At 67.4% G+C, this 56680-nt stretch carries 54 protein-coding genes and 1 pseudogene (1 of these 55 cut by a window edge); 34 read left to right on the top strand and 21 right to left on the bottom strand.

From position 1 onward, the window contains the following. Positions 1-1022: 1022 nt before the first annotated feature. Positions 1023-1152, top strand: a pseudogene (locus ACFXKN_RS25725) (barstar family protein); the annotation flags it as partial. A gap of 286 nt (positions 1153-1438) precedes the next feature. Further along, positions 1439-1879 carry a YybH family protein gene (locus ACFXKN_RS25730; protein ID WP_378944049.1) on the top strand — a complete coding sequence of 147 codons (441 nt, stop codon included), beginning with the start codon at positions 1439-1441 and terminating at the stop codon, positions 1877-1879. A 3-nt stretch (positions 1880-1882) separates the two neighbouring features. Here ACFXKN_RS25730 and ACFXKN_RS25735 read toward each other — a convergent pair whose 3' ends face one another. The 3 genes from ACFXKN_RS25735 to ACFXKN_RS25745 all read right to left on the bottom strand — a co-directional run bounded on the left by ACFXKN_RS25735 (position 1883) and on the right by ACFXKN_RS25745 (position 5137). After that, a complete protein-coding gene (locus ACFXKN_RS25735) occupies positions 1883-3004 on the bottom strand; it encodes a PucR family transcriptional regulator (protein WP_378944052.1) in 1122 nt (373 codons plus the stop codon). A gap of 7 nt (positions 3005-3011) precedes the next feature. Next, complete coding sequence (locus ACFXKN_RS25740; RefSeq protein ID WP_378944055.1) at positions 3012-4187, bottom strand: esterase/lipase family protein; 1176 nt, start codon at positions 4185-4187, stop codon at positions 3012-3014. Positions 4188-4744: 557 nt separating this feature from the next. Then, a complete protein-coding gene (locus tag ACFXKN_RS25745; RefSeq protein ID WP_379433990.1) occupies positions 4745-5137 on the bottom strand; it encodes a PPOX class F420-dependent oxidoreductase in 393 nt (130 codons plus the stop codon). A 69-nt stretch (positions 5138-5206) separates the two neighbouring features. On the opposite strand from ACFXKN_RS25745, the gene ACFXKN_RS25750 reads away from it, so the two are divergent. The 4 genes from ACFXKN_RS25750 (at position 5207) to ACFXKN_RS25765 (ending at position 8016) form a co-directional block, all read left to right on the top strand. Next, positions 5207-5731 (top strand): hypothetical protein, encoded by a 525-nt coding sequence (locus ACFXKN_RS25750; RefSeq protein WP_378944061.1) that lies wholly within the window; start codon positions 5207-5209, stop codon positions 5729-5731. Continuing rightward, on the top strand, positions 5728-6291 hold the full coding sequence (locus tag ACFXKN_RS25755) for a TetR family transcriptional regulator (RefSeq protein ID WP_378944068.1): 564 nt from the start codon (positions 5728-5730) through the stop codon (positions 6289-6291). The genes ACFXKN_RS25750 and ACFXKN_RS25755 overlap by 4 nt, the downstream gene beginning before the upstream one ends. Positions 6292-6823: 532 nt before the next feature. Beyond that, positions 6824-7162 (top strand): hypothetical protein, encoded by a 339-nt coding sequence (locus ACFXKN_RS25760; protein ID WP_378944071.1) that lies wholly within the window; start codon positions 6824-6826, stop codon positions 7160-7162. 254 nt (positions 7163-7416) lie between these two features. Further along, positions 7417-8016 (top strand): DUF4126 domain-containing protein, encoded by a 600-nt coding sequence (locus tag ACFXKN_RS25765; protein ID WP_378944075.1) that lies wholly within the window; start codon positions 7417-7419, stop codon positions 8014-8016. A 77-nt stretch (positions 8017-8093) separates the two neighbouring features. Here ACFXKN_RS25765 and ACFXKN_RS25770 read toward each other — a convergent pair whose 3' ends face one another. Then, positions 8094-9104, bottom strand: a complete 1011-nt coding sequence (locus ACFXKN_RS25770) for an LLM class flavin-dependent oxidoreductase (protein WP_378944080.1) — start codon at positions 9102-9104, stop codon at positions 8094-8096. A 111-nt stretch (positions 9105-9215) separates the two neighbouring features. On the opposite strand from ACFXKN_RS25770, the gene ACFXKN_RS25775 reads away from it, so the two are divergent. The 4 genes from ACFXKN_RS25775 (at position 9216) to ACFXKN_RS25790 (ending at position 13242) form a co-directional block, all read left to right on the top strand. Then, positions 9216-9692 (top strand): MarR family winged helix-turn-helix transcriptional regulator, encoded by a 477-nt coding sequence (locus ACFXKN_RS25775; RefSeq protein ID WP_378944085.1) that lies wholly within the window; start codon positions 9216-9218, stop codon positions 9690-9692. Positions 9693-9764: 72 nt separating this feature from the next. Next, positions 9765-11195, top strand: coding sequence for an MFS transporter (locus tag ACFXKN_RS25780; RefSeq protein WP_378944089.1), 1431 nt, complete (start codon positions 9765-9767; stop codon positions 11193-11195). 83 nt (positions 11196-11278) lie between these two features. Next, positions 11279-12355: a class 1 fructose-bisphosphatase gene (locus ACFXKN_RS25785; protein WP_378944093.1), complete on the top strand. Its 1077-nt coding sequence runs from the start codon at positions 11279-11281 to the stop codon at positions 12353-12355. Positions 12356-12366: 11 nt separating this feature from the next. Next, the gene (locus tag ACFXKN_RS25790) at positions 12367-13242 is read left to right on the top strand and encodes a phosphoribulokinase (RefSeq protein WP_378944096.1); all 876 of its coding nucleotides are present in this window, start codon (positions 12367-12369) and stop codon (positions 13240-13242) included. Positions 13243-13259: 17 nt separating this feature from the next. On the opposite strand, the gene ACFXKN_RS25795 is transcribed toward ACFXKN_RS25790, so the two are convergent. After that, entirely contained in the window at positions 13260-13949 is a 690-nt protein-coding gene (locus ACFXKN_RS25795) for an HAD-IA family hydrolase (RefSeq protein ID WP_378944099.1), read from the bottom strand. Next, the gene (gene tkt / locus ACFXKN_RS25800; RefSeq protein WP_378944104.1) at positions 13946-16045 is read right to left on the bottom strand and encodes a transketolase; all 2100 of its coding nucleotides are present in this window, start codon (positions 16043-16045) and stop codon (positions 13946-13948) included. Before tkt ends, ACFXKN_RS25795 begins: the two co-directional genes overlap by 4 nt. Positions 16046-16150: 105 nt before the next feature. On the opposite strand from tkt, the gene ACFXKN_RS25805 reads away from it, so the two are divergent. Together ACFXKN_RS25805 and ACFXKN_RS25810 are read left to right on the top strand one after the other, a co-directional pair. Then, entirely contained in the window at positions 16151-16819 is a 669-nt protein-coding gene (locus ACFXKN_RS25805) for a response regulator (protein WP_378944107.1), read from the top strand. After that, positions 16816-17988 carry a GAF domain-containing sensor histidine kinase gene (locus tag ACFXKN_RS25810; RefSeq protein WP_378944110.1) on the top strand — a complete coding sequence of 391 codons (1173 nt, stop codon included), beginning with the start codon at positions 16816-16818 and terminating at the stop codon, positions 17986-17988. The genes ACFXKN_RS25805 and ACFXKN_RS25810 overlap by 4 nt, the downstream gene beginning before the upstream one ends. A 100-nt stretch (positions 17989-18088) precedes the next feature. On the opposite strand, the gene ACFXKN_RS25815 is transcribed toward ACFXKN_RS25810, so the two are convergent. Together ACFXKN_RS25815 and ACFXKN_RS25820 are read right to left on the bottom strand one after the other, a co-directional pair. Continuing rightward, positions 18089-19084, bottom strand: a complete 996-nt coding sequence (locus ACFXKN_RS25815) for a class I fructose-bisphosphate aldolase (RefSeq protein WP_378944113.1) — start codon at positions 19082-19084, stop codon at positions 18089-18091. Positions 19085-19119: 35 nt separating this feature from the next. Next, positions 19120-20031: a LysR family transcriptional regulator gene (locus ACFXKN_RS25820; protein ID WP_378944118.1), complete on the bottom strand. Its 912-nt coding sequence runs from the start codon at positions 20029-20031 to the stop codon at positions 19120-19122. A 106-nt stretch (positions 20032-20137) separates the two neighbouring features. Here ACFXKN_RS25820 and ACFXKN_RS25825 point away from each other — a divergent pair, with 106 nt between their 5' ends. The 7 genes from ACFXKN_RS25825 (at position 20138) to ACFXKN_RS25855 (ending at position 29111) form a co-directional block, all read left to right on the top strand. After that, the gene (locus ACFXKN_RS25825) at positions 20138-21601 is read left to right on the top strand and encodes a form I ribulose bisphosphate carboxylase large subunit (RefSeq protein WP_378944121.1); all 1464 of its coding nucleotides are present in this window, start codon (positions 20138-20140) and stop codon (positions 21599-21601) included. A gap of 13 nt (positions 21602-21614) precedes the next feature. After that, positions 21615-22040 (top strand): ribulose bisphosphate carboxylase small subunit, encoded by a 426-nt coding sequence (locus tag ACFXKN_RS25830; protein WP_378944124.1) that lies wholly within the window; start codon positions 21615-21617, stop codon positions 22038-22040. A gap of 4 nt (positions 22041-22044) precedes the next feature. Continuing rightward, positions 22045-23016, top strand: coding sequence for an AAA family ATPase (locus ACFXKN_RS25835; protein WP_378944129.1), 972 nt, complete (start codon positions 22045-22047; stop codon positions 23014-23016). Between the two features lie 144 nt (positions 23017-23160). Continuing rightward, on the top strand, positions 23161-25437 hold the full coding sequence (locus ACFXKN_RS25840) for an FdhF/YdeP family oxidoreductase (protein WP_379433991.1): 2277 nt from the start codon (positions 23161-23163) through the stop codon (positions 25435-25437). Positions 25438-25525: 88 nt separating this feature from the next. Further along, positions 25526-26389 carry a type I methionyl aminopeptidase gene (gene map, locus ACFXKN_RS25845; protein ID WP_194824234.1) on the top strand — a complete coding sequence of 288 codons (864 nt, stop codon included), beginning with the start codon at positions 25526-25528 and terminating at the stop codon, positions 26387-26389. A 241-nt stretch (positions 26390-26630) separates the two neighbouring features. Then, positions 26631-28214, top strand: a complete 1584-nt coding sequence (locus ACFXKN_RS25850; RefSeq protein WP_378946121.1) for a cobyric acid synthase — start codon at positions 26631-26633, stop codon at positions 28212-28214. 333 nt (positions 28215-28547) lie between these two features. Beyond that, positions 28548-29111 carry an alpha/beta hydrolase gene (locus ACFXKN_RS25855; RefSeq protein WP_378944141.1) on the top strand — a complete coding sequence of 188 codons (564 nt, stop codon included), beginning with the start codon at positions 28548-28550 and terminating at the stop codon, positions 29109-29111. Positions 29112-29170: 59 nt separating this feature from the next. Here ACFXKN_RS25855 and ACFXKN_RS25860 read toward each other — a convergent pair whose 3' ends face one another. Further along, a complete protein-coding gene (locus ACFXKN_RS25860; protein WP_378944144.1) occupies positions 29171-30193 on the bottom strand; it encodes an alpha/beta hydrolase in 1023 nt (340 codons plus the stop codon). Positions 30194-30346: 153 nt separating this feature from the next. On the opposite strand from ACFXKN_RS25860, the gene mqo reads away from it, so the two are divergent. The 6 genes from mqo to ACFXKN_RS25890 all read left to right on the top strand — a co-directional run bounded on the left by mqo (position 30347) and on the right by ACFXKN_RS25890 (position 37212). After that, positions 30347-31951: a malate dehydrogenase (quinone) gene (gene mqo / locus ACFXKN_RS25865; RefSeq protein ID WP_379433992.1), complete on the top strand. Its 1605-nt coding sequence runs from the start codon at positions 30347-30349 to the stop codon at positions 31949-31951. A 2-nt stretch (positions 31952-31953) separates the two neighbouring features. Continuing rightward, entirely contained in the window at positions 31954-32394 is a 441-nt protein-coding gene (locus ACFXKN_RS25870) for a GNAT family N-acetyltransferase (RefSeq protein WP_378944152.1), read from the top strand. 109 nt (positions 32395-32503) lie between these two features. After that, positions 32504-34618: a magnesium chelatase subunit D family protein gene (locus ACFXKN_RS25875; RefSeq protein ID WP_378946124.1), complete on the top strand. Its 2115-nt coding sequence runs from the start codon at positions 32504-32506 to the stop codon at positions 34616-34618. Positions 34619-34729: 111 nt separating this feature from the next. Continuing rightward, the gene (gene cobO, locus ACFXKN_RS25880) at positions 34730-35344 is read left to right on the top strand and encodes a cob(I)yrinic acid a,c-diamide adenosyltransferase (protein WP_378944155.1); all 615 of its coding nucleotides are present in this window, start codon (positions 34730-34732) and stop codon (positions 35342-35344) included. Then, a complete protein-coding gene (locus ACFXKN_RS25885; protein WP_378944158.1) occupies positions 35338-36780 on the top strand; it encodes a cobyrinate a,c-diamide synthase in 1443 nt (480 codons plus the stop codon). Before cobO ends, ACFXKN_RS25885 begins: the two co-directional genes overlap by 7 nt. 15 nt (positions 36781-36795) lie before the next feature. After that, positions 36796-37212 carry a cobalamin biosynthesis protein gene (locus ACFXKN_RS25890; protein WP_378944161.1) on the top strand — a complete coding sequence of 139 codons (417 nt, stop codon included), beginning with the start codon at positions 36796-36798 and terminating at the stop codon, positions 37210-37212. 204 nt (positions 37213-37416) lie between these two features. On the opposite strand, the gene ACFXKN_RS25895 is transcribed toward ACFXKN_RS25890, so the two are convergent. Together ACFXKN_RS25895 and ACFXKN_RS25900 are read right to left on the bottom strand one after the other, a co-directional pair. Next, a complete protein-coding gene (locus ACFXKN_RS25895; RefSeq protein WP_379433993.1) occupies positions 37417-38520 on the bottom strand; it encodes a hypothetical protein in 1104 nt (367 codons plus the stop codon). 2 nt (positions 38521-38522) lie between these two features. Next, positions 38523-39653: a phosphotransferase family protein gene (locus ACFXKN_RS25900; RefSeq protein ID WP_378944168.1), complete on the bottom strand. Its 1131-nt coding sequence runs from the start codon at positions 39651-39653 to the stop codon at positions 38523-38525. A gap of 322 nt (positions 39654-39975) precedes the next feature. Between ACFXKN_RS25900 and ACFXKN_RS25905 the strand changes: the two genes are divergently transcribed. Further along, complete coding sequence (locus tag ACFXKN_RS25905; protein WP_378944171.1) at positions 39976-41199, top strand: DoxX family protein; 1224 nt, start codon at positions 39976-39978, stop codon at positions 41197-41199. A gap of 16 nt (positions 41200-41215) precedes the next feature. Here the strand turns inward: ACFXKN_RS25905 and ACFXKN_RS25910 are convergent, their stop codons facing one another. Then, on the bottom strand, positions 41216-41347 hold the full coding sequence (locus ACFXKN_RS25910; RefSeq protein WP_378944174.1) for a hypothetical protein: 132 nt from the start codon (positions 41345-41347) through the stop codon (positions 41216-41218). Between the two features lie 67 nt (positions 41348-41414). Next, entirely contained in the window at positions 41415-41882 is a 468-nt protein-coding gene (locus tag ACFXKN_RS25915; protein WP_378944181.1) for a nucleoside deaminase, read from the bottom strand. Positions 41883-42027: 145 nt separating this feature from the next. Between ACFXKN_RS25915 and cobA the strand changes: the two genes are divergently transcribed. Both cobA and ACFXKN_RS25925 read left to right on the top strand, forming a co-directional pair. Continuing rightward, positions 42028-43269 carry a uroporphyrinogen-III C-methyltransferase gene (gene cobA, locus ACFXKN_RS25920; protein WP_378944184.1) on the top strand — a complete coding sequence of 414 codons (1242 nt, stop codon included), beginning with the start codon at positions 42028-42030 and terminating at the stop codon, positions 43267-43269. A gap of 78 nt (positions 43270-43347) precedes the next feature. After that, a complete protein-coding gene (locus ACFXKN_RS25925; RefSeq protein ID WP_378946128.1) occupies positions 43348-44808 on the top strand; it encodes an MFS transporter in 1461 nt (486 codons plus the stop codon). 19 nt (positions 44809-44827) lie between these two features. Here the strand turns inward: ACFXKN_RS25925 and ACFXKN_RS25930 are convergent, their stop codons facing one another. The 3 genes from ACFXKN_RS25930 to ACFXKN_RS25940 all read right to left on the bottom strand — a co-directional run bounded on the left by ACFXKN_RS25930 (position 44828) and on the right by ACFXKN_RS25940 (position 48199). After that, positions 44828-45241 (bottom strand): PPOX class F420-dependent oxidoreductase, encoded by a 414-nt coding sequence (locus ACFXKN_RS25930; RefSeq protein WP_378944187.1) that lies wholly within the window; start codon positions 45239-45241, stop codon positions 44828-44830. A gap of 112 nt (positions 45242-45353) precedes the next feature. Beyond that, the gene (locus ACFXKN_RS25935) at positions 45354-46691 is read right to left on the bottom strand and encodes an aspartate aminotransferase family protein (RefSeq protein ID WP_378944190.1); all 1338 of its coding nucleotides are present in this window, start codon (positions 46689-46691) and stop codon (positions 45354-45356) included. 17 nt (positions 46692-46708) lie between these two features. Then, positions 46709-48199 carry a CoA-acylating methylmalonate-semialdehyde dehydrogenase gene (locus tag ACFXKN_RS25940; protein ID WP_378944195.1) on the bottom strand — a complete coding sequence of 497 codons (1491 nt, stop codon included), beginning with the start codon at positions 48197-48199 and terminating at the stop codon, positions 46709-46711. A 110-nt stretch (positions 48200-48309) separates the two neighbouring features. Here ACFXKN_RS25940 and ACFXKN_RS25945 point away from each other — a divergent pair, with 110 nt between their 5' ends. Further along, complete coding sequence (locus tag ACFXKN_RS25945; protein ID WP_378944198.1) at positions 48310-49929, top strand: PucR family transcriptional regulator; 1620 nt, start codon at positions 48310-48312, stop codon at positions 49927-49929. 69 nt (positions 49930-49998) lie between these two features. On the opposite strand, the gene ACFXKN_RS25950 is transcribed toward ACFXKN_RS25945, so the two are convergent. Together ACFXKN_RS25950 and ACFXKN_RS25955 are read right to left on the bottom strand one after the other, a co-directional pair. Next, positions 49999-50841 carry an SGNH/GDSL hydrolase family protein gene (locus tag ACFXKN_RS25950; RefSeq protein ID WP_378944201.1) on the bottom strand — a complete coding sequence of 281 codons (843 nt, stop codon included), beginning with the start codon at positions 50839-50841 and terminating at the stop codon, positions 49999-50001. A 22-nt stretch (positions 50842-50863) separates the two neighbouring features. Next, complete coding sequence (locus ACFXKN_RS25955; RefSeq protein WP_378944204.1) at positions 50864-51505, bottom strand: LysE family translocator; 642 nt, start codon at positions 51503-51505, stop codon at positions 50864-50866. An 87-nt stretch (positions 51506-51592) separates the two neighbouring features. Between ACFXKN_RS25955 and ACFXKN_RS25960 the strand changes: the two genes are divergently transcribed. Together ACFXKN_RS25960 and ACFXKN_RS25965 are read left to right on the top strand one after the other, a co-directional pair. Next, entirely contained in the window at positions 51593-52270 is a 678-nt protein-coding gene (locus ACFXKN_RS25960) for an NADPH-dependent F420 reductase (protein ID WP_378944207.1), read from the top strand. 71 nt (positions 52271-52341) lie between these two features. Next, positions 52342-52974, top strand: coding sequence for a metal-dependent phosphohydrolase (locus ACFXKN_RS25965; protein ID WP_378944210.1), 633 nt, complete (start codon positions 52342-52344; stop codon positions 52972-52974). A gap of 134 nt (positions 52975-53108) precedes the next feature. Here the strand turns inward: ACFXKN_RS25965 and ACFXKN_RS25970 are convergent, their stop codons facing one another. After that, positions 53109-53798: a type 1 glutamine amidotransferase domain-containing protein gene (locus tag ACFXKN_RS25970; protein ID WP_378944215.1), complete on the bottom strand. Its 690-nt coding sequence runs from the start codon at positions 53796-53798 to the stop codon at positions 53109-53111. A 50-nt stretch (positions 53799-53848) separates the two neighbouring features. On the opposite strand from ACFXKN_RS25970, the gene ACFXKN_RS25975 reads away from it, so the two are divergent. The 3 genes from ACFXKN_RS25975 (at position 53849) to ACFXKN_RS25985 (ending at position 55544) form a co-directional block, all read left to right on the top strand. After that, positions 53849-54793: a LysR family transcriptional regulator gene (locus ACFXKN_RS25975; protein ID WP_378944219.1), complete on the top strand. Its 945-nt coding sequence runs from the start codon at positions 53849-53851 to the stop codon at positions 54791-54793. Positions 54794-54870: 77 nt separating this feature from the next. Beyond that, complete coding sequence (locus ACFXKN_RS25980; protein WP_378944223.1) at positions 54871-55152, top strand: ArsR/SmtB family transcription factor; 282 nt, start codon at positions 54871-54873, stop codon at positions 55150-55152. After that, positions 55152-55544, top strand: coding sequence for a VOC family protein (locus tag ACFXKN_RS25985; protein WP_378946131.1), 393 nt, complete (start codon positions 55152-55154; stop codon positions 55542-55544). Before ACFXKN_RS25980 ends, ACFXKN_RS25985 begins: the two co-directional genes overlap by 1 nt. Here the strand turns inward: ACFXKN_RS25985 and yaaA are convergent. After that, positions 55534-56280, bottom strand: coding sequence for a peroxide stress protein YaaA (yaaA, locus tag ACFXKN_RS25990; RefSeq protein WP_378944226.1), 747 nt, complete (start codon positions 56278-56280; stop codon positions 55534-55536). The genes ACFXKN_RS25985 and yaaA overlap by 11 nt on opposite strands. Positions 56281-56395: 115 nt before the next feature. Further along, positions 56396-56680, bottom strand: partial view of an ectoine/hydroxyectoine ABC transporter ATP-binding protein EhuA gene (gene ehuA, locus ACFXKN_RS25995; protein WP_378946135.1) — the final stretch only. It continues 471 nt past the right edge of the window; the window shows 285 of its 756 coding nt (coding positions 472-756); its start codon lies off the right edge, out of view; its stop codon occupies positions 56396-56398.

Below are 56680 nucleotides of genomic sequence, written 5' to 3' on the forward strand. Positions count from 1 at the left end.
CGTCGGTGTAGTTCTTCTTGGGCATCGGGTAGATCTTCTCGCTTTTCTGGTCTGAGACCAAGATCAAGCGTGTCCATCACCCGGGGTCAAGGCCCCACACTGCAGCAGCAAGTCTTACCGCTGCTCAAGACCGCGGCGAACCATGGGAACGCCACCACGCGGGCGAAGCGGCGATGGACGCACTACGAGCGTTGGATAATACCGCTCCGACACGAGGTTTCTGGCGTGACTGGAGCGCCATGATTAGGTTGAACGGTAGCGAAAGTTCTGATGGACCAGGACCGCTCACGGTGACGCCCTACGGAGTGTGCGAGCACCACCTCACCCCCGCGAGCGGGGCAGCCTCTGCACTCTCGAGGCCCGGAGCAGCCCGCGCGATCAGCGGCATGTGCGTGCGTTTCGCGAGATCGTCTGGCCGACCCAGCCAAGCATTCTCGCTTGTCTCCGCCAGTACACGAGTGCATAGGATCGGCACCTCGCGAAGGGGAGAGATGTTAGCCAATCAAGCCGATGGCTTGGGAATGTGCGCCTTGACAGGTGATGAGGATGACGAACATTGGGGCGTTGTGCACGACGTCCGAGGACTTTTCGCGGCGCGAGCCGAGGAGGAGGACAGGCTCGAGGTCAAGCTTCTGGGCTGTATCCCACAGGGGAAACTGCGGAAGTGTCTGGACTCCTTGTCTGCTGGTGGAGTCCAGGTCGGTGGCGCTTCTCTCGAGGTTCTCGACTCCAACGGTGTATCTATGGGCTCCTATTTCGTCGACGACATGACGGTTACCGCGGCTCGTCCGTCGAGCCTCGATTCGAGTTCGGTCGATCTCAGTGTGACGCTGATCTGCGACAACGCCCATTTCGGTGGCGAGTGGATTTGGAACCTGATCCGTGACGGTCGGCTGAACCGTCGTGACATCTGGCACGGGCTCGACACCGATGACAGGATCGCGTGGTTGGCGGTGGCTCTCTGGACGAGTGCCTACCAGCGCCGAGGCAGGCCGGATTCCGCTGCAGGCCAAGTCTTCACATTGGATGGACAGGCTGTCACCGACATCGTCAGCTTCTACTGCGCGCTCGGAGAAGCGATCAACGGCCCTGGGGGCTATTTCGGCTGGAACCTCGATGCTCTATCGGACTGTCTGCGCGGAGGATGGGGGGCGTCCAGTCCATTCGTGCTGGAGTGGCTGTACTCCGACGTGGCGTGGGAGCATCTGCTGACACACCAGCCCGTGGCCACCGGGCACGCCTTGTTCGACCTGCTCTTGGAGATCTTCGAGGAGAAGAACATCGAGGTCATCCTGCGATAACGCACTTCGCCCGGACCGATCCGTGCCCGCCGCGATCGGAGGAAATCGTGCAGCTCTTCGCGCCGCCGGGCAGATGACGCACTGACCATGCAATCAAGGTAACAACGTGGGAGTCAGGACAACCGTATGTTGGAACGATGACTGTCGATACATACGGCGTGCGCCCGAAGGCCGCTGTCGTCGCAACGGATCAGGACGTCGCTGTAGCCGCGATCACGGCGGTGTTCGAAGGTCTCGAAGCCGCGCTCGCGGCGAAGGATGCTGTCGCGTTCGACAGTGTCTTCACCGATGATGTGGTCTTCATCAATCCGGCGGGCTCGGTCTTTCTGAACTGGGACGAGCTGCATTCCTACCACCTGACCGCGTTGCGGAACAGCCCGGACGCCGAGGCGCACTACGAGATTCTGGCGGTGCGGCTGCTCGCCGGTGGACATGCGATCGTCAATGTCGAGCAGACGTTGCGGACACCGGATTTCTCGGTAACCAACCGCGGAACTTGGGTTTTCACGGAACGAGACGACAGCTGGTGGGTCTGTTCGGTGCACAATACGAATGTGGCGGGCAGCGCCGGAGTTTAGCGGCTACACCGACGAATCGTTCGTCGTCGAAACCGCCGTTCGGTAGTCGCGCACGATGAGTGCGGCCCGAAGCCGCCAAATGACATTCGGATCGTGCGGGGTGAGTCCCACGAGCTCGTAGATACGCCGGAGCCGGTAGTCGACGGTGTTCATGTGGATATGGGTTTCGCGTGAGGTGAGCCGGCGATTGAGGCCATTGTTGATATGTGCGCGCAGCGTGTTGATCAAGTCCGGAAACTCGGCCACCGAATCGAGGAACATTTCGAGACGATCGCGTCCAGGCCCTGGCCGAGTCAGTTGATACTCGATAGCGAGGTCTTCGATCTGGTACAGGCCTGGTGGGTGATGGAGTCTCGTTGCCACGTCCAGCAGTTCGTGTACTTCCTCTGCCGCCTCGGGAATCCGATCCCGGTCGACGGTGACCCCGACAACGGTGAGTGAGGTCAGGCCGACCATGCCGCGGATCTTCTCGGTGTCACACGAGTCCGGCACCAGAATTGTCGCGCCGAATTCGGACTGCAACCCCGGCACGTGCTGCCCGAAGCTTCTCGACAGCATCGCCCGGAAATCGCGGGGTGACACCGCATCGCGCGCGGACCGATCCGCGGCCACCGCGAGCACGGTGTACCGCTCATCGAGTGGTGCCCCGTGCTCACGGGTAGCTCTCATCGAATGGCGGCCACTGAGCAGAGTGTGCGCCACATACCCACCGCGATCGCCGCTGGGCGGTGCGATCTCCGTGTATACCGTCGACACCGCCGCGGTCACCGAGTTCAAGGCATTCATCAGTCGACGAACATCGTCGAAGGGTGCGGAAAGGGCTTCGAGATCGTCCAGGTGTAGTCGGAACCCTGCGTGAACATGCTGCTGCACTGTTTCGATCGGTACACCGATGCTGGCCCACCGCGCGGCGGCCGGCCGAATGCGCGGCATCCGGGCGCCGTGGTGTGTCCGATCCGCGTCGGACATCAGTGCCAGACAGTCGGCGACGACGGCGCTGATCTCCTCGCGCAATACGTTTCCTCGTCGGCTACGACGCGGGATGGTCTCGAGAATCTTGTGTGCGATCCGGTCGGTCGACCGCGAGAGTTGCGCAGGCGACCCGAGTTCGAGGTGGCTGGTCATCGAGGGCTCACAGTGTGCCGCCGCCACCGATCAACCACGGGTTGAACGTGCAGTTCAAGGCCGGGTGGTTGACGGGGTCGAGGGCGTTGAGGGCGATGGAGGCCGCGCGAGGTGAGTACATGAGGGTCAGGTGATCGGACAGGTCCTGTTCGCACCCTTCCTGCAGGGTGATGTTGCGGACCGTCGCGCCTTCGCCGGCGCGCAGGAACGCCCAGTCATAGGGGTTGGTGACCTCGTCGTAGCGCGATGCCACCGCGGTGTAGTCGACGCCGGGAACGGTGTCGCCCTTCGCGTTCAGCGTGGCGTAGAACGGGGACCCGACCGCCTGCTGGATGTTCGATATTCCGACGATCGGCTCGTTGAAGCCGAGGATGTCGATGCCGAGGTTGTTGATGGCCCGGCCGAGCGTGGCGATGCCCATCAGGGTGGTGCCGTGGTGGGTGGCACCGTAGGTCACCACCTTCTCGACATTGTCCGCGCCGCCTTCGAACTTCAGGTAGTGGTTCGCGATCGTGCCGCCCTGCGAGTGGCCCACGATGTCGACCTTGTCGGCACCGGTGGTTGTGCGCACCCGCTCGATGAAATCGGCGACCTGGCGCGATGATTCCTCCATCGGACCTACCCCGTAGCGGCCGGGCAGAACGGCACCGAGGCCACCGCCCTCGAGGAGCCCGGAGCGACCGAAATTGACGGCGAACACGCAGAATCCGGCGCGGGCGAGCTGCGGTGAGAGGTAGCTGAAGGTGTCGAAGGCGTTGAGCCAGGTGCCGTGCAACAGGACCACCGGGCGCGGATGCTCAGCGCTGGGCTTGCAATCCCACTTGTTCGCACCGGCGGGGGCGACGTCCGGACTGGCGAGCCCATAGGCGAATGCGGCTAGCGGGGCGGTGAGTTCCGGTCCCTGTCCGACAGGCGCAGCGGCAGTGCTGTGTCCATACCCAGAGCTGCTGCCCGACGCGCTACCGGATCCGCTTCCCGAGCTACCGCCCGAGTCGACGATCGCCTTGGGCTGCCTGCCATCCGGCGAAGGCCTCAACCCATCGGTGATCGTGTCGGCGAGCGACTGCAAGTCCGAGGGGAGGACGGGCTCCGCGCCGACGGCCGTGGCTCCGAGTCCGTGCCCGACGGCGACTCCCACGGTGAGCGCGGCGGCCACCACGGACCGGCGAATGCGCTGCTTCATTGCAAGCATCTTCAACAATTCCTATCTGATCGACCGCACACCCCGATTCCGGTGACTCAGACCACAATCGAATGAGACTGTGATGCGCATCGCTGCATGGTGGCGGCAAGGAAAAGTCTGTACCGATCGGTATGCGCCGTCACTGCACTGAGGTCCAGAGTCGGCCGACGCGACCTTGTAGTCGGCGCCAAACTCCGATTGGCCAGTGGCGCGACGTTGTCCGATCGACTGCCCTGGGCCACAATCGACCCGGCCGGCCGCTGCACCACCGGCGTCGGCGTCGAGCCGAACCAGGGCACCGCAGCATGACCCATCACGCACAACACCGAAGCCGACCGCATCTGGGTCGCCACCCGACACCGTGGCCGGCACTTCTGCGGCACATCGAGCCGTCCCGAGGACTCGACAGCGAGGATTTCACAGCCCTCGATCACTGGCTGCGAGCAACCGGGTCACCCGAGACACCACGAATGAGACTGCCTAGGCCGCGCTGCGAAATCGATACGGGGCGGCCATGATCGCGCTCGCGTACGTCGTCGTGCCCAGGTGGTTCCCGCTCACCCGGCCAGTTTGATCCGGATGCCCACCATCCGCTCGGAGCCGCCGCGCAACCTGCTGCCCAGCAGCCCGATCCGGGCGACCAGCCCGTACTTGCGCTTCATCAGAGTGGTGAAGTGCGCGCTCGCGTCCGGTGCCAGCACCTCGGCGAAGCCGGGAACCGGGGCGCCGAGCGATTTGCCGCGCCAGTCGCAAGGGGCCGCCGTTATCCGGCTCCCGTTGCGGATCCGCTTCACCTTGCCGGCGTCCGCCGCACTCCACACCGCCAGCGTCTGGTCGTCGCGCATCACCCAGACGGGCGTGGGGACCGCCGTGCCGTCTCGCCGAAACGTGGTGAGAAGCAGATACTTTCCGGTCGCCAACTCGTCCAGCACCGTGTCGGTGTGTTTCATGCCAAGATACTAACCAGTTAGTTAACTTGTGGTCGTCGGAACCGCAGCGAAGTGCTGAAGGGAATCTGCATGGGGCGATTCGTTGGAACGTTGCTCGCGGGCTTTGTGTTAGGCACCCCCGCGGTCCCGGTCGGCCTGTCGCTGTCCCTGTCGGGCCCGGTCGCGCTGTTCGCGGTGCTGCTGGGCGCGGCCTGCTGTGTGGTCTTCGCGGTGTTCGCTATGGAACGCGCCCGGCTGCTCTGGCAATCCTGGCGTGTCCGACGGAAGTCGGCTGCGGCACTGGCCGATTCGGCGACGGAAGGCGGCGGTGCGTCCGTCATTTCCGCGACCAGCGGAGAGGTGCTCGCGGCGGACGCCCGGCTCTCCGGCGCCTCAGGGCGTCGGGCCCGGCGAGTCCTCGACCGATACGGCGTGGCGGGCTTCGGCATCGTGGGGCCTGCCCTCTTCGGCACGTGGGGCTCGGCCCTACTCGGTGCGGCGCTCGGCATCCCCAGCTGGCGGCTGATCCGCTGGTTGATGACCGGTGTCGCCCTGTGGTGCACGGTGCTGCTCGTCGCATCGGACGCGGCGCTGGCCGTCTTCGGAATCGGATGACGCAGCGGATGTCCCGAGCCGACGCCACCAAGGCCCGCATTCTCCAGGCCGCCACCGATGAGTTCGCCACGTACGGTATCGCCGGCGCCCGGGTGGACCGGATCGCCAAGACCGCGGCGGCCAACAAGAACCTCATCTACGTCTACTTCTGCAGCAAGGACCAGCTCTTCGACGCGGTCTTCGACGCCCACGTCACTCACGGCCTGGATTCGGTCCCCTTCACCCCCGGCGACCTCCCCGAGTACGCGGGACGGTTATTCGACTACTGCCGCCAGAACCCCGAAGTCATTCGGCTGGCCACCTGGCACCGCCTGGAGCGTGGCGAACTGGCCATCGCGGCGCCCGCGCGCGACGCGAAACTGGACGCACTCGCCGCGACACAGCGGAAGGACGGCATCGGCGCCGACTTCTCACCCGCGACGCTGCTGACACTCGTCCTGAGCATCGCTCTCGCGTGGAACCCGAGCAACGTCACCAGCATTCCCGCCGGCTCCTCCGAGACCGAGAGTGTCGATGACCGCCGCCGCGCGATCGTCGAGGCCGTGCGCCGGCTCCTGTGAGCGGCGCCCGGTATGGCTGCCCAAACGGCAAATACCGTGGCGAATTCCACGGTCGCATCAGTGAATCCGGCAGCGGCGTGGCACAAACCGATTGAACTGAAATCAACCCCGATGCGCCGTTTACTTTTTCGTCACCGATGGCGTGTTGAGTGCACGATGAATGCGTTGCTACTTTGCGATGGAAGCGCTGATCTGGACGCATCAAATAGTTCGTAACCGAGTGCTCGGGAAAGCTGGGAATGCGAAGGCATGTAATATCGCGTGGCTGTTCCCGCTGGTAGTGGCCATGCGGGCGTGATCGGAACCCTCCTCTTCGCGATTCCTGAGTCCGGCGCGGACAGCTGAACATTCGAGAAGGTGCTGACGCATATCTAGTTCTCCGATCTCCCGCTGTGCAAGATCGAACTGCGCAATGATGGTCGGTAACATTTACACACCGAATGTTCTTATCCCTGGTTTAAGAGTGCTGTGGCGGTCAAAATCGTCAATGTTTGATCAGCACGTACCACTTCCACTTCGAGAAGGGATACAGATGCATCACACGATCAAAACCACTCTTATGGCCGCGCTCGTCGCTCCGACAGCCCTCGGGTTGTTCGGCGTCGGCGCGGTAGCCGCGGACACCGGCGTGCAGTCCGGTGATACCTCGCTGTCGGCCGCCCAGAACGACGACGGCGCTGAAGAAGGCGGCGCGGAAGAAGGCGCCGTTGTGGACAGCGGCGCTGCAAATGTCGACGCTGAGGACAGCAACGCTGAAGACGGCGACGCTGAGGACGGCAACGACGCAGACGGCGACACCGGGGAGAGCAGCGCTGAAGATGGCGACGCTGGGGAGGGCGGCGCTGAAGCCGGTGGCGGAGACGCCGGATAGGACGGGTGCGTCCTGGGGTCTCGCCGTAGGTAGCGGGCGAATCCCGACGACTTCGTAGCAGCAATCACGGCCGCGCGCCGGGCTCCTATCAACCGGCCCGGCGCGCGGCGACTGCCATCCACCTGGCACCGATGAGCCTGACGGCCGGTAACTCCGAACTATCGGCGGCGGACCACCGCCGACTGACTGACCGGCCATCGACGTGTGGTGCGGAGTTCCCGGGCGGTGTCGGTGTGCGGGCTTAGGCTGAGCGAGTGTCGGTGCTACCTCTGATCTTCACCGCGGGCTGGGCCAGCGGGATCAACGCGTACGCGGTGGTGTTTCTGCTCGGGTTGTTCGGTCGGATCGGCTGGGCCGGTGACGTGCCGCCGGGGCTGCAACGCACCGATGTACTCGTCGCCGCCGGTGTGTTGTTCCTGATCGAAGCGGTCGCGGACAAGATCCCGTACCTGGACTCGTTCTGGGACGCGGTGCACACGGTGGTGCGACCTGCCTCCGGCGCGATCGTCTCGGCTCTGATTGCGGGCCAGGATGATTCACTGCCGACGATGTTCGCCGCGGCGGTGGGTGGAACAACCGCGTTGCTCAGCCACATCGTCAAGGCGGGCACGCGGATGGCGATCAATACCTCGCCGGAACCGGTCACCAATATTGCGATGAGCACCGCCGAAGACGCCACTGTCGGCGGTGTCATCACCCTGGCGGTGTTCTTCCCGGTGCTGGCGGCGGTGATCGCCGCGGTCCTCTTGGCGATCGGCCTGTGGGTGGTCTACCTGTGCGCCAGCCGAATCCGCCGCTATCTCCGACGACGGCGAGAACGCCGCGCGACCGGCGTCGACTCAGCGCTCGAATAGAACTCCGCCTGCCGAGAATCCGGTGAGTGGGTCGAAGAACCGGGCCCGGCCCCGATCGCCATTCGCCGGATCCGACCTCATCGCACCTGCGGTGCGACCTTCGTCCCCAGCAGGTCGATGCTGTGCAGCACCTGCTCCGGCGGCAGCGTCCCCACGCTGGTGTGCAGCATGAATCGGTCGAGGCCGAGGGTGTCGCGGACCTCGGCGATCTTGCCCGCCACGTAGTCGGGGGTGCCGACGAACAGCGAACCATCCTGCGAGCGCAGGGCGTCGAACTGTGCGTGCGTCATCGGACCCCAGCCACGTTCCCGGCCGATGGTCGACATCGCCAGGGCGTACGGCTCGTAGAACTCGGCAACGGCCTGCGCGTCGGTATCGGCGATATAGCCGTGCGCGTGCACCGCCACCGGCTGCTTCTCGTGACCGCCCTCGGCGAGCGCCCGGTGATACAGCTCGACCAGCGGTTTGAACCGCGCGGGCTCACCGCCGATGATCGCGATGGCGAGCGGCAACCCGAGCAGCCCGGCACGGATCACTGATTCAGGACTGCCGCCGACCGCGATCCACACCGGCAGCGGGCGATCGTCGGTGCGCGGATACACCGTCGCGTCGTGCAGCGGCGCCCGGAATCGGCCCGTCCAAGTAACCGGACCTTCCTCGCGCACACGCAGCAGCAGTGCCAGTTTCTCCTCGAACAGCGCGTCGTAATCGGCGAGGTCGTATCCGAACAGCGGGAAAGACTCCGTGAACGACCCGCGCCCCGCCATCAACTCTGCCCGCCCGTTCGACAACCCGTCCAGCGTCGCGAAGTCCTGGTACACCCGTACCGGATCGTCGGAGCTGAGTACTGTCACCGCGCTGGTCAACTGGATGCGCTCGGTCCTGGCGGCGGCGGCGGCGAGTACGACAGCGGGGGAGGACGCGGCGAAATCCTGGCGATGATGTTCGCCGACGCCGTACACATCGAGCCCGGCAGCCTCGGTCGCGACGGCCTCGTCGACCACCTGACGCAGCCGCTCGGCGGCGGTCGGCGCAGGCCGGTCGCCGGTGGGGTACAGCTCGGCGAAGGTGGTGAGCCCCAGTTCCATGTGAACCTCTCTTCGGGATGCGATCCTCTTCTAAACGGACCGCAGTCCGATAACATTCCCCCGGTTTATGGATGGATGCGGATTATCTATGACAAAACTATAGTGAGCGGTATGACCGCCCTGGCGCCGACGCGCACCGAACCCGATCTGTCCTTCCTGCTCGATCGCACCAGCCATGTTCTGCGCACGCAGATGGCCGCGGCGCTGGCCGAGATCGGGCTGACGGCCCGCATGCACTGCGTGCTGGTCCACGCACTGGAGGCCGAACGCACGCAGGCCCAGCTCGCCGAGCTCGGTGACATGGACAAGACGACCATGGTGGTCACCGTCGACGCGCTGGAAAAGGCAGGTCTGGCCGAACGTAAACCGTCGAGCACCGACCGCCGTGCTCGCATCATCTCCGTGACGCCCGCGGGTGCGGAGCTCGCCGCGCGCAGTACCGAAATCGTCGACGGCGTCCATCAGCACGCACTCGGTTCGCTGCCGAAGGCGGAGCGGGAATCTCTTGTACAGGCACTGAATCACCTGGTGGAGGGGTATTTGTCGACGGTGGTCGAAGCGGCGCCCGCGCGTCGCGCCAGGCAATAGTCCGTAATAGATTGTCTAGTACGGAACTATCTAGTACGGTCTCTCTTGTTCGCTTCTAGCAGGAGATGACCCATGACCAAGTCCCAGCGCACTGCCCTCGCGGTGCTGTCGGCCGCGATGCTGATGACCATCCTCGACGGCAGCATCGTCACCGTCGCCATGCCGGCGATCCAAGAAGATCTCGGCTTCTCGCCCGCCGGTCTGAGCTGGACCGTGAACGCCTACCTGATCGCTTTCGGCGGTCTGCTCCTGCTGGCCGGACGCCTCGGTGACCTGATCGGCCGCAAGACGATGTTCGTCACGGGCAATATCGTCTTCACCGCCGCCTCGGTGCTGGCAGGCGTGGCGAGCACCCCCGCGGTGCTGGTCGCGGCCCGATTCCTGCAGGGTGTCGGCAGCGCGATCGCCGCTTCGGTGGTGCTCGGCATCCTGGTGACGATCTTCACCGAACCACGTCAACGGGCCACGGCTATCGGTGTTTTCAGCTTCACCGGTGCTGCGGGCGCCTCCATCGGGCAGGTGCTCGGCGGCGTCCTCACCGACGCGTTGAACTGGCACTGGATCTTCCTGATCAACGTGCCGATCGGCGTGCTCACCGTGCTCGTCGCGAGCAAGGCGCTGCCCGCCGACCGTGGACTCGGCTGGTCCGCCGGTGCCGATGTGCTGGGTGCCGCCCTGGTCACCGCCGGTCTGATGCTGGGCATCTACACCGTCGTCGAGGTCGAACGCTACGGCTGGGTCTCGGCGCACACCCTCGGCCTCGGCGCGCTGGCCGCCGCCCTGCTCGCCGCCTTCGTCATCCGTCAGGCCACCGCGGCCAACCCACTGTTGCCGCTGCGAATCTTCCGTTCCCGCACGGTCTCCGGCGCCAATGTGGTCCAGATGCTCACCCTGGCGGCCATGTTCGCCTTCCAGATCATCGTCGCGCTCTACCTGCAGAAAGTGTTGGGCTACAACGCATTGCAGACCGGCCTTGCCATGCTGCCCGCCGCCGTCGCCATCGGCGGGGTGTCACTGTTCGCCTCGGCCCGCCTGATCACCCGTTTCGGTGAGCGGACCGTGCTCATCGCCGGTCTCGCCCTGCTGCTGGGCGGGATGTCGTGGCTGATGCGCCTGCCCGTCGACGCCGAGTACCTCACCGACGTGCTGCCGGTGATGGTGGCCATCTCCGGTGGCGGGCTGGTGCTGCCCGCACTCACCGCGCTGGGCATGTCGGGCGCCGAAGCCGACGACGCGGGTCTGGCCTCGGGGCTGTTCAACACCACCCAGCAGGTCGGCATGGCGATCGGCGTCGCGGTGCTTTCCACCCTCGCCGCCGCGCGGACCGGTACCGAACTGGTGGCCGGTGCCTCCGATCCCGTTGCCCTGACCAGCGGTTATCGGCTGGCGTTCACCGTCGCGGCCGGACTGCTCGCCGTGGCCCTTGTCGTCAGCGCCACCGTGCTGCGCAAGCAGCACACGTCCCAGGCAGCACCGGCCGCGCAGGCGGTCCCCGCCCTCTGACGCGACGAATCGCCGGGAACTACCCCTGCGATTCACCCCCCGGGTGGATGTCCGCCCGGGGGGTTCGGTGGTGTTCTCGAAGGATGCTGACCGATCGCACGACGTTGACCAAATTCCTCATCGAAGAGCGCCGCCGCCATCCCGGTTCCAGCGGTGAACTCAATTCCCTGATCCTCGACGTCGCGCTGGCCTGCAAGGCGATCTCCCAGCGCATCGCCTCCGGTGCGCTCACCGGCGTCCTCGGTGGCGCCGGCGTGGTGAACGTGCAGGGCGAGCAGCAGCAGAAGCTCGATGTGGTCGCCAACGACCTCTTCCTCCGTGCCAACGAATGGGGTGGTCAACTGGCCGGCATGGTGTCGGAGGAACTCGATGACCCCTACCCGATCCCGCCGGACTACCCGCGCGGCAAATACCTCCTGGCCTTCGATCCCCTCGACGGCTCGTCCAATATCGACGTGAATGTCGCGGTGGGCAGCATCTTCTCGATCCTGCGCGCACCGAACCCCGGCGTACACGCGACGACGGCGGACTTCCTCCAGCCCGGCACCGAGCAGGTCGCCGCAGGCTATGCGATCTACGGCCCCGCGACGCAACTCGTGCTCACCGTCGGCACCGGTGTGCATGCCTTCACCCTCGATCCCGAGCTCGGCGAGTTCTTCCTCACCGGACAGAACCTGCGACTGCCGGAGTCCACGTCGGAGTACGCGGTCAACAGTTCCAACCGCCGCTTCTGGGAACCTGCCGTGCGCCGCTACATCGATGAATGCCTGGCGGGCGCGACGGGCCCGCGCGAGAAGGACTTCAACATGCGCTGGGTGGCGTCGCTGGTGGTCGAAACCCACCGCATCCTCACCCGCGGCGGCGTGTTCCTCTATCCGCGCGACTCGAAGGACCCGGCCAAAGCGGGCCGGTTGCGCCTGCTCTACGAGGCCAATCCCATTGCTCTTCTGATCGAGCAGGCAGGCGGTCTCGCCTCGACCGGCCGTGACCGGATCCTCGAGGTGACTCCCACCGAGCTGCACCAGCGGATCGCGTTCATTTTCGGTTCCCGCGACGAGGTTGCCCGCATCGTGAGTTACCACGCCGAAGCGGCTGAGGAGCCCGACGGCCCGTGGAATCCGCTGTTCGGTCTGCGCGGTCTCTACCGTTCCACCACCTGAGGAGGAGATTCATGTCCGCCAAGCACCCCGTTGTCGCCATCACCGGATCGTCCGGTGCCGGAACAACTTCGGTGATGCGCACGTTCGATCAGATCTTCCGCAGGGAAGGCATCGATGCCGCGTACGTCGAGGGTGACAGTTTCCACAAGTTCGACCGTGCCGGTATGAAGGAGGAGCTGGCACGCGCGCTGTCGAACGGCGACCACACCTTCAGTCACTTCGGGCCCGAAGCGAACCTTTTCGAAGAGCTCGAGAAACTGTTCCGTGGCTACGGCGAGACCGGTACGGGCCGAGTGCGAAAGTACCTGCACGACAAGGAAGAAGCCTCGCCACACGATCAGGATCCCGGCACGTTCACGCCCTGGGAGGACCTCCGTTCCGGCACCGACCTGCTGTTCTACGAAGGCCTGCACGGCGCGGTGGCCAACGACCGGGTCGATGTGGCGCAGTACGCGGATCTGCTCATCGGGGTGGTGCCGGTGATCAACCTCGAGTGGACCCAGAAGTTGCACCGGGACAAGGACAAACGCGGCTACTCCACCGAGGCGGTGACCGAGACGATCCTGCGCCGCATGCACGACTACGTGAACTTCATGTGCCCGCAGTTCTCCCGCACCCACGTGAACTTCCAGCGGGTGCCCGTGGTGGATACATCGAATCCGTTTGTGGCCCGGACGATTCCGACGCCGGACGAATCGATGCTGGTGATCCGATTCGCCGACCCGCACGGCATCGACTTCCCGTACCTGCTGTCGATGCTGCACGATTCGTTCATGTCCCGCCCGAACACGATCGTGTGTCCGGGCGGGAAGATGGACTTGGCCATGCAGCTGATCTTCACGCCGATGTTGTTGCGGCTCATGGAACGTCGCGGCCGCACACGCTGATCGATGCGACGACCACGTCACGCGAGGTGGTCGTCGAACCAGGCCACCAGCTCCGGATCGTCGAGCCCATCGGCGACGAGCACCGCCGCCGAGAGGTCGTCGGTGCGCGTGTAGGCGTTCTGCGCGGCCACGCACCGCAGCCCGGCGGCCACCGCGGACCGCACGCCGTTCGCTGAATCCTCCACGGCCACTACTCGATCGGCGGGCAAGCCCGTCTGGATCAGCACGTCCAGGTACACCGCGGGGCTCGGTTTCAGCACGGGCACTTCGGTTCCGGTGGTCACGGTGTCGAAGGGCTCGCCGAAAGCGTGCTTCAGCAGGGGCTCGACCCACGCACGGGTGCCGGTGGTCGCCACATGCAACCGAACGCCACGCGACCGGAGCCGTTCGATCAGTTCCAGCGCCCCGGGACGGGGAAGGATGTGCCCGTCCGAGGCCATCTGCCGCATGATGCGGGTCTTGTTGCGGTGCAGCCTCTGTGCGAGTTCGCGTGCTGGCTCGGCGGGCATGGCGTGCTGTTCGAACCAGAACGCCAGCCGCTGCGCGCCACCGGCGACCTTCAGTAACCGCCCGTATTCCTTGACGTCCCAGCGGTCGGGGAGCCCTGCCTCGGCGAATGCCGTGTTGAAGGCCACCCGATGGCCGTCTCGTTCGCTGTCGACGAGGGTGCCGTCGACATCGAAGATCACCGCGTGCAATGGAGTCATGGTGCGCCGTCGAGGTATTCGCGGATCCGGTCGAGCACGGCCCGCACGGTGAACCCGTGGTGGGCCATGACCTCGCCGCCCGGGCCGCTGTGCCCGAACTCGTCGATGCCGATCGCCAGGTCGACCAGTCCCGCCCAGCCAGCGGTACTTCCTGCTTCGATGCTGACGGTGTGCGCCGACGGGTCCGCGGTGAAGCGCGAACGATCCAGTGCCGATACCACCCGCACGTCGTGACCTTCGGCCCGCAGCTGATCGGCCACCGCCGCCGCCAGCGCGACTTCCGAACCGGTAGCCACGATTTCGAGCACGCGTGCGGTGGCAGACGATGATTCGCGCGCCGTCGCTCCGACAGCGGTGGGGCAGGCTGCCGCACCCTCGGCCAGAGTGGTTCGGGCGCCGTCGGCACCCGCCTCGGCGTCCAGCTGGGGGAGCGACTGCCGGGAGAGAATCAGTGCGGTCGGCCCATCGACGCGGGTCAGCGCGAGTTCCCAGGCGAGAGCGGTCTCCACATCGTTGGCCGGCCGCAACACCTGAACGCCGGGAATCACCCGCAGCGACTCGACGTGCTCGACCGGCTGATGCGTCGGCCCGTCCTCGCCGACCGCGATCGAATCATGGGTCAGCACATAGATCACCGGCTGCCCCATCAACGCCGACAACCGCAGCGCGGGCCGCAGATAGTCGGCGAACACCAGGAAGGTACTGCCGAAAACCCGGAACCCACCGTGCAGGCTCATGCCGTTCAGAATGGCCGCCATCCCGAACTCGCGAACGCCGAAAGCGATAGCACTGCAGGTGAAGTCGTCCCGACTCACCACATCGCCACATACCGTGCCTGTCGACCCGGCGAGGTCGGCCGACCCGCCGACCAATTCCGGCATCGTCGACAGAGCCGCGTTCAAACAGGCCTGTGAGGACTGCCGGGTGGCCCGGGGTGCCTGCGCGGCAACGGCTTCCAGTGCGGCAGACAATTCGGCAGGCAGCAGTCGTGCACGGGCACGCCGGAACTCAGCGGCACGCTCGGGCGCGACCGCGTCGAACGCCGCGAATTCCTCGAGCCAGATCGCGTGTTCCTCGCTACCGATCGCGGCGAGCACGGCACACGCCGTGCCGACCTGCGCCGGCACCGCGAACGGCGGAAGCGTCCATCCTGCGAGCTCTTTGGCCTGCGCAAGCCGTTGCGCACCCAGCGGGGAGCCATGCGCCTTCGAGGTGCCGGCGACACCGGGCGCACCATGTCCGATCACCGTGCGCACCGCGAGAAAACTCGGCCGAGGATCGCTCTTCGCCCGGGTGATTGCGGCGTCGATCGCCTCGATGTCGGTCCCGTCGGCCACCACCTCGGTGTGCCACCCGTAGGCCGCGAACCGTGCCACCTGATCGTCGCTGCACGAACGCCCGACGGCTCCGTCGATGGTGATCTCGTTGTCGTCCCAGAGCACAATCAACCCGCCGAGCCCCACATGCCCTGCGAACGAGGCGACTTCGTGACTGACACCCTCCATCAAACATCCGTCGCCGACGATCGCGTACGTGCGATGCCCGGTGATCTCCGGATACCGGGCAGCGGTCATCCGCTCGGCGAGGGCCATCCCCACCGCCATCGCCAGCCCCTGACCCAACGGTCCGGTGGTGCACTCCACGCCCGGCGTGTCACCGAACTCGGGATGACCCGGCGTGCGCGACCCCCACTGCCGGAACCGCCGCAACTCCTCGACGGGCAGGTCGTACCCGAACAGGTGCAACAGCCCGTACAACAGCGCCGAGCCGTGCCCGGCCGAGAGCACGAACCGGTCCCGATCAGCCCACTCGGGGTCGGCCGGATCATGGCGCAGGTGCCGGCTCCACAGCGTCCACGCCATCGGTGCCGCCCCCATCGGCATGCCGGGATGGCCCGACTGCGCGGCCTCCACCATGTCGGCCGCGAGGAACCGCAGGGTGTCGACGGCGAGCAGGTCGGTCTCCACCGACGACACGTTGGTCGGGTGCGCGAGGTCGGTCAGTTGGGTGCCGCTCGCGGCATCGGCGGGCACTATGAGCGGGCGGCGAACTGAGGACTCCGGCATGGCGCGGCCTTTCTGATCGGGTCCGTTCATCGGACCGCATCAGCGCCCCCGCCGCACTCCCCCTCGGGGGTGGGGACCCGGGTGAGATCTCGTCAATGCCCGTAACCCGGGTGCTGCCCGCCGTAGGGTGGAGGGATGCCGGAGTTACCTCCGACCCCGTTGAGGCTTGCGCTCGTCGACGATCACGAGATGGTGCTGCACGGGCTCGACGCCATGCTCGGTCACTTTCCCGACGAGGTCGTCATAGTCGGCCAGTCCACCACCGACACCGCCGCGCTGCGGATGGTGGCGCAACATCGGCCCGATATCGTCCTGTGCGACGTGCGGATCGGCAAGGCCAGCGGCCTCGACCTGTGCCGTCAGATCACCCTGCAGTACCCCGAAACCAAGGTCGTGCTGCTCACCGTCTACGACGACGAGCACTACCTGTATCAGGCGTTGCGGGTGGGGGCGTCGGGCTACATTCTCAAGCGGGTCGACGGGCGCGAACTCGTTGCCCAGCTGCGCCGGGTCCGCGAGGGCGAGACGGTGGTCGACGCCGCACTGGCCGGGCGGGTGGCGCTGGCCGCGGCCCGGCTCAGCGCGGGCCAGTTCTGGTCCGGCGCGCACCTCGGACTGACCCAGCGTGAATCAGAAGTGTTGGGGCTGTTGGTATCCGGTCATTCCAATCGGGCGGTCGCGAGCAAGCTGGTGGTCAGTGAGGACACCGTGAAAACCCATATTCGCGGTCTGTATCGCAAGCTCGGGGTGTCCGATCGCAGCGGGGCAATCGCAGTCGCGTTGCGCGAGGGGCTGTTTCGGTGAGCAACGTGGGCGGCGCGGTCCCCACGGCGGCAGAACTCGCCCCACACCTCGGCGCCGAAGGCGTGCTGCTCTACGCCGTCGACGGCCAGGATCTGAGCATCGTCGATCTGTGGCCCCCGCATCCCTCGGCGAGTTCCTTGCGACTACAGGTCGGTTTCGGGGTGACCGGGTCGGTGGCCCGCACCGGCAAACCGGTGCTGCTCGACAACGACTCGCCACGTAATGCCCTGCACCGCAGACTCTTACATCTGGATCCGCACCAGACGGTGGCGCGGATGTGCCTGCCGTTGCCGGGGCTGGAAGGTGAGGTGGTCGGCGTGCTGGCCGCGCACCGCGGGCCACGGAACCCGTTCGGGCAGCACGACCTCGATGACGCGCGACAGCACGCCGCCGTGCTCGGCCTGTGGCTGCACGCGCGGCGACTGTTCCGCACCGTCAACCGGCAGCGCACCGAGCGGGATCGCTTGGTCGAGCAGGCGATCACCGCCCAGGAAGCCGAACGCCGACGCATCGCCTTCGATCTGCACGACGGTGTCACCACCGCCCTGGCCTCGATGTCGTTCCACCTGTCCGCCGCCGACCTCACCGTCTCCGAACTCCGCGCCCACGTCGACATCACCGACGAGGCCAGCCTGCGCGACCTCGCCAGGGCCCGCGCCGAGCTCGTCAGCGCCCGCGAGCTGGCCGATTTCGCCTACAACGAGACCAGAGCGGCGATCTCGGGCCTGCACAGCCTCGTCCTCGACGACCTCGGCCTGGTCGCCGCGATCGAATCGTTGGTGCGCACGGTGAGCGGCGACGGGCCGCCGGCGATCGAGTTCCTCGTCGACCACGCCGCCGCCATCGACGACATCCCCGACCACGCCGCGGCCACCCTGTACCGAATCGCGCAGGAATCCCTCAATAACGCCGTGAAACACGCTGGGGCACAGCGGATCGTGCTGTCGCTGCGCCGGGTCGGCGACTCGGTCATCCTCGGATGTTCCGATGACGGTGAGGGTTTCGACCCGGCGCAGCGGCGCGCCGACCGCGCCGCCGACTCCGACGGCGAACAGCACTTCGGCCTGACCTCGATCGCCGAGCGCTGCGCCATCATCGAAGCTTCGCTGCGCGTGGAGTCGATGCGGGGACGCGGAACCACCTTGCTGGTCGACCTACCGTTGAGATAGCCGCTGTCCGACCGACGAACGCAGCAGCGGTGCCCGAGGGGTGGCGCCGCTGCTGCGCGTTGCCGCCGCGCTCACCGAGGCGCTGCCGAACGCATCACACCTACGTGGCGGGCTCGGTGGCATCGGCGGCGTTGCGGCAGTTTTCGAGCAGAACCTGTTGTGCTACGGCAACTTCGGAATCTGATCCACCCCAAGTGTGCAGGGCCGCGCTCACGAGCGCACGTCCGAAGGAGAATGTCACAGGCCACGCCCGCTCGTCGATGGTGACCAGCTCGCTCAGGAATTCACACACCCGGGCCGTCGGATGCCCACCGGACAGGAACGCGATCCCTGCCACCTCGGCGGGCACCAGGTCACGCAGTACCGCGAAGGTGGCGGCAGCGACCTCGGCAGGCGGCGTGGCCGCGGCAGCCAGGCCGGCAGTGACGAAGTTCGGCTTGAGCACGATGCCGGTGAGATCCACTCCGGCATCGACGAGTTCGGTGAACAGCGCGCTCAGGGCGAGCCGAGTCGCCCGCGCCGAGGCCGCCGAATCGTGGTCACCGGTGCACAGCACCTCGGGCTCGACGATCGGGACGATGCCGTGCTGCTGACACAGTGCCGCGTAGCGGGCCAGCGCGTGCCCGTTGGCGTCGGCGGAGTAGGGGGTGATCGTGCGCACGTCGAACACCGCCCGCCACTTGGCGAACGCGGCACCGCGATCGGCATAGGAGGCCAGCCGCGCGCCGAGGCCGTCGAGCCCTTCGGTGATCAGCGCACCGCCCTGGCCGGGCAGTGCGGTGGTGCCGGTGTCGACCTTGATGCCGGGCAGGATGCCGAGTTCGCGCGCCGCGATCGGGAACGGGCGCCCGTCGGCGAGATCCTGGCCGAATGTCTCGTCGCACAGGATGATTCCACTGATCCACGCCGACAGGCCGTCTGCGGTGAGCAGCAGTTCGCGATAGTCGCGACGGGTGGTCGCGCTCGCGGGCACCCCTTCCTGTGCCAGCCGCGATGACATGGTTTTGATCGACTCGTCGGCGGCGAGAATGCCGCGGCCGCCGCTGGTCAGCTGCTGGGCGACGTCGGCGAGGGCGGTGGCGGGGAGTGTCGTCATGACGAACAGCATGCGAGCACCCGCGCCCGCCGTCCTCACCCCTTCGGGCGAGACCGGGTGTGAAATGCGGCCGCGCCCACCCGCTCCGGATCGCACAGGTGGGCCACGAACAACCGGGTCGCCGAGGTGGGTTCCTGGGTCGTGCAGACGTGCCACGGCCGGTCGAGAGGGGTGCCCGGCACGGCGTAGGAGACCAGTTCCCCCGAGGCGAGTTGTTCGCGTGCCGCTTCCTCGTGCACCAGCGTGACCCCGAGCCCTTCCCGTGCGGCGGCCACGGCGGCGCCCGAGGTGCCGAGGGTGAGCAGCGGCGGCGCGGCCTGCAACCGGCTCAGCAACGACAGCGCGGTATCGCGGGTGCCGGAGCCGATTCCGGTGAGCAGCCAGGGCGTGGTGAGCGGGTCTTCGACGAGTCCGGGCCGTCCGACCAGCAGCAGTCGATTCGAACGCCGGGCGGCGGTGACCAGCCCGGACCCGCGCGGAGGTCGCCCGGCCAGGGCGATATCGAAGACGTGGTCGGCGGCGCGGGCGAACAGCTCGCCGCGCGTCAGTACCGACAGTGACAGTTCGACATGCGGATGGGCTTGGGCGAATGTGGCCATCAGCACCGGGAGCACATATTCACTGGCCGTCGCGACCGCGCCGATGCGCACCCGTCCACGGTCGGCATCGTGCACCGCCCCGGCCGCTTCGGCGAGTAACCCGAGCAATTTGCGCACATATCCGGCGAAGATCTCGCCCGAATCCGTCGCCACGATGCCACGGCCGGACTTCCCGAACAGCCTGGTGCCCAACGCGTCTTCCAGTGCGGCGATCGCGGCCGACACCGCGGGTGGCGTCACGTGCAGCGTCTCGGCCGCGGCCCGCACGCTGCCGGTCTCGTACACGGCGAGGAAGGTGCGCAGCCGACCCCAGGTGGCGGCGGCGGGCAGGTCGGGACTGGCGAACATCGTTCAATGATGCCTGAACTGTGCGCAGTAAAGATTCCATTGTCGTTGAACAGTCCGCGCCCACACACTGAGAGTGCTTCATAGGCGTGACCCGGAAGGAACGGCGATGACGACGATCGACAACGACGGCGCGGCGACCAAAGAGCGTTGGGATCCGGGCGTACAGAGTTACGCCGGAATGGGTTACTGGAACCCCGATTACGTCCCCAAGGACACCGATGTCCTCGCCGTTTTCCGGGTCACCCCACAGGACGGCGTCGACCCCATCGAGGCCGCGGCCGCCGTCGCGGGCGAATCGTCCACCGCCACCTGGACGGTCGTGTGGACCGACCGCCTCACCGCGAACAGCCATTACCAGGCCAAGGCGTACCAGGTCGACGAAGTTCCCGGCAGGCCAGGCGAGTACTTCGCCTACATCGCCTACGACATCGACCTTTTCGAGGAGGGCTCCATCGCGAACCTGACCTCCTCGATCATCGGCAACGTCTTCGGATTCAAGCCCCTCAAGGCACTGCGCCTGGAAGACATGCGCATCCCCGTCGCCTACACCAAGACCTTCCAGGGCCCCGCTCACGGCATCGTCATGGAACGGGAAATGCTCAACAAGTACGGTCGCCCGCTGCTCGGCGCCACCATCAAGCCCAAGCTCGGCCTGTCGGCCCGCAACTACGGGCGCGTGGTCTACGAGGCCTGTCGCGGCGGCCTCGACTTCACCAAGGACGACGAGAACATCAACTCCCAGCCCTTCATGCGCTGGCGTGACCGCTTCCTCTACGCGATGGAGGGGGTGAACCGGGCGATGGCCGAAACCGGCGAGATCAAGGGCCATTACCTCAACGTCACCGCGGGCACGATGGAGGAGATGTACCGCCGGGCGAACTTCGCCAAAGAGATCGGCAGCGTGGTGGTGATGATCGACCTCACCATCGGTTACACCGCCATCCAGTCGATGGCGCACTGGGCCCGCGAGAACGGCATGCTGCTGCACCTGCACCGCGCCGGGCACTCGACCTACACGCGGCAGAAGACGCACGGCGTGAGCTTCCGGGTGATCGGGAAGTGGTGCAGGTTGATGGGTGTCGACCACGTCCACGCGGGCACCGTCGTCGGCAAGCTGGAGGGTGACCCGGCTACCACTCGCGGTTTCTATGATTCGTTGCGTGAGAACACTGTTCCGAGGAATCTGGGCAACGGCATCTTCTTCGACCAGGACTGGATCTCGATGCCCGGCGTGATGCCGGTGGCCTCCGGCGGCATCCACGCCGGCCAGATGCACCAGCTGCTCGATCTTTTCGGCGATGACGTGATCCTGCAGTTCGGTGGCGGCACCATCGGTCACCCGTACGGCATCGCCGCGGGCGCCGAAGCCAATCGGGTGGCGCTCGAGGCAGTTGTCAAGGCGCGCAACGAAGGTCGCGATCTGCTGATCGAAGGGCCTGACGTACTGCGCAGGGCGGCCAAGCACTGCACACCACTGGAAGCGGCCCTGAACACCTGGGGCGACGTCACTTTCGACTACACCAGCACCGACGCGCCCGATGTGGTGGCGACGCCGGTGCCCTCGATCTGACCAGGAGCACCTGATGAGACTTCGCTACGGAACCTTCTCCTACCTGCCCGATCTCACCGACGACGAGATCGCGGCCCAGGTGAAATACGCCCTCGACCACGGCTGGCCGGTATCGCTGGAGTACACCGACGACCCGCACCCCCGCAATGTCTACTGGGAGATGTGGGGGCTGCCGATGTTCGACCTGGTCGAACCCGACGGCGTGCTCGCCCAGCTCAACGCCTGTCGGGCCACGTTCCCCCAGCACTACATCCGGCTGCTGGCCTACGACGCGACCCTGGGCAGGCAGTCCACCGCGATGTCGTTCCTCGTCCAGCGCCCGGCCGAAGAACCCGGTTTCCTGCTCGAACGCGTCGAGGGCCCGGACCGCACCCAGCGGTACTCGGTGAAGTCCTACGCCACCACCCGTCCGACCGGTGATCGGTACGCGGGCGAGTGAACTGATGGACACACCAAAGGGATTCGGGTTCCATCGGCCGTCGGCAGGCGGCTCGGCGCAGACCACGGCCGTCGAGGAACAGACGCCCGAGCCTGCGATTCTCGGCGACGACGAGGTGCTCGATCTCTCGGCCGACGAGGCCGCGGCCAGGGTGGGCGACACCCTGGCAGCCCTCGACGCCGAACTGGTCGGGTTGGCCGCGGTGAAGCGTCGCGTCCACGAGATCGCCTCGCTGCTCCAGGTCGACCGGGCGCGGCGCCGGTTCGGGCTCACCACCACGCGACCCACGTTGCACATGAGTTTCACCGGTGGCCCCGGCACCGGCAAGACCACGGTCGCCCTGCGGATGGCGGCGATCCTGCACGCGCTCGGCTATATCAGGGCGTCGCGCGTGCACACCGTCACCCGCGACGACCTGGTCGGCCAGTTCATCGGCCACACCGCGCCCAAGACCAAGGAGGCGATCGCCCGCGCGGCCGGGGGTGTGCTGTTCATCGACGAGGCCTATTACCTGTTCCGGCCGGAGAACGAGCGGGACTACGGGCAGGAGGTCATCGAGATCCTGCTCACCGAGATGGAGAACGAGCGCGGAGATCTGGTGGTGATCTTCGCCGGCTACCCGGACCGGATGGCGACGTTCTTCGCCGCCAACCCGGGCCTGGGCTCCCGGGTGCCGCACCATCTCACCTTCGAGGACTACGACCACGCGGAGCTGACCCAGATCGCGGGCCTGATGGTGGAGTCGGAAGGGTTCGCCTTCGACGACGACGCCCACAAGGCGTTCGCCGAGTACCTCACCCTGCGCATGGGCCAGCCCCGGTTCGCCAACGCACGCAGCGTGCGCAACGCCATCGAACGCTGCCGGCTGCGGCAGGCCCGCCGATTGGTCGCGCTCGACCGGCCACTGGGCAAAACCGACCTCATCACCCTCACCGCCGAGGACGTCTACGGCAGCAGCGTGTTCGAACCGGACTGAGTCCTCGCAGGCCGAGCAGGAAGCCCGATTACCGAGATCTATCAGGTGATCGGGCTTCCGCTTTGACAAGGGTGGACAATGTGAGCAGCCTTTTGTCACAGATGTCGGCGCGCGCGATGCCGCGGAACTGAGGAGAGCGGATACATGACCTCGATCCAGGATCCAGCAGATGATCTGAGCGTGACCCCGCCCAAGACCTGGGCGGTCGGCGTTCCCGCGGTAGCGCACGCGCTCGAGTACTCGCTCTCGCAGAACTCCCCGGTGCGCACCGCGCTCACCTTGCTGAACATCAATCAGACCAAGGGCTTCGACTGTCCGGGGTGCGCGTGGCCCGAACCCAAGCACCGGGTCATGAACGAGTACTGCGAAAACGGTGCCAAGCACATCAATGACGAGGCCACCACCCGCCGGGTCACCAGGCAGTTCTTCGCCGAGCACCCGGTCACCGAACTCGACACCATGTCGGACTACTGGCTCAACCAGCAGGGCAGGCTCACCGAGCCGATGGTGAAGCGCCCCGGCGCCACCCACTACGAGCCCATCGCCTGGGATGACGCCCTCGATCTGATGGCACGCGAACTGCGCGGCCTGGCCACCCCGGACGAGGCCCTGTTCTACACCTCGGGGCGGCTCAACAACGAGGCCGCGTTCCTGCTGCAACTGTTCGCCCGCGCCTACGGCACCAACAACCTGCCCGACTGCTCGAACCTGTGCCACGAGTCGAGCGGTTCCGCGTTGACCCAGACCATCGGCGTCGGCAAGGGCACCGTGTCATTGGATGACATCTACGAAGCCGACCTGATCTTCGTCGTCGGCCAGAACCCGGGCACGAACCATCCGCGGATGCTGACGGCGCTGGAGCAGACCAAACGCAACGGCGGCAAGATCGTCGCGGTGAACCCGCTGCCCGAGGCCGGGCTGATCCGGTTCAAGAATCCGCAGAAGGCGCGCGGCGTGATCGGACGCGGCACCGAGATCGCCGACATCTTCCTCAAGATCCGCCCCGGTGGCGACCTCGCGCTGTTCCAGATGCTGAACAAACTGCTCCTCGACGCCGAGGACGCGGCCCCGGGGACGGTGCTCGATCACGAGTTCATCGCCGCGCGAACCACCGGTTTCGACGCCTTCGCCGAGCATGCCAGGACGGTGAGCTGGGAGCACGCGCTCACCGCGACCGGGCTGGCGCGCGAGGAGATCGAGGCCGTCCACCAGCAGGTGCTCGGCAGCAAGAAGATCATCGTGTGCTGGGCGATGGGTCTGACCCAGCACAAACACGGCGTCCCGACGATTCGCGAGATCGTCGACTTCCTGCTGCTGCGCGGCAATCTCGGTCGCCGGGGAGCCGGGGTCTGCCCGGTGCGCGGGCACAGCAATGTCCAAGGCGACCGCACCATGGGCATCTGGGAGCGGATGCCGCAGTCGTTCATGGACGCGCTCGGCAAGGAATTCGACTTCACCCCGCCCGTCGAACACGGCCTCGACGCGGTCGGTTCCATCCGGGCCATGCGCGACGGCCACGCGAAGGTATTCGTCGGTGTCGCAGGCAATTTCGCGCGTGCGACGCCCGACAGCGAGGTCACCGAGGCGGCGCTGCGGCAGTGCTCGCTGACCGTGCAGATCTCCACCAAACTCAACCGCTCCCACACGGTCTGTGGCGAGACAGCGCTGATCCTGCCGACCCTCGGCCGCAGCGACCGCGATATCCAGGCCACCGGCGAGCAGTTCTACACCGTCGAGGACTCGATGAGCGAAGTCCACGCCTCGCGCGGACGCCTCGACCCGGCCGCACCCGACCTGCTGAGCGAGGTGGCGATCATCTCCCGGCTGGCGCGCGCCACGCTGGGGGCGGAGTCCGCGATTCCGTGGGAGGAGTTCATCGCCGACTACGGCACCGTGCGCGACCGCATCTCCCGGGTCGTGCCCGGCTTCGAGAACTTCAACGAACGCGTCGCCGAGCCGGGTGGGATGCTGCTGGTCAATCCGGTCAACGAGGGCATCTACCGCACCGCGAGCGGCAAGGCCGAGTTCACCCGCAACGACTTCGACATGATCGACGCCCCGCCGGGATACCTTGTGCTGCAGTCGCTTCGGTCTCACGATCAGTGGAACACCATTCCCTACGCGAGCAACGATCGCTATCGGGGCATCCACAACGCACGACGGGTGGTGATGGTGAACCCCGACGATCTGGCCGAGCGAGGGATCGCCGACGGTGATGTGGTCGACATCGTGAGTATCTGGCACGACGGCACCGAGCGGCGGGCGGCGAAGTTCGTCGCCGTCGGGTATCCGGCCAGCCGTGGGTCGGCGGCCGCGTACTACCCGGAGACCAATGTGCTGGTTCCGCTCGACAGCACCGCCGACATCAGCAACACGCCGACGTCGAAAGGCATCATCGTTCGGTTGGAACCTGTGGTCTGACGCACAGCTCCTCCACAGCAGGCGCGGTGCCCGCCGCGAGCACGGGCGGCGACGCACGGCAACGTGGGCGCATAGATACACTGCCCTTATGTCCGTGCGCACCCGTCAGCCACTAGTTCCCGGCACCCAGTCGCCGATCCGGGAAGTTCCCCGCTCCATCGAGCGCCCCGAATACGTGTGGAAGAAAACCGCGAACGAGGGCAACGAGCCCTGGGTGCAGACCGCCGAGACCATCGAGAAGATGCGGATCGCGGGCAAGATCGCGGCGCAGGCACTCGAAGAGGCGGGCAAGGCCGTGGTGCCCGGTGTCACCACCGACGAGCTCGACCGGATCGCCCACGAGTACATGTGCGACCACGGCGCCTACCCCTCCACGCTGGGCTACAAGGGTTTCCCCAAGTCCTGCTGCACCTCGCTCAACGAAGTCATCTGCCACGGCATCCCCGACTCGACGGTGGTCGAAGACGGTGACATCGTCAATATCGACGTCACCGCGTTCATCCACGGCGTGCACGGCGACACCAACAGGACCTTCCTCGCCGGCGATGTCGACGAGGAGGTGCGCCTGCTCGTCGAGCGCACCGAAGAGGCCACCAACCGGGCGATCAAGGCGGTCAAGCCGGGTCGCGCCCTGAATGTGGTCGGCCGCGTCATCGAGGCATACGCCAACCGCTTCGGCTACGGCGTGGTGCGCGACTTCACCGGCCACGGCGTCGGCCCCACCTTCCACAGCGGTCTGGTGGTCCTGCACTACGACCAGCCCAACATCGAGTCGGTGATCGAGCCCGGCATGACCTTCACGATCGAACCGATGATCAACCTCGGCGGCATCGACTACGACATCTGGGACGACGGCTGGACCGTGGTCACCCAGGACCGCAAGTGGACGGCGCAGTTCGAACACACCCTGGTCGTCACCGAGACAGGCGCGGAAATCCTGACCTTGCCGTGAGTTGGCGCAGTTCGAAGCTCACGTCGTTGGGTTGTCACCGAGACAGGCGCGGAAATCCTGACCTTGCCGTGAGTCGGCGCAGTTCGAAGCTCATGCGGTTGGGTTGTCACCGAGACAGGCGCGGAAATCCTGACTCTGCCGTGAGTCGGTACGCCGGTTCGGTGGGACCATCGCGGCTGCACGATTCCGGCCGACTGCCCAATCGGACCGGCGCGGGGTGCGCATCGTGACCGACGTGGCCCTGCGCGGGGCGCTGCTGATCGCCGGCACCACCTCTGATGCCGGAAAAAGCGTTGTAGTGGCGGGTATTTGCCGCATGCTCGCCCGGCGCGGGGTGCGCGTGGCGCCGTTCAAGGCGCAGAACATGTCGAACAACTCTGTCGTCACCCTCGACGGCGGGGAGATCGGGCGCGCGCAAGCGTTGCAGGCACGGGCCTGTGGGCTGGAGCCGAGCGTGCGGTTCAACCCGGTGCTGCTCAAGCCCGGTAGCGATCGCCGCTCGCAGTTGGTGGTTCGCGGCAAGGCGGTCGGAACTGTCGGTGCGCGTGACTATTTCACCCGACGGCAGGAACTGCGCGAAGTCGTCGCGGCCGAATTGGCTTCGTTACGTGACGAATTCGATGTCGTGATCTGTGAAGGAGCGGGTTCACCGGCCGAAATCAACCTCCGTGCCACCGATCTCGCGAACATGGGGTTGGCGCGCGCCGCCGACATTCCGGTCCTGGTGGTCGGCGATATCGACCGGGGCGGCGTCCTCGCTCACCTGTTCGGCACCGTCGCCGTCCTGGAAGCCGAAGACCAGCAACTCATCTCGGGCTTCATCATCAACAAGTTCCGCGGCGATGTGTCCCTGTTGCAACCCGGCCTGGACCAACTCGCCACCCTGACCGGCCGCCCCACCCTCGGCGTCCTCCCTTTCGCCGAAGATCTCTGGCTCGACGCCGAAGACTCCCTCGGCACCATCTCCGGCGCCCCGGTAGGCCGACCGGACCCACCCCACGGCACCGATTGGCTCACCGTCGCCGCCATCCGCCTGCCTCGAATCTCCAACTCCACCGACATCGAAGCCCTGGCCTGTGAACCCGGCGTATCGGTCCGCTGGGCCGACAGCCCTCACCAATTGGCCACCGCCGACCTCGTCGTCGTGCCGGGTTCGAAAGCGACCGTCTCGGACCTGGAGTGGCTGCGCGCCAACGGAATAGGCGAGGCCCTGCGCGCCCGCGCCGCGGCAGGCCGCCCCGTCCTCGGCATCTGCGGTGGCTACCAGATGCTCGGGCGGCGCATTGTCGACGGCGTCGAGTACCGGGCCGTGGAATCACCGGCGCCCACCTCGATACCGGATCACGCAGGTGTCGAGATGCCGACGAGGGCGCGACCCTGTGTGGTGGACGGCCTCGGCCTTCTCGGCCTCGACATCGAATTCGCCGACCCGAAGATCGCCCGGCAGGTGACCGGCATCGCGGGCTCGATTCCCGTGCACGGCTACGAGATCCACCACGGCAGAGTCACCCACACCGCCGATCCCGCATGGCTGACCATCGATGGCGACCCCGAAGGTAGTGCGCGAGAGGCGATCTGGGGCACCCATGTCCACGGCCTCCTCGAATCCGACGAATTCCGCCGCACCTGGCTCACCGAAGTCGCCGCCCGAGCCGGGCGCACCGGCTTCACCGTCGCCCCCGACACTTCGGTCGCGGCCGTCAGATCCGCGCAACTCGATCTGCTCGCCGACCTCATCGAACAACACGTCGACCTCGCCGCCCTGGACCACCTGATCCGCGACGGCGCCCCCACCGACATCCCGGTCATCCGAACCGCCCGGTGACCGGCAGTTTCGGTATTGCGCGGGTAACCGCGGACTACTCGCGGCGATGCCGCTTCGACCGCGGTCACGCACCCGCGAGTTGAGGCAAACCCGATCCGTGGAAGGTCGCGGAGCGAGGGAGGCGGCGATCGCCGACCGGCTCGTGGCGCCGATCGCCGCGTGCGCGGCGGTGTGCGGTCGGTCTCGCCTCACAGTCGGCGGTGCGCCGTTGTGACAGGGTTGGCAATTTCGGGGTCGCCGGCAGTGAAAGCCCAGCACACGGGGGTATGGCGATCGGCAGGGCGCGCCGGAACAGGCCGCGTTGTTCAGTCCGGCCGTGTACCGTAACCCGGCATGAAATCTCGGCAGATCACGGTCGGTGACCAGGCCTGGACGGTGCGGGTCGACGGGCCCTCTTCGCGGCACAATGTGCTGCTGCTTCCCGATGCGGACGACCCTGCTGATGTGTTCGACACGGTGTGCGCGCGGCTGCACGAGTCCGACTTGCAGACCATTGTCGTGGAGTCGGTCGAGGGGCTCGATCCCGCGGGTGTGCTCACGATTCTCGACGAGCTCGAACTGCCCTACGTGAATGTCGCGGGGCGTGGGTCGGGCGCGGAGTTGGCGTGGCGGGTGTGTGCGGGCCGGTTCGGGCGGTTCATGAGCCTGGTCGTCGCCGACCACGGTCACCCGGCGGTTCCCGACGCCGACGGCAATGTCGCCGACGCGTCCTGTCCGCCGCTGGAGCTGCCCGTCACCATGCTGGTCACCAAGAGCCTGCCCCGCGCCACCGCCGACGCTTCCGGCCGCTATGTCTACGGCGAATTCCGGGTCGTCCCCTTGGAAGTCGACAACATCGCCACCGAGGCGGGCCACGAATTCGCCACCGAAATCGTCCTCCGCACGAGCCTCTGGTAGACGCGGACCGCCAGGCTCTCGCGATGCTTACCCGAGAGCCTGGTGAAGGTCGGTCCTGATCAGGACTTGCGGTAGGCGGCCAGCCAGTCGAGCCAGTTGTCGGTTTCCTGGAAAGCGTTGGCGCGCACGGATTCCGAGGACAGGAACACGTCGTGGCGGGCGCCGTCGATCGGGACGATCGAGGTGCGCTCGCCCAGGCAACCGGCCCAGCGCTGGATCTGCTTCACATCGAGCACGGCATCGGCCACGTCGACGGCGGGGGAGTGCTCGCGGGCGAACTTGGTGATCCGTGAGCGCAGCAGCAGCGCGGGCACGCCGATGGCCAGGCCCTGGTGCAGGCGCGCCTGTCCGCGGCGGATGGCGCGCAGCCAACCCAGGCGCACCGGTTCACCGCGCAGCGGCTTCCAGTCCAGGTTGTAATCCCACTCACCCGAGCGGCTGGTGTGCAGGCTGTCGCCGTAGGCGGTGCTGACACCGCCGGGTAGCTGGGCGAAGGCGCGGAACCTGCCGACCGTGTTGATCACGGGGGTGCCGATGGTGCGGTAGAACGACGGTCCTTGCAGGTCGAACCAGGGACTGTTGAGGACGAGCCCGACCACACCCGCTGCCGCGCTGCCGCCCGCCCGCTGGAGCCGGTCCAGCCATAGCGGCACAATCAACCCACCGGTCGAATGCGCGACGATCAGCACCTCGTTGCCGGTCTCCTCGCGCGCGATCCGCAGCGCCTCGCTCAGCTCGGCGTCGTAGAACGCCAGGTCGCTGACATAGTGCGCGCTCTGCCCGTCCCGCCGCGAGCGCCCGCATTTACGCAGGTCGAGCGCATAGAATCGGTGCCCGCGCGCGGCGAAGTGCTCGGCCAGGTGCTCCTGGAAGAAGTAGTCGGTGAACCCGTGCACGTACAGCACCGTCGGCTCGACGGCCGGCGCCGCGGCATCGGGCAGATAGCGCACGAGGGTGGCAACCACCTCGCCCTCACCGTCGGGGTCGATACCGAGTGGGAGGGTCCGCTGCTGATACGCGGTGCCGAGAACATCGGGTTGCCACTGCTCGTCGGTCCGGTCGGCGAGGGTTTCGTTCGTCACACTGCTCAATCTATCCCGCGGTCCCGGCGACGTGCAGGCTTGGTTTTCATCACATTCGGGAGGTCCGTTGCAGAAGTGTGCTCGGCTGAGGTGCACAATTGGCATCAGGTGAACGACGGGTAACCTACCTCCCGGCGATTCACCGCGAGTCGCATGAACACCGCCAAAGCGCCCGCGCCAAGCGAACTCACCCGCCGGTGGGTAGCTGAGAAGGACAAGGAAGTCGATCTACCCGTGCCGAACGCTGCGAAGAGTGAAAAGACCGATGTAGTTCTCATCGGCGCTGGCATCATGAGTGCCACGCTGGGCGCGCTGCTGCGGCAGCTGCAGCCGGACTGGACGATCTCGGTGTTCGAGCGGCTCGACGCCGCCGCCGCGGAGAGCAGCGACCCGTGGAACAACGCGGGTACCGGCCACTCGGCGCTGTGCGAGCTCAACTACAGCCCCCAGAACGCCGACGGTTCGGTCGACGTGAGCAAGGCCGTCGATATCAACGAGCGCTTCCAGGTCTCGCGCCAGTTCTGGGCCTCCGCCGTCGACACCGGCGTGCTGGACGACCCCTCGGGCTTCATCAACCCCATCCCGCACGTCAGCTTCGTGCACGGCGCCGACAACGTCGACTACCTGCGCAAGCGCTACGAAGCGCTGGCGCCACACCCGCTGTTCCGCGGCATGGAGTACATCGACACCCCCGACGAGTTCGCCGCGCGCCTGCCGCTGATGGCCAAGGGCCGCGACTTCAGCGACCCGATCGCGCTGAACTGGTCCGACGGCGGCACCGATATCGACTTCGGCGCGCTGAGCAAGCAGTTGCTCGCCTACATCGGCTACTCCGGCGGCGAGATCGCCTTCGGCACCGAGGTCCGCAACCTCGACAAGCAATCCGACGGGTCGTGGAACGTCACCGTCCGCAACCAGCGCACCTACAAGTCGCGCACCATCAACGCGAAGTTCGTCTTTGTCGGTGCCGGTGGTGGCGCGCTGCCGCTGCTGCAGAAGGCGGGCATCTCCGAGGCCAAGGGCTTCGGTGGCTTCCCGATCAGCGGCCAGTTCCTGCGCTCGACCAACCCGGAGCTGATCGCCGCGCACGAGGCCAAGGTCTACGGCAAGGCCGCCGTCGGCGCGCCGCCCATGTCGGTGCCGCACCTCGACACCCGCGTCATCAACGGCAAGAAGGGCCTGCTGTTCGGCCCCTACGCCGGCTGGACCCCCAAGTTCCTCAAGGACGGCTCCAACGCCGACCTGTTCAAGTCGATCAAGCCGAACAATATCGCGTCGCTCGTCGGCGTCGGTCTCACCGAACTGGGCCTGACCAAGTACCTGGTCGAGGAGCTGCTCAAGTCGCAGGAAGGCAAGGTGGGCGTGCTCGGGGAGTTCCTGCCGCGCGCGAAGGGCCGCGACTGGGAGCTGATCACCGCCGGTCAGCGTGTGCAGGTCATCCGTCGCAAGGGTGCCGGTGGTGTGCTGGAGTTCGGCACCGCGGTCATCTCCGCCGAGGACGGCACCATCGCCGGTCTGCTCGGTGCGTCGCCGGGTGCGTCGACCTGTGTCACCGCCATGCTCGACGTGATGCAGCGTTGCTTCCCGCAGCAGTACGCGGGCTGGACGCCGCAGCTGCAGCAGATGATCCCCTCGCTCGGACAGAAGCTGTCGGAGAACCAGGCTCTGTTCCAGGAAGTGTGGGACTGGACCAGCAAGTCGCTGAAGCTGGACGGCAACAACACGTCCGCGCACGAGCAGGTCGCGAGCTACGCGTAGGTGTGAGCGTCGAACTGAGACGGTCGTGGGCGGCGGATCTGGATGCCGCCACCCTCTACCGGCTGCTGCGATTGCGCGTGGACGTGTTCGTTGTCGAGCAGGAATGCGCCTATCCGGAGCTGGATGGGCGTGATCTCCTGTCGACTACGCGGCATTTCTGGCTCGACGACGGCTCGGTGCTCGGCACCCTGCGCCTGCTCGAAGAGGTCGTCGACGGTGTGACGAACTACCGGGTCGGCCGGGTGTGTGTCGCGCAGTCCTCGCGCAAGCACGGGTACACCGCTCGACTGATGCGGGCGGCGCTCGCTGAAACCGGTTCGGCCACTGTGCGATTGGATGCGCAGTCGCATCTGGTCGAGATGTACGCGAAGTTCGGGTTCGCCGTCGACGGGCCGGAATACGACGACGACGGAATCATGCATACGCCGATGCGGCGCGGCTAGGACTCTGACGGCGCAGATGCCCGGGGGTCGGCGTCGATCATGGCCCGCATAGAGTTGGTGTGTGCCTGGTTTTGCTGATGTTGCCGCTGGTCCGCACACCGTCGCGCGTGTGGCGGGTGAGTCGGGGTTCCCGTTCTCCGCTGTGGTGGGGCAGGAGCGGCTGCAGTTGGCGTTGATCTTGTCGGCCGTGCACCCCGGGATCGGTGGGGTGCTGGTGCGGGGTGAGAAGGGCACGGCGAAGTCGACCGTGGTGCGCGCGCTCGCGCAGTTGCTGCCGCCTGTGGTCGATGAGACCGGAGCCCGGCCCGCGCGGCTGGTGGAGTTGCCGGTCGGCGCCACCGAGGACCGGGTCGTCGGCTCGCTGGATCTCGAGCGGGTGCTGCGCGACGGGGAACAGGCGTTCCGTCCCGGGTTGCTGGCCGCGGCCCACCACGGCGTGCTCTACGTGGACGAAGTGAACCTGCTGCACGACCATCTGGTGGACGTGCTGCTCGACGCGGCGGCGATGGGGCGGGTGCACGTCGAGCGTGACGGTGTCTCGCACTCGCATCCGGCGCGATTCGTTCTGGTCGGGACGATGAACCCCGAAGAGGGGGAGTTGCGGCCGCAGTTGCTCGACCGGTTCGGGCTCACCGTCGACGTGGCGGCCTCGCGCGAGGTCGACGTGCGGATGGCGGTGGTGCGCCGCCGCCTGGACTACGAGGCCGACCCCGCCGCGTTCGCCGCCCGCTATGTCGACGCCGATCAGGTGGTGGCCGAACGCATTCTGACCGCGCGGGACCGGTTGCCCGAGGTCGCGCTGGACAATTCGGAGCTGCGCCGGATCGCGGCGCTGTGCGCGTCCTTCGACGTCGACGGAATGCGCGCCGACCTGGTGGTGGCCAGGACGGCGACCGCGCACGCGGCGTGGCGTGGACGGGATCGGGTCACCGAGGACGATGTGCGGATCGCCGCGGAACTCGCGCTGCCGCATCGTCGGCGGCGAGATCCGTTCGACGAGCCGGGGATCAGTGAGCAGCAGCTCGATGAGGCGATGGATGCCGCGGCCGCTGAGGTCGAAAAGGCTTCGGGGGATGAGGAATTCGACGGTCCGCGTGGATCGGGCGATCAGGGGAACGGTCGCCGGGACGAGGACGAACTCCAGGCCGACACCAGTGATTCGGGCCGTCCGGATGGGGTGGACCCCAGCGGTCCGGGCGATGAGAGGTCGCGGGGTGGCGGACCGGATGGCGGTCCGGATGACGAGGGGCCTGATGGTGGCCCCGACGGCGATGGTCCCGGCGGCGGACCGGACGGGTCCGGCCCGGATGGTGGGGGACCGAACGGTTCCGGCGACCGGTCGGACAGCTCCAGCCACGACGGCACCGGGAACGGTTCGCGACCAGGGCCTGAAAAGTTCTCGGGCACACCGACTTCGGCAGCAAAGCCTGCCCCACGCTGGGAGGTCCCCGGTATCGGCGAGGGTGCCCCCGGCCGACGTTCGCGCGCCCGGACCCGAACCGGCCGCACCGTCCGCCCCGACGCCGACCCCTCCACGGGCCTGCACCTGCTCGGCACGGTATTCGCGGCCGCGCCGAAGCAGTTCGAGCGTGGCAGGTTCAGCGGCCCACTCGCCCTGGCAACCGAAGACCTGCGGGGCGCCTATCGCGAAGGCAGAGAAGGTAACCTGGTCGTTTTCGTCGTCGACGCGTCCGGCTCGATGGCCGCCCGCGACCGGCTCACCGCCGTGACCGGCGCCATCGTCACCCTGCTGCGCGACGCCTACCAGCGCCGCGACAAGGTGGCCGTGATCAGTGTCCGCGGTAGTGAAGCCGAACTCGTCCTGCCACCCACCTCCTCGGTCGACATCGCCGTCCGCCGATTGGCCGGGATGCGCACCGGCGGCAAAACGCCGCTCGCCGCGGGCCTGCTGAAGGCGCGCGAGGTGATCGCCCGCGAACACGTCCGCGACCCCCGCCGCCGCCCCATGCTGGTCCTGCTCACCGACGGCCGCGCCACCGGCGGCATCGATCCCCTCCCGCGCGCCCGCACCGCCGCCGCCCTGCTGGCCGCCGATGGCCACACCGCGATGGTCATCGACTGCGAACGCGGCATGATCCGCCTCGGCCTGGCCGCCGAACTGGCCCGCGACCTGCGCGCCCGCTACCTGCGCTTGAACGAACTCACCGGCGAGACGGTCGCCGACGTAGTCCGGGCCACCGGCTCACTCGCCCGCGCGGCGTAGAGCCTGTGAGCGCCACGGGCGCGCCCTGATAGAAATGGTGACGAACTGGCCCCGCGGCCACCGTGCGCCGCGAACACGCGCGTCAGTGCGAATAATGACGAGGAGTGACCAGTGCCCAAAGGTGTTCCCGAGAGTGTGCCCGAGGACGGCATGACGACCCGTCAGCGGCGCAATCAGCCGGTCCTGGCCGTGCACACGGGACCGGGTAAGGGCAAGTCCACCGCGGCGTTCGGGATGGCGTTGCGAGCCTGGAATCAGGGCTTCGACGTGGCGGTCTTCCAATTCGTGAAGAGCGCCAAGTGGAAGGTCGGCGAGGAAGCCGCGTTCCGCACCCTCGGCACCCTGCACGAGGAGACCGGTGTGGGTGGCGCGGTCGAGTGGCACAAGATGGGCGAAGGCTGGTCCTGGACCCGCAAGCACGGCACCGAGGAAGACCACGCGGCCGCCGCTCTGTCCGGCTGGCAGGAGATCTCCCGCCGCCTCGCCGCCGAACAGCACCGCTTCTACGTCCTCGACGAGTTCACCTACCCCCTCAAATGGGGCTGGGTCGACATCGACGAGGTCGTCGAAACCCTCACCCATCGCCCCGGCAACCAGCACGTGGTCATCACCGGCCGCGACGCACCCCAGGCCCTGATCGAGGCCGCCGATCTCGTCACCGAGATGACGAAGGTGAAGCACCCCATGGACGCGGGCCGCAAGGGCCAGCGCGGTATCGAATGGTGAGCGCCCCCGCAGTGGTGATCGCTGCCCCGGCATCGGGAAGCGGGAAGACCACGCTGGCCACCGGGCTGATCGGTGCGCTGCGGCGGGCCGGGCATCAGGTGGCGCCGTTCAAGGTGGGGCCCGACTACATCGATCCCGGCTACCACGGGCTCGCGGCCGGGCGGCCGGGGCGAAATCTGGATCCCGTTCTGGTGGGCGAGGATCGGGTCGTTCCGCTGTATCGGCACGGCGCGCAGGGCTGCGATATCGCGATCGTCGAGGGCGTGATGGGCCTGTTCGACGGCCGGATCGACGAGAACCGGAGCGACGCGATCGCCGAGGGTTCCACCGCACAGGTGGCCGGGCTGCTCGGGGCGCCGGTGGTTCTGGTGGTCGACGCCCGCGGTCACTCCCAGAGTCTCGCAGCGCTCCTGCACGGTTTCGCCACCTACGACTCCTCGGTCCGCCTCGGCGGTGTGATCCTCAACCGCGTCGGCAGCGAACGCCACGAACAAGTCCTGCGCGCGGCCTGCGACCGCGTCGGCCTCCCTGTCCTCGGCGCCCTGCCCCGCATGGCCGAACTGGAAGTCCCCTCACGCCATCTCGGCCTCATCCCCGCCGTCGAACACGGCACCGCCGCCACCGCCGCCGTCGACGCGATGACCGAACTCGTTGCCGCACACGTGGATCTGCGCGCGATCGTTGCCCTGGCGGGTGGCTCGGTGCAGGGTCCCGCGTGGGACCCGCAGGTCGAACTCGCCGACGCCCACCATCAATCGACCTCGTTCGATACCGCGCCGGAATCCGCTGCCGAGCCGTCGACCGCGCGCCCAGATGTTGTCTCGGGCAGGGATCCATTGATCGCGATGGCGGGCGGTCCGGCATTCACCTTCGGCTATGCCGAGCATCGAGAACTCCTGGCCGCAGCCGGTGCCCGAGTGGCGGTTTTCGATCCGCTCTCCGACGAACTCCCTTCAGACACAGCGGGGTTGGTACTTCCCGGCGGCTTCCCGGAGGAGCATGCCGGGCAGCTTTCCGCTAACGAGCGCCTGCGCACCGCAGTGGCCGACGGTGCCGCGAGGGGCCTGCCGATCCACGCCGAATGCGCTGGACTGCTCTACCTCACCCGCTCCCTCGACGGCCACCAGATGGCAGGGGTCATCGACGCCGACGCCGAATTCGGCCCGCGCCTGACGCTCGGCTACCGCGACGCCGTCGCCCTGCACGACTCGGCACTGTGGCGTGCAGGGGACCGGGTGCGTGGTCACGAATTCCACCGCACCCGTCTGTCCCGCACCGGCGCGGAGAACGCTGCCTGGGGTTGGCGGACAACAAGTTCCATGACCGAAGGTGCCGTGATTCGCCAGGTGCACGCCTCCTACCTACACACCCATCCGGCGGGAAATCCCGCCGCCATCGCCCGATTCGTCAGCGCCGCAAGACGATTCGACCGCTGACGGCACACGGCGACGATGACGACCTCCGACGGCGAGCGACAACCGGCGACCGGTGATGCGCCGTCGGGTTCGGCGCTGGCCGTCGGCATCGGCGTACGGCCGGGAACCGAGGCGGAGCGGATCGTTCGCGCGGTGCGGGCGGTCGTCGGCGACACCACCATCGCCTGCTTGGCGACACTCGATCGGCGAGCCGGGGAGCTCGACGTTCTTTCCGCCGCAGCGACTCTCGGTGTGGCAGTCGTGGCGTTCACCGCCGAGCAGCTGGCCGAGGTCGACACCGAGCACAGTTCGGACCGTGTATCGGCAGCGGTCGGCACCCCCAATGTCGCGGAAGCGGCGGCGCTGCTCGCGGGCGGCGGTGAACTCGTCCGAGGGAGAACAATCGTCGATGGGATAGTCGTCGCAGCGGCATCGCTATCGCGTCGACCCTGATGCCCGAATCACTTCGCTGGGCAAGATCGACCGACCGCAGTGCTCGATCCGCTGGGACCGCGCACGGCCGCGATCTGCGTGCAGCTCGCCGATCCGGCGCGGCCGCGCAAGGCCCGGGTGCACCCGGTGCGGCCGCACAAGAAAATCGGAGCCGCCGCGACCTCGTTGTCGCGGCGGCGCCTTTTCTTCTCGCGCGAAAGTCCGTCAAGGGGCGACGGAGGACCAATCGGCGAAACCTGTGGGGTCGTGGCGGCCCATGGAGGCGTGTTCGAACAGGCCCCAGCCTTCGGCGTCGCCGCAGCGGGCGTAGCCGATGTGGTCGATCACGCCGTAGGGGGTGCGGGCCTTGATGGCGGGGTCGGTGAGGTCGTAGGCGCTCGACAGCGACCAGTTCTCGCCCATCCAGCGGCCGTGGGTCCAGTCGGGGTCGGCGCCGTAACCGCAGCCCACGTGCAGGGCGATGCCGGGGCGGGATTCGACCTCCACCTCGAGCGGTTTCCCGTCGGGCGTGGTCATGTCGAGGCGCACCGACTTCGGGTGCCGGGTGCCGGGCTCGTAGGTCCAGTGCATGCGGGGCCAGCCGAGCTGTTCCTTGCGGCCGTCGTTCCAGATCCGGACCGCGTTGTTGAGCGTGCGGGTGCCGTCGGGTTCTTCCTGCACGATCACCACGATCGAGAAGTCCTGGAACCGCAGCGGCGCGTACAGCCACCAGAAACCGTCCATGCCGGTCGGCCGACCGGCGGGTTCGGGCTCACCGGAGGGCCGGATGCCCCATGACCGGTCGCGGCTGCCCGTCCAGACCGCCGGGTCGACCGTGTAGTCGATCCCGTCGACGGCGAGAGTGCCCTCCCACGAACCCGACTGGGCGAAGCGTGAGGCCTCGATGATCGGTCGCGTGCCGGACAAAATCAGGTGCGGCTGCTCCTGCACCGCGGGCTGCGCGCCGGTCCAGGTCAGGTCGAAACCGAGATCGTCGTGCTCGCACACCACCCGCAGTTTCCGCAGCGGCTCGATCACCTCGATCCGGTAGCCACCGACGGCGGTGTTCAGATCGCGCGAGGTGAGCGCGTCGGAGAACCGCACGCTGCGTTGCGCGTCACCGTGGCGCACCGTCGCGAACGCGTCGACGACACCCAGATTCGGGTACACGCCGAAACCGGTGATCAGCATCGCCTCGCCCGCGGGGTCGAAGGCGTTGAAGTAGTAGCGGTCGTAGAAGTTCCGGTCGCTGGTGGCCACCCTGGCCAGCGACAGCGGGGTCTGATGGACCGGGTATTCGTCCAAGGGGACGGGCATGATCGCGCTCATAGTCAGTCCCACTCGTAGGTGCCGTCGAGCAGCGCCTCGAGGCTGAGGCGATGCATCACGTAGTCGTCGAGATCCTCGGGCACGGTGTCCTCACCGAAGTGGATCATCCGGCGCTTGATCCGTCCCATCACGATCGCGTGCCGCAGCGCGGCGTAGATGATGTAGAAGTCCAGATTCTGGACCGAATGTCCGGTCAGCTCTTCGTATTTCGCGACCATCGCGTCGCGGCGCAAGAAGTCGGGCAGGCCGGGCTGATCGAAGCGGGTGGCGATATCCTGGAAGAAGCGGTGGATGAAGATCACCCAGCCCAGGTCCAGCTCGCGCGGGCCGAAGGTGGCCATCTCCCAGTCCAGGATCGCGGCGGGGGTGAAGCCGTCGAACAGGATATTGCCGGGGCGGGCGTCGCCCCAGTTGAGCACCTCGAGGCCGGGCTCGGCGGGCCAGTTCGCTTCCAGCCACTCGAAAGTCCGCTCGATCAGCGGGATCTCGACGCCGTCGTCGGTGAGCGCCCACTTGTACCAAGCGCGCTGGGCCTCGAAATGCCTACGCAGCGCGCAACCTTCGCCGTCGAGCGACGGGAACCGCGTAGCGATGTCGTCGATCGCGTGTACCTGCGCGATCACTTCGACGGTGGAGTCGGCGATCTGCTCGCGCTCCGCCACTGTCGCGTCGAAAACCCAGCCGAAGAACACATACGGCGGATTGTCGGCCGGTACGCGGCCCTCGACCTTCTCCATCACGAAGAATGGCGTGCCGAAGACGGATTCGTCGAGCTCGAGCCAGCGCATCGGCGGCACCGCGACCGCCGAGGCGGCGGCCACACCCGTCATCACCTGATGCTGCAACGGCAGGTCGTAGGACTGGAAGACCGGGAACGAACCGTCCTCGGGAGCCATCCGCGCGACGAACGAACCGCTCTCGACGACACCGCCCACCGACCATTCCGCATCGAAGAGGATGGTGGTGCTCGACATGCCGCCGGTGGTCGGCTTGCTCAGGTCGGTGACCTTCGCGGGTGTGTCGGCGCCGACTTTGCCCGACAACCACTGCGACAACTGCTCGGCGAGTTCGTCGAGATCACGCTCGGTGACGGTGAGCGAGTGTTGCGCGGTGTGGTCCGGATCGTCGGACATAGGTGCGGTCCCCCTTTTCGCCGATATATAACGCGTTGCAGTACTGGCGTACCGGAAGACCGTCCGGAATGTAAGCCCGGCGTCGGTGAGTGAGATTCAGGGTTGACAGGGAAAAGATCGGGGTTTCCCGGACGCGCTCGGCAGCGACACCGATTAGCTTCGGTAACAATCGATCTCGACGGGGAGGCATGGGTGTCCACAGTGACCAGAGCGCACGCACGGCGATATCGCGAGTGCACCGCTACCCGCTCCGACCTGGCGTCCGATCACCCGGCTCGCCTTCCGCTTCAGTGTCGCCTACCTCGGACTGTTCTGTCTGTGGATGGCCCAGATCACCTTCGTCTTCCTCGGCGTCTTCGCGCTGTGGTTGCCCGAGAAGGTCATGCTCTGGCAGATGATCGCGCTCGAGCCGGTGAGCGGCTGGATCGGCGAGCACGTGTTCGGGGTGCGGGCCGAGCTGGCCATGAACGGCAGCGGTGACCAGGCGGCGATCTGGATTCAGTGCGGAGTGCTCCTGGTGGTCGCGGTGCTGATCACGGTCGTGTGGTCGGCGCTGGACCGGCGCAGGCGCGCGTATCCACGGCTGCTGAGCTGGTTTCTCACCGCGATGAGGTTGTTCGCGGGCGGGCAGATGCTGTTCTACGGTTTCGCGAAGCTGATCCCGACGCAGATGCCGGAACCTTCGCTGATAGCCCTGCTCACTCGCGTCGGTAATCTGACACCGATGGCGATGTTGTGGACGCAAGTCGGATCCTCACCCGCCTACGAGATCGCGCTGGGCGTGGCCGAAGTACTCGCCGGGCTGCTGCTGTTCTGGCCGCGCACGGCGACGCTGGGCGCCATGCTGAGCGTGATCAGCATGGCGCAGGTGTTCCTGTTCAATCTCACCTTCGACGTCCCGGTGAAGATGCTCGCCGGGCACCTGCTGCTGATCGGGCTGGTGCTGCTCGCCCCGCAGGCCTGCAGGATCGCGAATGTCCTTGTGCTGGAACGAGATTCGGGACCGGCTGTGCAACCACCGCTGTTCTCGTCCCGGCGGGCGAACCGGTCGGCCGCTGTGGTGCAAGTCGCGGTCGGGTTGTGGATCACCGTGGGGATGATCTTTGTCGGGATGGAGAGCTGGCGCGAATACGGCGGCGGCGCAACGAAACCCGAGCTCTACGGCATCTGGGAAGTCGGCGAGTTCAGCGTCGAAGGTGCCCCGGTCCCGCCGCTCACCACCGATCCGGTGCGCTGGCAACGCCTCGTCATCGACGTGGGTTCGGCGGGCTACCAGCGGATGGACGACACCATCGTGGCGGTGCTGGCGACGACCGACCTGGCGGCGAACACGATGACGCTCGCCGCCGCACCCGCCGGCGCGGATGAAACCCCCGCGCCCTACGCGACATTCACAATCGATCGAGCCCCCGACGACACGCTGACCCTGCGCGGCGAACTCGACGGCCGCCCCGCCGCGGTCACGCTCACCCGCACCGACCTGGAGAGCTTCCCGCTGCGCGGCACGGGGTTCCGCTGGGTGCAGAACCAGCCGTACTTCGGCTGATCTCGTGCCCGGTGGGTCAGCCGATGGTGATGGCATCCAACCGGATACGCAGGAAATCGGCCGATACCACCGGCGGGCCCTGCTCCACCATCCCGATCGGCGGGGCGACCGGCGTCACCACCGACCACCCTTCGGCCTCGGTGTACACCTGCAACCCGCCCGCGCCGCGTCGCCGCCCGCGCGCCGGCGGGCCAGATCGACCGAGGCGATGCTGTTCATGCTGGTGTCTCCTTCGGCGGTGCGACACCGATGTCCTCGAACCACAGATCGGGGCGTTCGGCGATGAAGTCGGTCATCAGGGACACACAGCGCGGATCGTCGAGGACGATCACCCGCACCCCCTGTTCGGCCAGCCAGTCGTGGCCGCCGTGGAAGGTCCGCGCCTCGCCGATGATCACGGTGCCGATCCCGAACTGGCGGACCAACCCGCTGCAGTACCAGCACGGGGACAGCGTGGTGACCATGATCGTCGGCCCGTAGTCGCGGCGGCGGCCCGCGGCGCGGAAGGCATCGGTTTCGGCGTGCGCGCTCGGGTCGTCGTTCTGAACACGGCGGTTGTGGCCACGCCCGAGCAGGGTGCCGTCGGCGTCGAACAGGGCGGCGCCGATGGGGACACCACCCTCGGCCAGCCCGAGCAGGGCTTCGTCGTAGGCCACGTCCAGGAGTGCGTGCGGCTGCGTCATGGCCTCCACTGTCCTGCCTGCGGGCACTGGGCGCACACCGCGCCGCGACATGATGGGCAGAAGCGGGGCTCCACCGTCGATCCGCGATGCGTCTGTCGGCGGGTGCGTTCGGGCCGTGGCGAGCCAGGAACTAGGCTGAGAAACTGTGCCGAACACCGCTGACACCGCATCGACCCCGCCCGCAGGCGACCCGAACTACCTGGTCGGGCTCGATCTTCGTGGACGTAGAGTAGTCGTGGTCGGCGGCGGCACCGTTGCCCAGCGCCGACTCGGGCTGCTCGTGGCCGCCGGTGCGGATGTGCACGTGATCAGCCGCGCGGTCACCCCGGCTGTCGAGGGCATGGCAACGGCGGGGCAACTCGGTGTCGAACTGCGCGCCTACGCCGACGGCGATCTCGACGGCGCCTGGTACGCGATGGCCTGCACCGACGAACCCGAGACCAATGCCGCCGTGGTCGCCGAAGCCACCGCCAAGCGCATCTTCTGCGTCCGCGCCGATATCGCCCGTGACGGCACCGCGGTCACCCCCGCGACCGCCCGCTACGACGGACTCTCGCTCGGCGTGCTCGCCGGTGGCGCGCACCGTCGCTCGGCCGCGGTGCGCAACGGTCTGCTCGAAGCGCTGCAATCCGGTGTGGTGACCGATGATTCGGAACCGGTGCCCCCCGGCGTCGCGCTCGTCGGCGGTGGTCCCGGCGATCCCGACCTGATCACCGTGCGTGGTCGCAGGCTGCTCGCGCGTGCCGACCTGGTCGTCGCCGACCGGCTCGCCCCGCCGGAACTGCTCGCCGAACTGGGCCCGCACGTCGAGGTGATCGACGCCGCGAAGATCCCGTACGGCCGGTCGATGGCGCAGGAGGCGATCAACCTCGCGCTTGTGGAGGGTTTCAAGGCGGGCAAGTTCGTGGTCCGGCTCAAGGGCGGCGACCCGTATGTGTTCGGCCGTGGGTACGAGGAACTCGAGGCGTGCACCGCGGCCGGTATTCCGGTGACGGTGGTGCCCGGCGTGACCAGCCCGATCTCGGTCCCCGGCGCGGCCGGTATTCCGGTGACCCATCGCGGGGTGACCCACGAGTTCGTGGTCGTGAGCGGACACGTCGCCCCCGAGCACCCCGATTCGCTCGTCGACTGGCCGGCGCTGGCCAAGCTGCGCGGCACCATCGTGCTGATGATGGCGGTCGAGCGGATCGACAAGTTCGCCGCCGCCCTGCTCGAAGGGGGTCGCCCGGCCGATACCCCGGCCGCGGTCATCCAGGAGGGCACGCTGCGCACCCAGCGGGTGGTGCGCGCCGACCTCGCCACGGTCGCCGACCGGGTCAAGGAAGAGGGCATCCGTCCGCCCGCGATCATCGTCATCGGCCCCACGGCGGGCTTCGGGCTCGACTAGCTTCGCGGGCCGCGCGCCCGCGCGTTGCCATCGCGCCAATTACACTGCCTCGTTGTGCTCGATAAACCCGCTGCGACGATGCAGTATCCGGTGACGGGGCGGGCCTTCGGTCTCGCCATCCTCGTACTGAGCGGCCTGCAGTTCATGGTCGTGCTCGACGGCACGGTCGTGATCTTCGCGCTGCCGCGGCTGCAGGAGGAGATGGGGCTGTCCAGTTCGGGCAGTGCCTGGACAGTGACCGCCTACGGCCTCACCTTCGCCGGACTGATGCTGCTCGGTGGCAGGCTCGGCGACGCGTTCGGGCGTAAACGGATGCTGATCATCGGCGTCGGGGTGTTCACCGCCGCGTCGCTGGCCTGCGGTCTGGCCAATAGCGAGGCGATGCTGCTGATCTCGCGCGCCTTCCAGGGCGCCGGTGCGGCCATCGCGGCGCCGACGGCCTTCGCGCTGGTCGCGACCACTTTCGCGCCGGGACCCGCACGCAATCAAGCCATCGCGATCGTCGGTTCGATGGCCGGTATCGGGTCGGTCGGCGGTCTCGTTGTCGGTGGTGCGCTCACGGAGTTCTCGTGGCGGTGGATCTTCCTGATCAACGTGCCGATCGGCGCGCTCATCGTGGCGGGCGCGGTCTACAAGCTGGCCGACACCGAGCACCATCGCACCCCACTGGACATCAAGGGCGCGATCCTGGGGACCCTGGCGTGCGCGACGATCGTGTTCGGCGCGACCGAGGGCCCGGCCATGGGCTGGACCAGCCCGATCATCCTCGCCTCACTGATCGGCGGATTCGCGCTGCTGGTGATCTTCGTGTTCACCGAACGCCGCGAGGCCGATCCGCTGCTGCCGTGGTCGCTGTTCGACAGCCGCGACCGGGTCGCCACCTTCGCGCTGATCTTCCTGGCCGGTGCGGTCCTCGGCGCGATGACGTTCTTCGTCGCCCAGCTGCTGCAGAACGTGCTCGGCTACAGCCCGTTGCAGGCCGGTATCGCCTCGATCCCGTTCACTGTCGGCATCGGTGTCGGTGGTGCGGTCGCGTCGAAGTTGGCGCTCGTGTTCGCGCCGCGCTGGTTGCTCGCCTCGGCCTCGGTCGTGCTGGCCATCGGGCTGCTGTTCGGCTCCACGCTGGACCGGCATGTGCAGTACCTGCCGACCCTGCTGGCCTTGCTGGTGGTGATCGGCTTCGGCGTCGGTGTCGCGATGGTGCTGGCACCGCTGTGCGTGCTCGTCGGCGTGCCGCAGTCGAATATCGGCCCGCTCTCGGCGGTCGGTCAGATGTTCATGAACCTGGCGACGCCGATCGCGATCGGCCTGCTGAGCCCGATCGCTGCCTCGCGCACGCTCTCGCTGGGCGGTAGCGACGGCCGCGCCGCGGACATGTCGCCTACCGAAATCGACGCACTGAACAGCGGATACACCCTGGTCTTGTTCGTGTGCGCGATCCTGGCGGTCCTGGCCGCCCTCGTCGCGCTGACCCTGCGGTTCACCCCGCAACAGCTGGTGCAGGCACAGCACGCGCAAGAAGAGGCTCAGCGGAGCTGACCGGCGCCGGGCGCGCTGCTCACAAGCGCCCGGTGATCTTGGTCGGAGTGACGCGGATGACGACTCGTTCGGCGTCGTGCACCGATGCCGGGTTGAACTCGCGATACGGCTTGCCGGTGTATTTGAGCGACATCTCGTCCGGCAACGCCCGTTCTGGATCCGGTGTGGTGGTAGCGGTTCCGCGGACCTCGGCATAGAGGAACGGCCGTTCCGGCGGGTTCACCATCACGGTGATCCGCGGGTCGCGCACCAGGTTCTTGGCCTGTTGCCGTGAGACGGTGGTGGAGAACAGTAGATCATCGCCCTCGCGTTTGATCCAGACGACGGTCAGATGCGGATGCCCGTTGGGCCCGACCGTGGCGACGGTCGCGTAGACCTTCTCCTCGTCGAGGTAGGACTTCAGCTCATCGGAAAGCACAGCGGTATCGGTCACGCCCTTGGACAACGCCTGCCCCCGCCCGGGAATTCCGGCGCCGATCCGATCCGGTAGCCGGGCAGCATTTCTCGTTCACGCGGCGGGCGCGTTCCGCCCGCCGCGTGTCGTGTCAGACGGTGTGCGCGTCGGCGACGGTGAGTGCCTGGTCGAGGATGGCGAGCCCTTCCTTGGCCTCGGCTTCGGTGATCACGCACGGCGGGACAACGTGCAGGCGGTTGAAATTGACGAACGTCAGTAGGCCGCCGACCCGGCAGGCGGCGACCAGTTCGGTCATCGCGGGACTGGTGCCGCCGTAAGGGGCGAGAGGTTCGCGGGTGGTGCGGTCGCGGACCAGTTCCAGTGCCCAGAAGACGCCGAGCCCGCGAACCTCACCGATGCTCCGATGCCGTTGCGCCAGTTCGCGAAGGCCGGGTCCGATGACCTTCGCGCCGATGTCGGCGGCGTTCTCGACGATGCGCTCCTCGGTCATCGCGTTGATCGTCGCGACGGCCGCGGCGGCGGCGAGGGGATGGCCCGAGTAGGTGAGCCCGCCGGGATAGGGTCGGTTGGCGAAGGTCGCCGCGATGGCCGCGCTGATCGCCACGCCCCCGAGCGGGACGTAACCGGAGTTCACCCCCTTGGCGAAGGTGATCAGATCGGGCACGACATCGAAATTGTCGATGGCGAACCACTTTCCGGTCCGCCCGAAGCCCGCCATCACCTCATCGGCGATGAACACGATGCCGTGCTTGTCGCACAGTTCGCGCACCCCACGCAGGTACTCCGTGGTCGGCACCATGATGCCCGCGGTGCCGGGCACCGACTCCAGGACGATCGCGGCGATGGTGGCCGGACCTTCCATTTCGATGGTGCGCTCGAGATGGGTCAGCGCCCGTTCGGTCTCCTGCGCCTCGTCGGTGGCATGGAATTCCGAGCGGTACAGGAACGGCCCGAAGAAATGCACGGTTCCGGTGTTGCCGTGGTCGTTGGGCCAGCGGCGCGGGTCGCCGGTGAGGTTCACCGCGGTCTCGGTGCCGCCGTGGTAGGAGCGGTACCGCGAGAGCACCTTGTAGCGCCCGGTGTGCAGACGCGCCATCCGAACCGCGTGCTCGACCGCGTCGGCGCCGCCGTTGGTGAAGAAGATCGTGTCGAGGTCGCCGGGCGTGCGTTCGCTGATCAGCCGGGCCGCTTCGGAGCGCGCGTCGTTGGCGAAACTCGGTGCGACGGTACACAGTGTGGCCGCCTGCTCCTGGATCGCGGCGACGACCTTCGGATGCTGGTGGCCGATATTGGTGTTCACCATCATCGAGGAGAAGTCGAGCAGGCGATTGCCCTCGCCGTCCCACACGTAGCAACCTTCGGCGGCGGTGAGCACCATCGGCGTGAGAGCCGCTTGCGCGGACCAGGAATGGAAGACGTGGCGGCGGTCGAGTTCGTAGGCGCGAGCGGCCTCATCGGAAAGCGTCATGGTGAGTCTCCCTCGAATTATTTGTTCTGCGGGAAGCCGAGTTCCAGCCCACCGTGGCTGGGGTCGAGCCAGCGGGCGGTGACCGCCTTGGTGCGGGTGAAGAAGTGCACGCCGTCGGTGCCGTGCGCGTGCGAGTCGCCGAACAGGGAGTTCTTCCAGCCGCCGAAACTGAAGTAGGCCATCGGCACCGGGATCGGGACGTTGATGCCGACCATGCCCACCTCCACCTCGTGCTGGAACCGGCGTCCCGCGCCGCCGTCGTTGGTGAAGACGGCGGTGCCGTTGCCGTAGCGGTTCGCGTTGATCAGCGCCACCGCCTCCTCGTAGGTGCCGACCCGCACGACCGACAGCACGGGGCCGAAGATCTCGTCGGTGTAGACGCTCATGGTTGGCGTCACCTCGTCGAGAATCGTCGGGCCCAGCCAGAATCCGTCCGGCGCGCCGTCGACGGTGAGGTTGCGACCGTCGAGAACCACACGGGCACCGGAGTTCTCGCCCGCGTCGATGTACTCGGCCACCCGGTCGCGGTGCGCGCGGGTGATCAGCGGGCCCATCTCGGCGCCGCTGGTGCCGTCGCCGGTGACGATGCCGCCGGCCCGCTCGCTGATCTTGGCGACCAATTCGTCGGCCACCCCGCCGACGGCGACGACCACACTGATCGCCATGCACCGCTCACCCGCCGATCCGAAACCGGCGTTCACGGCGGCGTCGGCGGCCAGGTCCAGATCGGCGTCGGGCAGCACCACCATGTGGTTCTTCGCGCCGCCCAGTGCCTGCACCCGCTTGCCCGCCACGGTGCCGCGCTGGTAGACGTACTTGGCGATCGGGGTCGAGCCGACGAACGACACTGCCTTGATCGCCGGATTGTCCAGGAGTTCGTCGACGGCGACCTTGTCGCCCTGCACGACGTTGAACACACCGTCGGGCAGCCCGGCCTCCTGCCACAGCCGCGCCAGCCACAGCGCCGCCGACGGATCCTTCTCGCTCGGCTTGAGCACCACCGTGTTGCCCGTGCCGATCGCCAGGGGGAAGAACCACATCGGCACCATCGCTGGGAAATTGAACGGTGAGATGATCGCGACCGGGCCGAGCGGCTGGCGGATCGAGTAGATGTCGACCTCGGTCGAGGCGTTCTCGGTGTACCCGCCCTTGAGCAGATGCGGAATGCCACAGGCGAATTCGACGACCTCGAGACCTCGGGTCACCTCGCCGAGCGCGTCGGCGGCCACCTTGCCGTGCTCGGCCGTGATGATCGCGGCCAGTTCCGTTCTGCGTTCGGCGAGCAGTTCGCGGAAGCGGAACAGCACCTGGGTGCGGCGGGTGAGCGAGGTGTCGCGCCAGGACGCGAAGGCCACCGTCGCGGCATCGATCGCGGCGCGGGTATCGGCCACATTCGCCAGCGCCAGCTCCCCGGTGACGACACCGGTGGCGGGATTGGTCACCGGCGCGGTGGTCTCGCTGGTCCCGCTCACCGATTTGCCGTCTATCCAATGGCCGATGGACTGCATGGATGCCTCGTTTCGCCCCAGTGGTGTGATGCTTCCACCCTGGTCTATCCCTCGCCTGGCGAGGGCCGACGATTTGTACACATTTTCGGGATTCGTATTACGATTCGTCAGTGCAGTTGACCGTGGCCGATGTGCTCGCGACGCCGGTGATGCAAGCCGGGCAACCCGAGGTCGTCTGTGCCGCGAACCTGGACCGGCCGGTGCGCTGGGTACATGTCAGCGATCAGGCCTCGGTGGCCGACCTCCTGGTCGGCTCGGAGTTGATCCTGACCACCGGGCAGGCACTCGCCGCTCCCGAGCAGGCGCGGATCGCCTACCTGCGATCCCTGTCCGCCGCCGGTATTGCGGGACTGGTCGTGGAACTCGGCAGCTATGTGAGTGAACTCGGACCTGTCGTCGCGGCCACCGCCGCCGAACTCGGGCTGCCGGTGATCGTGCTGCATCGGGTGACCCGCTTCGTGGAAATCACCGAAGCCGTCCACCGGGCGATCGTCGCCGACCAGTACGCCGAACTCGAGTTCGCGCGCACCGTGCACGAGACCTTCACCGAGCTGAGTGTGCGCCGCGCCGCGCTGGCCGAGATCGTGCAGACCGCCGCGAGCATGCTCGACGCGTCGGTGGTGCTCGAAGACCTCTCGCATCGAGTGCTGGCGGCCACCGCCCGCCACATCAGTTCTGCTGCGCTGCTGGAGGATTGGGAGTCGATGTCGCGGCTGCTGCCCGACGGATCCGGCGTGGTCGGCGTGGGCCCGCACACGCAACGCTGGGGCAGGCTGATCCTGCGCACCGGCCGAGCCCATACCGCGCGGGTCGACATGGTGCTCGAACGCGCCGCGCAAACCATCACCCTGCACCGGATGATCGACAAAGACCGCTTCGGGCTGCACCGGCAAGCCCAAACCGGCCTGATCGCCGACCTGGTGGAAGGACGGGTGACCGACGAGCGTGACGCACAGGCCCGCGCTGCCGCGCTCGGCCTGCACCGGCGGGCCCGCTACGTGCCGCTGGCGCTCGAGATCGATACCGAGTCGACGACGGATCCGGTGGCGGCGCAACGACGGAGCGAGTCGATCGTCGAAGCGGTGACCCATGCACTCGGCCTGGTCGGCGCTTCGGCGCTCAGTGCGGCAGAGCACCGGCGAACGCGCGGTGGTACCGACGGGGAACAGGTCACCGTGATCCTCGCGGTGTCGCGTGGCGGTGATGTCGATGATCGGCTGGCGCCGGTGTGTTCGGCGGTGCTGGCCGAGGTCCGCCGGGTCGAGGGCGTGCGTCGTGCGGTGATCGGCGCCGGCGCCGATTCCGATTCACTCCTCGATACCGCGGGCAGGCTCGCGCACGCGGCGGGTGTCGCCGAGGTGGCCCAGTCGATGACGACGGTGCCCAGCCGAATGTTCTTCCGCAGCGCCGATATTCGCCTGCGCGGCTTGCTCTCGTCGATCCGCGACGAGCCGGGCGTGCAGAGCTTCGCCGAGGCCGAACTCGGCGCGCTCCTGCGCTACGACATCCGGCACACGGCCGATCTCACCGGGACCCTGCGCCGCTTCCTCGACCTGGCAGGCAACAAGACCGACCTCGCCAAGGCGCTCGCGATCAGCCGACCCACCCTCTACGACCGCCTCGACCGCATCGAACGCATCCTCGCCGTCGATCTCGACGATGGTGAATCGCGGACTTCCCTGCACGCCGCGCTGCTCGTGCGCGACCTCACCGCGGGCGACAAACTCTAGGCCGTCCGCGGTCGGTTCTGAAGCGACGCAGGTGAACCCGCGTTGATATCGCGCTGGAAAGCGGCGAGCTCAGCGAGCGAGGACCCCGCTGGATTCGACGGCGGCGACGATCAGATCCGCGACGCCGCGCTGCCCGGCGCGGGTGGGGTGATAGGGGAGCAGGGTCTGATCGGCCAGCATCGGGTCGAACCAGCGGGTCGCCGGGTCGGCACACATCCCGAACTCGCGCGAGGCGGCGACGGTATCGATGTACACGGCGCCGTGGTCGGCGGCCGCCCGGGCGACGACGGTGTTGAGGCGTTCGAACTTGGACTGGATGTAGGCGGCATCGGCGGGGAGCAGGCCCAGCATGGCCGAGCAGCTGGTGTCGGTGAGATAGGTGGGCCAGCCGTCGACGAAGACGGTCGCATGCGGTGCGAGCCGGGTGATGTCGGCCAGCGCGGCGGCGTAGGCGGGCGCGATCGCGTCGATCTTGCTGTCCCACTCCGGATCTGCCTCGGCGGCGCACCCACCGCTGAGTGCTCTCGCATGACAATGGCCGAGGATGAACTCGGTCATGTCGGCATCATTGTCGCCCATGTGCAGCGTGACGATCTCGGTGGCGGGACCGAGCGCGTCGAACTGCGGGGCGATCCCGGCGCCCTGCGAGTTGTACAGATCGGGAATCTTCGCCGAGCTACATGTCCGGTCGTCCAGCACCAGCCCGAGTTTTTCGGCGACCAGTTTCGGTGCGTTGGACGTGGAACGGACGCATCGCAGCGGAGCTGCGAGGTCGAGATCGACCGCACCCGTCGTGGCTGCCCCGGAATCACCGAGCGCGACGTAAGTAGCACCCGCCTCGGCCTGTGCCCCGGCGTGCGTCGACACCGAAAACATCAGCGCTAGAGCACCGGCGAGCAGCAAGCTCTTCATCGAACATCCTGACGGTCGTAGTTCAGTCTTTGCGGCCGGTGAGAGCCAGCGACGTACCGAGCCCGATCATAACCAGGCCGCTGGTACCGCCGACGGCGGCGAGACGGCGTGGCGACCGCGCGAACCACGACCGTGCCGACCCCGCGACGAGCGCCCAGAGCGAGTCGAAGATCAGGCCGAACACCGGGATGCAGAGCCCGAGGATCAGCATCTGTTGTGGGACCGAACGCGTGGTGTCCACGAACTGTGGCAGCAGCGCCGCCAGGAAGACGATGTTCTTCGGGTTGGTGACCCCGACGATCAGCCCGTCCCGGAACGCGAGAATCGGCCGGTGCGGATCCACTCCCTGTTCGGAATGAAAGGCCGCCCGCAGTGCGTCACGATGCCGAATCGCCTGTACGCCGAGGTAGACCAGATAGGCGGCCCCAACGAGTTTGATCGCCGTGAACACCGCCGCCGACGCGGCCACCACCGCGCCCAACCCGAACGCGACCGCGACAACCTGTCCGTACACCCCGACCGAGTTGCCGAGCACGGTCATCAGCGCCGATCGTCGCCCCACGGTGAGCGCACGACCGATAGTGAACAAGACGCTCGGCCCGGGCACGATCACCAGCAGAAACGCCAAACCCGCGAACGAGGCCAGATGAGCCGAAGACACCATCGCCCCACGCTATCCGGCGGCTCGAGCGGTGACAATGGTCCACATGAGCCGGGGAACAATCGTGCGGTGGTGGCGGTTGTTCCGCGCATGACGACACTCGGATTGATCGGTAGCGGACATATCGGTTCCACCGTGGCGCGGCTGGCTGTGGACGCGGGCTATGACGTGGTCCTCAGCAACTCGCGTGGACCGGAGACCTTGGCGGATCTGGTCGCCGAGCTGGGTCCGCGGGCGCGGGCGGCTACCCCGGCCGCGGCGGCGGCCGCCGGTGATCTCGTGGTGGTGACCGTGCCGTTGAAGGCGTATCGGGAGGTGCCGGTCGCACCGCTCGCGGGCAAGGTCGTGGTCGACACCAACAACTACTATCCCGACCGCGACGGTGCGTTCCCGGAACTCGACGCTGACGAGACCACCACCAGCGAACTGCTGCAACAACACCTTCCCGAGTCGAAGGTGGTCAAGGCGTTCAACAACATCGTCTACGCCAACCTCGCCGAACTCGCCCGGCCCGCGGGCGCCGCGGACCGCTCCGCCTTGCCCATCTTCGGCGACGACCCCGACGCCAAGAAGCTGGCAGCCGACCTCATCGACACCATCGGCTATGACGTGGTCGACGGTGGCTCCCTCGCCGAAAGCCGTCGCTCCCAACGGGATACACCGGTCTACATCCACCCGTACGCCGTCGCCGACGGCAACTGGCCGCCCGCCTCGAAGCGCGGTAGTGCCGAGCAGGTGCGTGCGGCCCTCGCCGCTGCCGAGGTCTGAGCCCTTTCGGGGTGCGCGCCAGGTAGGAATCGGGGGTTGTGGGCGTCGGTGCCGACGACGAAACTTGTTGTATGAGTGCGTTGTCGCAGAACCTGATCGACCAGTGGATCGCGTTGGCCGGGGTCGAAGCCGAACAAATCGGTGCCGGGGTGGTGGGGCGGTACAGCGAGCCGCACCGCCGCTACCACACCGGCACGCACCTGGCGGTGATGCTCGCGGCCATCGACGAATTCGCCGGTGCCGCAGCTGATATCGATGCTGTGCGGTACGCGGCGTTCTTCCACGACGCGATCTACGCCGTCGCGCGGGCCGACAATGAGGAGCGTAGCGCGGATCTGGGCCGTGACATCCTCGAATCACTCGGTGCCGCACCGGAATTGGTCGAGGAGGTGGTGCGGCTGGTGGTGCTGACCCGCGGGCACAAGCCGCAGCCGGGCGATGCGAACGGCGCGGTGCTCTGTGATGCCGACCTCGTCGTTCTCGGCGGCACACCCGAGGAATACGCCGCCTACACCACCGCGATCCGTGGCGAATACGCCCACGTCCCCGACGACCTGTTCCGGGCGGGCCGCGCGTCGGTGCTGCGCAACCTGGCCAACCAGCCCCGCCTGTTCCGCACCGACCTCGCCCACGACCGCTACGAGGCGATCGCCCGTGCCAACCTCGCAGCTGAACTCGCCGAACTCACCGCGGTGATCGGCTGACGTGACCAGCTGCCCGGTTCTCCGAGAATCCGGCGTCGTGACCAGGCGGCAGCGGTCGCGGTCGTCGACGGTGGGGACATCGACAAACCGCGGCCGATCGGTACCGCCCTGACGGGTGCGTGGCCGTCGTGTCGTCAGAGAGCGGTGAGCATCTCGGCGGCCAGTGGGCTCGCGGAAGCGGGGTTCTGGCCGGTGTAGAGATTGCGGTCGACCTCGATGTGCGGGGCCCACGGGTCGCCTTCGCGGTAGTTGACACCGAGCGCGACCAGCCGGTCCTGGAGCAGCCACTTCGCCTTGTCGGCGAAGCCTGCCTGGGTCTCCTCGGCATTGCTGAACGCGGTGAGCCGGTAGCCGGCGAAGGGGGAGCTGCCCGACTCCGCGGTGGCGAGCAGCGCGGCGGGGGCGTGGCAGACGATCCCGAGCGGTTTGCCGGAGGCGAGTGCGTTGTTGAGGAGGGCGCCGGAGACATGGTCGACGGCGAGATCTTGCATCGGGCCGTGGCCACCGGGGTAGAAGACGGCGTCGTAGTCGGCGAGGTCGACCTTGTCGAGGGCGAGCGGACTCCGCAATGCGGTGGCGCCGGAGATGATCTCGGCGACCGCTGCCGCGCCGTCGGCGCCACCGTTGACCTCGGGGGCCAGGCTGGCCTGGTCGATGGCCGCGATCACGCCGTTCGGGGTGGCCACGGTGACGGTGTGGCCCGCCCCGGTGAAGGCCGCATAGGGTGCCGTGAATTCCTCGGCCCAGTAGCCGGTGGGATGTTCGGTGCCGTCGGCCAGTGTCCAATGATCGGCGCCGGTGAGAACGAACAGGATGTGTGCCATGGGAACAACGCTAGGGTCGATGGCATCTCCTGACCAATAGGATTGTCTATATGAGACATAGGTCAGCCGATGGCTCGATGGATCTGGTGCAACTGCGGACCTTCCTGGCCGTCTTCCGCACCGGATCGCTCACCGCGGGCGCGGCCCAGGTGGGGCTGTCCCAGCCGACCGTGACCACGCAGATCCAGGCGCTCGAAAGGCACCTGGGCAGGCCGCTGTTCGAACGCCTGCCCCGCGGGGTGTCGCCGACTGCCGCCGGTCACGAGCTCGCGGCACGGGTGAGCGCCCCACTCGAGGCGCTGGAAGCGGTCGTGAGCGGTGCGGCGACCGACCGTGCGGCGCCGCCCGAGCCGCCGGTGCTGCTCGGCGGACCGGCGGAGATGCTCGCCGCCAAGGTCGTGCCCGCGCTCGCACCATTGGTCGCCGACGGCGTACGGCTCACCGTCAGCACCGGGCTCACCGACGACCTGCTCGCCCGATTGCAGTCGGGCGCACTGGATCTGGTGTTCGCCACCACTCGCCCTCGGGGGCGGACCGTGCTGGCCGAACCGCTCGTCGACGAGGAATTCCTCCTCGTCGCCGCCCCCTCGATAGCCGACCGCATCGACACCGAACGTCTGCGCGCCGACGGCCCGATCGCGCTGGCGGGCATCCCGCTCGTCAGCTACGCCGCCGATCTGCCGATCCTGCGCCGCTACTGGCGCCACGTCTTCGAGACCCGCCTGGAAACCGAACCGGCCCTGATTGTCGGCGACCTCCGCGCGGTACTCGCCGCGGTCGCCGCGGGGGCGGGGATCAGCGTGCTTCCGCACTACCTGTGCGGCCGGGAACTGGCCGACGGAACGCTGGTGACGCTGCTCGATCCCGTCGACCCGCCGATCAACACCGGTTTCCTCGCTCGCCGGGTCGGCGCGCCGTCACGACCACACGTCGACCTGGTTCACGCCCGATTGGTGGACGCGGCACGAGGGTGGCGGGCGGGGTGCGGGGAATGACAGGCAAGCGGCTGCTTGCGCTTGACAGGCAAGTGTGAGCTTGCCTATGGTTCGAGGGAGTGAACGGAGCGTGCCGAGTGACCGATATTTTCACCGCACTGGCGGATTCGACACGACGCGCGCTTCTCGACGAACTGGCCGATCGTGATGGGCAAACCCTGTTCGAACTGTGCGCCCGCCTCGTGAGCAAGCACGACATCAGCTCGTCGCGTCAGGCGATCACCCAGCATCTCGGCGTGCTCGAGGAAGCCGGTCTCGTACACACCCGCCGGCTCGGCCGATACAAGTTCCATCACGCCGATTTCACGCCGCTGCGGGCGGTCTCGGCGCGATGGCCCATCCATCAGGAGGACACATGATCCGCATCGGAGTGACCAGCGTCTTCGTCGACGACCAGGCCAAGGCCGAGGCCTTCTACACCGACGTGCTCGGCTTCCAGGTCAAAGACAAGGTCCCCGTCGGCGAATTCGACTGGCTCACCCTCGTCTCACCGGCCGATGTCGACGGCATCCAGCTCCTGCTCGAGCCCGACCAGCACCCGGCGGCCAAGGCCTACAAAACGGCACTGAGTGCCGAGGGCATCCCCGTCATCGTCTTCACCGTCGACGACCTCGACGCCGAATACCGCCGCCTGCTCGACCGCGGCGTCTTCTTCACCCAGGCCCCCGCTCCCATGGGTCCGGTCAGTACCGCGGTCTTCGACGACACCTGCGGCAACCTCATCCAGCTCATGGCCTCCGTTACTCAGTAATGATCAGAAGTTCGGTGGGGGAGGCGATTTCGGCTCGCAGGCCCGCTTTGGTGGCTACCCGGGCGACGGCGCGGATGTCGGTGGGATCGGCGCGGGTGACGACGAGGGCGCGGGCGAGTAGGCCCTTGTGATGCTTGTTGAAGTGGCTGACGACGGTGCGTGAGCCGTCGGGGTGTTCGGTGAGGACATTGGCGGTGATGGCGTCGGGCACCCGGCCGAGTTGCTGGTAGGTGCCCGAGCGAAGGTCGATGACGAGTTCGCCTGCGGCCTCGCGGTAGAGGGCGTCGGGCAGCACATCGCGCCACACCGCCGAAAGTGTCGGCAACCCTGGGAGTTTGGTGCCGCCGGAGAGGCGGTAAGCGGGGATCGGGTCGGCTGCGCGGACTGCGCCGAACAGGGCCGAACCGATCCCCAAACGTGCGTACGCCTTGGTCCGCTGCACCTTGGTGAACGACTTCGCGTCCAGCGCGTCATAGAGGACACCGGTGTAGCGCTCCAGGGCGGGGCGGGTCGCCGACGTGCGCAGGCTCGCGTTGCGGGCGATCTCCGCATCGGCGCCTTTGCCCAAGCCGAGTACCTCGGCGGAGCAGGCCGGGTCGGCCGCCAGTTGCACCACCTCGGTGATCAGTTTGTCGCGAACCGCACTGAGCTGCGGCATCGCGAGATCGGCGAGGTCGAGCGGCGCGCCCGATCCGCCGTCGGACTTGGTTTCGGAGGGAGGCAGCAGCACCAGCACGATCGACAACGGTAATCGCCGCCGAAACCGCCACTGCGCCCCGCCCCGTCGCGGACCGGGCGGCCACCGTCAGCGGTCTCGTACGGCGCCCACCCGCCTCGATCAGGCGTCGAGCTCAGCGCACCGCTTCCAAGAACTTGCGAGTGCGCTCGTTGGTTGGTGCTTCGAAGATCTGCTCTGGCGGACCCTGCTCGATGATGCGACCGGAGTCGAACATCAGCACCCGGTCCGACACCTCGCGGGCGAAGCGCATCTCGTGGGTGACGATCAGCATGGTGATATCGGTGGTCTCGGCGATCGTGCGCAACACGTCGAGGACGTCACCGACCAGTTCCGGGTCCAAGGCCGACGTCACCTCGTCGAGCAGCATGACCTTCGGGTCCATCGCGCAACACCGCGC

The sequence above is a fragment of the Nocardia sp. NPDC059195 genome, from assembly GCF_042754695.1.
Classification (GTDB): Bacteria; Actinomycetota; Actinomycetes; order Mycobacteriales; family Mycobacteriaceae; genus Nocardia.

Bases quoted from the DNA above. Each gene is read 5' to 3' on its own strand.
- ACFXKN_RS25955 (WP_378944204.1), bottom strand. From the start codon at position 51,505: ATGGTGTCTTCGGCTCATCTGGCCTCGTTCGCGGGTTTGGCGTTTCTG.
- ACFXKN_RS25960 (WP_378944207.1), top strand. From the start codon at position 51,593: ATGACGACACTCGGATTGATCGGTAGCGGACATATCGGTTCCACCGTG.
- ACFXKN_RS25815 (WP_378944113.1), bottom strand. From the start codon at position 19,084: ATGACGACACTCCCCGCCACCGCCCTCGCCGACGTCGCCCAGCAGCTG.
- ACFXKN_RS25730 (WP_378944049.1), top strand. From the start codon at position 1,439: ATGACTGTCGATACATACGGCGTGCGCCCGAAGGCCGCTGTCGTCGCA.
- tkt (WP_378944104.1), bottom strand. From the start codon at position 16,045: ATGAACGGACCCGATCAGAAAGGCCGCGCCATGCCGGAGTCCTCAGTT.
- ACFXKN_RS25915 (WP_378944181.1), bottom strand. From the start codon at position 41,882: ATGACGCAGCCGCACGCACTCCTGGACGTGGCCTACGACGAAGCCCTG.
- ACFXKN_RS25750 (WP_378944061.1), top strand. From the start codon at position 5,207: ATGGGGCGATTCGTTGGAACGTTGCTCGCGGGCTTTGTGTTAGGCACC.
- ACFXKN_RS25895 (WP_379433993.1), bottom strand. From the start codon at position 38,520: ATGAGCGCGATCATGCCCGTCCCCTTGGACGAATACCCGGTCCATCAG.
- ACFXKN_RS25805 (WP_378944107.1), top strand. From the start codon at position 16,151: ATGCCGGAGTTACCTCCGACCCCGTTGAGGCTTGCGCTCGTCGACGAT.
- ACFXKN_RS25795 (WP_378944099.1), bottom strand. From the start codon at position 13,949: ATGACTCCATTGCACGCGGTGATCTTCGATGTCGACGGCACCCTCGTC.
- ACFXKN_RS25835 (WP_378944129.1), top strand. From the start codon at position 22,045: ATGGACACACCAAAGGGATTCGGGTTCCATCGGCCGTCGGCAGGCGGC.
- ACFXKN_RS25785 (WP_378944093.1), top strand. From the start codon at position 11,279: ATGCTGACCGATCGCACGACGTTGACCAAATTCCTCATCGAAGAGCGC.
- ACFXKN_RS25925 (WP_378946128.1), top strand. From the start codon at position 43,348: ATGCAGTATCCGGTGACGGGGCGGGCCTTCGGTCTCGCCATCCTCGTA.
- ACFXKN_RS25735 (WP_378944052.1), bottom strand. From the start codon at position 3,004: ATGACCAGCCACCTCGAACTCGGGTCGCCTGCGCAACTCTCGCGGTCG.
- ACFXKN_RS25970 (WP_378944215.1), bottom strand. From the start codon at position 53,798: ATGGCACACATCCTGTTCGTTCTCACCGGCGCCGATCATTGGACACTG.
- ACFXKN_RS25905 (WP_378944171.1), top strand. From the start codon at position 39,976: ATGGCCCAGATCACCTTCGTCTTCCTCGGCGTCTTCGCGCTGTGGTTG.
- ACFXKN_RS25900 (WP_378944168.1), bottom strand. From the start codon at position 39,653: ATGTCCGACGATCCGGACCACACCGCGCAACACTCGCTCACCGTCACC.
- ACFXKN_RS25745 (WP_379433990.1), bottom strand. From the start codon at position 5,137: ATGAAACACACCGACACGGTGCTGGACGAGTTGGCGACCGGAAAGTAT.
- ACFXKN_RS25740 (WP_378944055.1), bottom strand. From the start codon at position 4,187: ATGAAGCAGCGCATTCGCCGGTCCGTGGTGGCCGCCGCGCTCACCGTG.
- ACFXKN_RS25780 (WP_378944089.1), top strand. From the start codon at position 9,765: ATGACCAAGTCCCAGCGCACTGCCCTCGCGGTGCTGTCGGCCGCGATG.
- ACFXKN_RS25770 (WP_378944080.1), bottom strand. From the start codon at position 9,104: ATGGAACTGGGGCTCACCACCTTCGCCGAGCTGTACCCCACCGGCGAC.
- ACFXKN_RS25935 (WP_378944190.1), bottom strand. From the start codon at position 46,691: ATGACGCTTTCCGATGAGGCCGCTCGCGCCTACGAACTCGACCGCCGC.
- map (WP_194824234.1), top strand. From the start codon at position 25,526: ATGTCCGTGCGCACCCGTCAGCCACTAGTTCCCGGCACCCAGTCGCCG.
- ACFXKN_RS25760 (WP_378944071.1), top strand. From the start codon at position 6,824: ATGCATCACACGATCAAAACCACTCTTATGGCCGCGCTCGTCGCTCCG.
- ACFXKN_RS25775 (WP_378944085.1), top strand. From the start codon at position 9,216: ATGACCGCCCTGGCGCCGACGCGCACCGAACCCGATCTGTCCTTCCTG.
- ACFXKN_RS25825 (WP_378944121.1), top strand. From the start codon at position 20,138: ATGACGACGATCGACAACGACGGCGCGGCGACCAAAGAGCGTTGGGAT.
- ACFXKN_RS25965 (WP_378944210.1), top strand. From the start codon at position 52,342: ATGAGTGCGTTGTCGCAGAACCTGATCGACCAGTGGATCGCGTTGGCC.
- ACFXKN_RS25975 (WP_378944219.1), top strand. From the start codon at position 53,849: ATGAGACATAGGTCAGCCGATGGCTCGATGGATCTGGTGCAACTGCGG.
- mqo (WP_379433992.1), top strand. From the start codon at position 30,347: ATGAACACCGCCAAAGCGCCCGCGCCAAGCGAACTCACCCGCCGGTGG.
- ACFXKN_RS25855 (WP_378944141.1), top strand. From the start codon at position 28,548: ATGAAATCTCGGCAGATCACGGTCGGTGACCAGGCCTGGACGGTGCGG.
- ACFXKN_RS25755 (WP_378944068.1), top strand. From the start codon at position 5,728: ATGACGCAGCGGATGTCCCGAGCCGACGCCACCAAGGCCCGCATTCTC.
- ACFXKN_RS25885 (WP_378944158.1), top strand. From the start codon at position 35,338: ATGGTGAGCGCCCCCGCAGTGGTGATCGCTGCCCCGGCATCGGGAAGC.
- ACFXKN_RS25890 (WP_378944161.1), top strand. From the start codon at position 36,796: ATGACGACCTCCGACGGCGAGCGACAACCGGCGACCGGTGATGCGCCG.
- ACFXKN_RS25790 (WP_378944096.1), top strand. From the start codon at position 12,367: ATGTCCGCCAAGCACCCCGTTGTCGCCATCACCGGATCGTCCGGTGCC.
- ACFXKN_RS25940 (WP_378944195.1), bottom strand. From the start codon at position 48,199: ATGCAGTCCATCGGCCATTGGATAGACGGCAAATCGGTGAGCGGGACC.
- ACFXKN_RS25820 (WP_378944118.1), bottom strand. From the start codon at position 20,031: ATGTTCGCCAGTCCCGACCTGCCCGCCGCCGCCACCTGGGGTCGGCTG.
- ACFXKN_RS25840 (WP_379433991.1), top strand. From the start codon at position 23,161: ATGACCTCGATCCAGGATCCAGCAGATGATCTGAGCGTGACCCCGCCC.
- ACFXKN_RS25950 (WP_378944201.1), bottom strand. From the start codon at position 50,841: ATGAAGAGCTTGCTGCTCGCCGGTGCTCTAGCGCTGATGTTTTCGGTG.
- ACFXKN_RS25830 (WP_378944124.1), top strand. From the start codon at position 21,615: ATGAGACTTCGCTACGGAACCTTCTCCTACCTGCCCGATCTCACCGAC.